The 57,178-nt window shown below is 72.1% G+C and carries 49 protein-coding genes and 1 riboswitch (1 of these 50 only partly in view); of the genes, 25 read left to right on the forward strand and 24 right to left on the reverse strand.

The annotated features are described in order from the left end of the window. Positions 1-184, forward strand: partial view of a DUF397 domain-containing protein gene (locus ABZU32_RS09830; RefSeq protein WP_354919614.1) — the 3' portion only. It extends 26 nt beyond the left edge of the window; 184 of the gene's 210 nt are visible here — the last part of the coding sequence; the start codon falls outside the window, past its left edge; it ends in the stop codon at positions 182-184. Between the two features lie 56 nt (positions 185-240). Here the strand turns inward: ABZU32_RS09830 and ABZU32_RS09835 are convergent, their stop codons facing one another. Next, entirely contained in the window at positions 241-1,116 is an 876-nt protein-coding gene (locus ABZU32_RS09835) for a helix-turn-helix transcriptional regulator (RefSeq protein ID WP_354919617.1), read from the reverse strand. Positions 1,117-1,462: 346 nt separating this feature from the next. Here ABZU32_RS09835 and ABZU32_RS09840 point away from each other — a divergent pair, with 346 nt between their 5' ends. Genes ABZU32_RS09840 through ABZU32_RS09850 form a run of 3 tightly spaced genes read left to right on the forward strand, consistent with a single transcriptional unit; the run spans position 1,463 to position 5,849 of the window. Then, the gene (locus ABZU32_RS09840) at positions 1,463-1,696 is read left to right on the forward strand and encodes a hypothetical protein (protein WP_354919620.1); all 234 of its coding nucleotides are present in this window, start codon (positions 1,463-1,465) and stop codon (positions 1,694-1,696) included. A 60-nt stretch (positions 1,697-1,756) separates the two neighbouring features. Then, positions 1,757-3,343: a 3' terminal RNA ribose 2'-O-methyltransferase Hen1 gene (locus ABZU32_RS09845; protein WP_354919623.1), complete on the forward strand. Its 1,587-nt coding sequence runs from the start codon at positions 1,757-1,759 to the stop codon at positions 3,341-3,343. Beyond that, on the forward strand, positions 3,336-5,849 hold the full coding sequence (locus ABZU32_RS09850; RefSeq protein ID WP_354919625.1) for a polynucleotide kinase-phosphatase: 2,514 nt from the start codon (positions 3,336-3,338) through the stop codon (positions 5,847-5,849). Before ABZU32_RS09845 ends, ABZU32_RS09850 begins: the two co-directional genes overlap by 8 nt. 29 nt (positions 5,850-5,878) lie before the next feature. On the opposite strand, the gene ABZU32_RS09855 is transcribed toward ABZU32_RS09850, so the two are convergent. The 3 genes from ABZU32_RS09855 to ABZU32_RS09865 all read right to left on the reverse strand — a co-directional run bounded on the left by ABZU32_RS09855 (position 5,879) and on the right by ABZU32_RS09865 (position 8,181). Beyond that, entirely contained in the window at positions 5,879-6,526 is a 648-nt protein-coding gene (locus ABZU32_RS09855; protein ID WP_354838798.1) for a DUF6879 family protein, read from the reverse strand. Positions 6,527-6,792: 266 nt separating this feature from the next. Continuing rightward, the gene (locus tag ABZU32_RS09860; protein ID WP_354919628.1) at positions 6,793-7,437 is read right to left on the reverse strand and encodes a DUF1707 domain-containing protein; all 645 of its coding nucleotides are present in this window, start codon (positions 7,435-7,437) and stop codon (positions 6,793-6,795) included. 6 nt (positions 7,438-7,443) lie between these two features. Then, on the reverse strand, positions 7,444-8,181 hold the full coding sequence (locus ABZU32_RS09865) for a PadR family transcriptional regulator (protein ID WP_354919631.1): 738 nt from the start codon (positions 8,179-8,181) through the stop codon (positions 7,444-7,446). Positions 8,182-8,600: 419 nt separating this feature from the next. On the opposite strand from ABZU32_RS09865, the gene ABZU32_RS09870 reads away from it, so the two are divergent. The 8 genes from ABZU32_RS09870 (at position 8,601) to ABZU32_RS09905 (ending at position 19,368) form a co-directional block, all read left to right on the forward strand. Beyond that, entirely contained in the window at positions 8,601-9,338 is a 738-nt protein-coding gene (locus ABZU32_RS09870) for a metal-dependent hydrolase (RefSeq protein WP_354919634.1), read from the forward strand. 279 nt (positions 9,339-9,617) lie between these two features. Further along, positions 9,618-12,404: an aconitate hydratase gene (locus tag ABZU32_RS09875; RefSeq protein ID WP_354919637.1), complete on the forward strand. Its 2,787-nt coding sequence runs from the start codon at positions 9,618-9,620 to the stop codon at positions 12,402-12,404. 215 nt (positions 12,405-12,619) lie between these two features. Then, positions 12,620-13,807: a cytochrome P450 gene (locus ABZU32_RS09880; protein WP_354919641.1), complete on the forward strand. Its 1,188-nt coding sequence runs from the start codon at positions 12,620-12,622 to the stop codon at positions 13,805-13,807. A gap of 83 nt (positions 13,808-13,890) precedes the next feature. Continuing rightward, the gene (locus tag ABZU32_RS09885; protein ID WP_354919644.1) at positions 13,891-14,616 is read left to right on the forward strand and encodes a sulfite exporter TauE/SafE family protein; all 726 of its coding nucleotides are present in this window, start codon (positions 13,891-13,893) and stop codon (positions 14,614-14,616) included. A 230-nt stretch (positions 14,617-14,846) separates the two neighbouring features. Further along, positions 14,847-15,971: a substrate-binding domain-containing protein gene (locus ABZU32_RS09890; protein ID WP_354919647.1), complete on the forward strand. Its 1,125-nt coding sequence runs from the start codon at positions 14,847-14,849 to the stop codon at positions 15,969-15,971. Between the two features lie 64 nt (positions 15,972-16,035). Then, the gene (locus tag ABZU32_RS09895) at positions 16,036-16,848 is read left to right on the forward strand and encodes an ATP-binding cassette domain-containing protein (RefSeq protein WP_354838821.1); all 813 of its coding nucleotides are present in this window, start codon (positions 16,036-16,038) and stop codon (positions 16,846-16,848) included. Continuing rightward, entirely contained in the window at positions 16,845-18,098 is a 1,254-nt protein-coding gene (locus ABZU32_RS09900) for an ABC transporter permease (RefSeq protein WP_354919650.1), read from the forward strand. The genes ABZU32_RS09895 and ABZU32_RS09900 overlap by 4 nt, the downstream gene beginning before the upstream one ends. Positions 18,099-18,165: 67 nt before the next feature. After that, positions 18,166-19,368 carry an ROK family transcriptional regulator gene (locus ABZU32_RS09905; RefSeq protein ID WP_354839694.1) on the forward strand — a complete coding sequence of 401 codons (1,203 nt, stop codon included), beginning with the start codon at positions 18,166-18,168 and terminating at the stop codon, positions 19,366-19,368. A gap of 15 nt (positions 19,369-19,383) precedes the next feature. On the opposite strand, the gene ABZU32_RS09910 is transcribed toward ABZU32_RS09905, so the two are convergent. Beyond that, positions 19,384-20,196: a neutral zinc metallopeptidase gene (locus ABZU32_RS09910; RefSeq protein WP_354919653.1), complete on the reverse strand. Its 813-nt coding sequence runs from the start codon at positions 20,194-20,196 to the stop codon at positions 19,384-19,386. A gap of 71 nt (positions 20,197-20,267) precedes the next feature. Continuing rightward, positions 20,268-21,071, reverse strand: coding sequence for a neutral zinc metallopeptidase (locus ABZU32_RS09915; RefSeq protein WP_354919656.1), 804 nt, complete (start codon positions 21,069-21,071; stop codon positions 20,268-20,270). Between the two features lie 238 nt (positions 21,072-21,309). On the opposite strand from ABZU32_RS09915, the gene dxs reads away from it, so the two are divergent. Together dxs and ABZU32_RS09925 are read left to right on the forward strand one after the other, a co-directional pair. After that, positions 21,310-23,214, forward strand: a complete 1,905-nt coding sequence (gene dxs / locus ABZU32_RS09920; RefSeq protein WP_354919767.1) for a 1-deoxy-D-xylulose-5-phosphate synthase — start codon at positions 21,310-21,312, stop codon at positions 23,212-23,214. A 301-nt stretch (positions 23,215-23,515) separates the two neighbouring features. Next, positions 23,516-24,985: an amino acid permease gene (locus ABZU32_RS09925; RefSeq protein ID WP_354919659.1), complete on the forward strand. Its 1,470-nt coding sequence runs from the start codon at positions 23,516-23,518 to the stop codon at positions 24,983-24,985. A 53-nt stretch (positions 24,986-25,038) separates the two neighbouring features. On the opposite strand, the gene ABZU32_RS09930 is transcribed toward ABZU32_RS09925, so the two are convergent. Together ABZU32_RS09930 and ABZU32_RS09935 are read right to left on the reverse strand one after the other, a co-directional pair. Then, entirely contained in the window at positions 25,039-25,608 is a 570-nt protein-coding gene (locus ABZU32_RS09930; protein ID WP_354919662.1) for a TIGR03086 family metal-binding protein, read from the reverse strand. Between the two features lie 85 nt (positions 25,609-25,693). Continuing rightward, positions 25,694-26,920 (reverse strand): alpha/beta fold hydrolase, encoded by a 1,227-nt coding sequence (locus tag ABZU32_RS09935; protein WP_354919664.1) that lies wholly within the window; start codon positions 26,918-26,920, stop codon positions 25,694-25,696. Positions 26,921-27,010: 90 nt separating this feature from the next. On the opposite strand from ABZU32_RS09935, the gene ABZU32_RS09940 reads away from it, so the two are divergent. Beyond that, positions 27,011-27,628, forward strand: a complete 618-nt coding sequence (locus tag ABZU32_RS09940) for a TetR/AcrR family transcriptional regulator (RefSeq protein WP_354919667.1) — start codon at positions 27,011-27,013, stop codon at positions 27,626-27,628. Positions 27,629-27,809: 181 nt separating this feature from the next. After that, the gene (locus ABZU32_RS09945) at positions 27,810-28,871 is read left to right on the forward strand and encodes a LacI family DNA-binding transcriptional regulator (RefSeq protein ID WP_354919670.1); all 1,062 of its coding nucleotides are present in this window, start codon (positions 27,810-27,812) and stop codon (positions 28,869-28,871) included. A gap of 60 nt (positions 28,872-28,931) precedes the next feature. On the opposite strand, the gene ABZU32_RS09950 is transcribed toward ABZU32_RS09945, so the two are convergent. Together ABZU32_RS09950 and ABZU32_RS09955 are read right to left on the reverse strand one after the other, a co-directional pair. Beyond that, complete coding sequence (locus tag ABZU32_RS09950; protein WP_354919673.1) at positions 28,932-30,179, reverse strand: HRDC domain-containing protein; 1,248 nt, start codon at positions 30,177-30,179, stop codon at positions 28,932-28,934. After that, positions 30,176-30,778 carry a DUF3000 domain-containing protein gene (locus ABZU32_RS09955; RefSeq protein ID WP_354838845.1) on the reverse strand — a complete coding sequence of 201 codons (603 nt, stop codon included), beginning with the start codon at positions 30,776-30,778 and terminating at the stop codon, positions 30,176-30,178. The genes ABZU32_RS09950 and ABZU32_RS09955 overlap by 4 nt, the downstream gene beginning before the upstream one ends. Before the next feature lie 817 nt (positions 30,779-31,595). Here ABZU32_RS09955 and hemE point away from each other — a divergent pair. After that, entirely contained in the window at positions 31,596-32,633 is a 1,038-nt protein-coding gene (hemE, locus tag ABZU32_RS09960; protein ID WP_354919676.1) for a uroporphyrinogen decarboxylase, read from the forward strand. 246 nt (positions 32,634-32,879) lie between these two features. Here hemE and ABZU32_RS09965 read toward each other — a convergent pair whose 3' ends face one another. Continuing rightward, positions 32,880-34,046 carry a DUF4349 domain-containing protein gene (locus ABZU32_RS09965; RefSeq protein ID WP_354919679.1) on the reverse strand — a complete coding sequence of 389 codons (1,167 nt, stop codon included), beginning with the start codon at positions 34,044-34,046 and terminating at the stop codon, positions 32,880-32,882. 128 nt (positions 34,047-34,174) lie between these two features. Here ABZU32_RS09965 and hemG point away from each other — a divergent pair, with 128 nt between their 5' ends. From hemG to ABZU32_RS09980, 3 genes are all read left to right on the forward strand, one after another. Then, positions 34,175-35,623 carry a protoporphyrinogen oxidase gene (gene hemG / locus ABZU32_RS09970; RefSeq protein ID WP_354919682.1) on the forward strand — a complete coding sequence of 483 codons (1,449 nt, stop codon included), beginning with the start codon at positions 34,175-34,177 and terminating at the stop codon, positions 35,621-35,623. Positions 35,624-35,668: 45 nt separating this feature from the next. Next, positions 35,669-36,370 carry a hydrogen peroxide-dependent heme synthase gene (hemQ, locus tag ABZU32_RS09975; protein ID WP_354919686.1) on the forward strand — a complete coding sequence of 234 codons (702 nt, stop codon included), beginning with the start codon at positions 35,669-35,671 and terminating at the stop codon, positions 36,368-36,370. A 230-nt stretch (positions 36,371-36,600) separates the two neighbouring features. Next, the gene (locus ABZU32_RS09980; RefSeq protein ID WP_354919689.1) at positions 36,601-37,134 is read left to right on the forward strand and encodes a hypothetical protein; all 534 of its coding nucleotides are present in this window, start codon (positions 36,601-36,603) and stop codon (positions 37,132-37,134) included. A 287-nt stretch (positions 37,135-37,421) separates the two neighbouring features. Here the strand turns inward: ABZU32_RS09980 and msrB are convergent, their stop codons facing one another. Then, complete coding sequence (gene msrB / locus ABZU32_RS09985; protein ID WP_354919692.1) at positions 37,422-37,826, reverse strand: peptide-methionine (R)-S-oxide reductase MsrB; 405 nt, start codon at positions 37,824-37,826, stop codon at positions 37,422-37,424. Between the two features lie 129 nt (positions 37,827-37,955). Here msrB and ligD point away from each other — a divergent pair, with 129 nt between their 5' ends. Further along, entirely contained in the window at positions 37,956-38,975 is a 1,020-nt protein-coding gene (gene ligD, locus ABZU32_RS09990; protein WP_354919695.1) for a non-homologous end-joining DNA ligase, read from the forward strand. Positions 38,976-39,185: 210 nt separating this feature from the next. Here the strand turns inward: ligD and ABZU32_RS09995 are convergent, their stop codons facing one another. From ABZU32_RS09995 to ABZU32_RS10005, 3 genes are all read right to left on the reverse strand, one after another. Further along, positions 39,186-40,460, reverse strand: a complete 1,275-nt coding sequence (locus tag ABZU32_RS09995) for a C39 family peptidase (RefSeq protein WP_354919698.1) — start codon at positions 40,458-40,460, stop codon at positions 39,186-39,188. 147 nt (positions 40,461-40,607) lie between these two features. Further along, positions 40,608-41,768, reverse strand: a complete 1,161-nt coding sequence (locus tag ABZU32_RS10000; RefSeq protein WP_354919701.1) for a PfkB family carbohydrate kinase — start codon at positions 41,766-41,768, stop codon at positions 40,608-40,610. Between the two features lie 248 nt (positions 41,769-42,016). Then, entirely contained in the window at positions 42,017-42,559 is a 543-nt protein-coding gene (locus ABZU32_RS10005; RefSeq protein WP_354919704.1) for a PadR family transcriptional regulator, read from the reverse strand. A gap of 63 nt (positions 42,560-42,622) precedes the next feature. Here ABZU32_RS10005 and ABZU32_RS10010 point away from each other — a divergent pair, with 63 nt between their 5' ends. Further along, positions 42,623-43,441 (forward strand): alpha/beta fold hydrolase, encoded by an 819-nt coding sequence (locus tag ABZU32_RS10010; RefSeq protein WP_354919707.1) that lies wholly within the window; start codon positions 42,623-42,625, stop codon positions 43,439-43,441. Between the two features lie 191 nt (positions 43,442-43,632). Further along, the gene (locus ABZU32_RS10015; RefSeq protein ID WP_354919710.1) at positions 43,633-44,427 is read left to right on the forward strand and encodes a BTAD domain-containing putative transcriptional regulator; all 795 of its coding nucleotides are present in this window, start codon (positions 43,633-43,635) and stop codon (positions 44,425-44,427) included. On the opposite strand, the gene ABZU32_RS10020 is transcribed toward ABZU32_RS10015, so the two are convergent. Next, the gene (locus tag ABZU32_RS10020) at positions 44,397-45,467 is read right to left on the reverse strand and encodes an ATP-dependent DNA ligase (RefSeq protein ID WP_354919770.1); all 1,071 of its coding nucleotides are present in this window, start codon (positions 45,465-45,467) and stop codon (positions 44,397-44,399) included. The genes ABZU32_RS10015 and ABZU32_RS10020 overlap by 31 nt on opposite strands. A gap of 59 nt (positions 45,468-45,526) precedes the next feature. Beyond that, a complete protein-coding gene (locus ABZU32_RS10025) occupies positions 45,527-46,249 on the reverse strand; it encodes a pyrimidine reductase family protein (protein WP_354838881.1) in 723 nt (240 codons plus the stop codon). Positions 46,250-46,406: 157 nt separating this feature from the next. On the opposite strand from ABZU32_RS10025, the gene ABZU32_RS10030 reads away from it, so the two are divergent. Then, positions 46,407-46,814: a hypothetical protein gene (locus tag ABZU32_RS10030; RefSeq protein WP_354919712.1), complete on the forward strand. Its 408-nt coding sequence runs from the start codon at positions 46,407-46,409 to the stop codon at positions 46,812-46,814. A 34-nt stretch (positions 46,815-46,848) separates the two neighbouring features. Here ABZU32_RS10030 and glgX read toward each other — a convergent pair whose 3' ends face one another. The 7 genes from glgX to ABZU32_RS10065 all read right to left on the reverse strand — a co-directional run bounded on the left by glgX (position 46,849) and on the right by ABZU32_RS10065 (position 54,956). Then, positions 46,849-48,972 (reverse strand): glycogen debranching protein GlgX, encoded by a 2,124-nt coding sequence (glgX, locus tag ABZU32_RS10035; protein ID WP_354919715.1) that lies wholly within the window; start codon positions 48,970-48,972, stop codon positions 46,849-46,851. A 375-nt stretch (positions 48,973-49,347) separates the two neighbouring features. Then, positions 49,348-49,776: an OsmC family peroxiredoxin gene (locus ABZU32_RS10040; RefSeq protein WP_354919718.1), complete on the reverse strand. Its 429-nt coding sequence runs from the start codon at positions 49,774-49,776 to the stop codon at positions 49,348-49,350. Positions 49,777-49,819: 43 nt separating this feature from the next. Further along, a complete protein-coding gene (locus ABZU32_RS10045; RefSeq protein ID WP_354838893.1) occupies positions 49,820-50,587 on the reverse strand; it encodes an ABC transporter ATP-binding protein in 768 nt (255 codons plus the stop codon). After that, positions 50,584-51,471, reverse strand: a complete 888-nt coding sequence (locus ABZU32_RS10050) for an ABC transporter permease (protein WP_354919721.1) — start codon at positions 51,469-51,471, stop codon at positions 50,584-50,586. Before ABZU32_RS10050 ends, ABZU32_RS10045 begins: the two co-directional genes overlap by 4 nt. Then, positions 51,468-52,457: an ABC transporter substrate-binding protein gene (locus ABZU32_RS10055; RefSeq protein ID WP_354919723.1), complete on the reverse strand. Its 990-nt coding sequence runs from the start codon at positions 52,455-52,457 to the stop codon at positions 51,468-51,470. The genes ABZU32_RS10050 and ABZU32_RS10055 overlap by 4 nt, the downstream gene beginning before the upstream one ends. A gap of 14 nt (positions 52,458-52,471) precedes the next feature. Further along, positions 52,472-53,641, reverse strand: a complete 1,170-nt coding sequence (locus ABZU32_RS10060) for an agmatinase family protein (RefSeq protein WP_354919726.1) — start codon at positions 53,639-53,641, stop codon at positions 52,472-52,474. A 48-nt stretch (positions 53,642-53,689) separates the two neighbouring features. Next, a riboswitch (guanidine-I (ykkC/yxkD leader) is annotated at positions 53,690-53,793 on the reverse strand. A 125-nt stretch (positions 53,794-53,918) separates the two neighbouring features. Further along, positions 53,919-54,956 carry an acyl-CoA desaturase gene (locus ABZU32_RS10065; protein ID WP_354919729.1) on the reverse strand — a complete coding sequence of 346 codons (1,038 nt, stop codon included), beginning with the start codon at positions 54,954-54,956 and terminating at the stop codon, positions 53,919-53,921. Positions 54,957-56,053: 1,097 nt separating this feature from the next. Between ABZU32_RS10065 and ABZU32_RS10070 the strand changes: the two genes are divergently transcribed. Beyond that, positions 56,054-57,076, forward strand: coding sequence for a LacI family DNA-binding transcriptional regulator (locus ABZU32_RS10070; RefSeq protein WP_354838908.1), 1,023 nt, complete (start codon positions 56,054-56,056; stop codon positions 57,074-57,076). Positions 57,077-57,178: the final 102 nt, after the last annotated feature.

The following is a 57,178-nucleotide window of genomic DNA, read 5'->3' on the forward strand; positions in this document are numbered from 1 at the left end:
CGGAATCAGGTTCCAGACCGCGTCCGCGTGCGAGGGTGGCACGTGCGTGGAGGTCGCGCAGTACGGCGAGGACGTCTACGTCCGCGACTCCAAGCACCCCGAGGGGCCGGTGCTCCGGTACACCAAGGCGGAGTGGGCCGCGTTCGTGATCGGCGTCAAGCTGGGCGAGTTCGACGTCCAGTGACCTCCCCCCTCCGGGGCCGGGTCGTACCCGGCCCCGGAGGGCCCCCTCGGCCGGCCTCACCGGCCGGTCCCCCGGAATTCGGCCATCAGCTCGTTCAGGAAGCGCCGGGCGTCGTCGCCGAACAGAGCCGACTCGCCGTACATGGTCCACCGGTTGCGGTAAAGCTCGATGTCGGCGGGGTGGCGAGCGGTGATCTCGGCATGGACGGTCTCGACTTTCACCTGTTCACCGGCCTCGTCGTCGGTGGGTTCGTAGATGGTGAACGCGTGGGAGTTCGGCACGCGCGCTTCGACGCCGAGGGGCAGCACGCCGATCGTCACGTTGCTGAGCGTGCTCAAGGTGCAGACGCGGTCGAGCTGGGCGGCCAGCATCGCCGGCGCGCCCGGCCGCCAGCGCAGGGCGCCCTCGGTGATCAGGAAGTGAAAGGACCGGTTCTCGTCGTAGAGCAGGAGCTGGCGTTCCAGCCGCACGGCGAGCGCGGCGGCGGCCTTCTCCTGGGTGTAGGGCACCTGGAACATCGAGAAGACCCGGCGGGCGTACTCGGCGGTCTGCAGGAGGCCGGGCACGACCGACGGCTGGAAGGTGAACGATCGCCGCGCGCCGGTCTCGATGGCCTGCACCTCGTCCTGCATGTGCGGCCGGTCGCGAAGCTCGGTCTTCCACGAGCGGACGTCGGTGTGGGCGTTCTCGGTCAGGGCCAGCAGCAGATCCCGCGCCTCTGGGGTGGCGTTGACGGCCTCGGCCCACTTCCGCACCTCCGGCAGGCTCGGCACCACCGCGCCGGACTCGATGCGCGAGACCTTGGACTGGCTGGTCTCGATCCGCTGGGCGAGGTCACGTCCGGAAAGTCCTGCCAGGTCGCGAAGGCGACGCAGCTCGGCTCCCAGCCGTCGTCGCCCTCCTTCAGGGCCCTCCGCGTACTCGTGAACCACTCTTGTCCCCTGAATCACTCTATATCGGGATGAATCGCCACATCTTGTTGCCAGGGCGATTCGGGACTATTCGTTAGGATGCATACTAGATCAAGGCTTGATCGGAGTTGTCAAGCGATTTCTACCGTTCCAAAGCTGTATCTTCTGGTGACACAGAGTCAAGAGAGGAGGAAGGAATCGTGAATCGATGCGATTTGATTCATGGGCAGGGTGCGGGTGTGATGACCGCCCCGGTCCGGGGCGCCGCGGCCGCCTGCCAGAGTGGCTGCGCGGGGCCGGAGGGCAACGGTGGTGTCACCCGGCGGACAGCCTGGTCTCCGTCGGAGTCGTGGCCGGTCCCGGCCCGATGACCTGGGAGGCCGCCACGCTCGTGGTCATCGCCGTGACGGGGATCCTCACGCTGGTCCTGACCCAGGTGCGCGACATTCTGCTCAAGGTCGATGAGGTTCTGGACGCTTGGAGGCGGGTGAGGCGCACCATCACGATGCTCAGCGGGCAGAGCCGTGCAGGCGGCGGGAACGGCGGGGACGACACGTGGCGGAAGGCCGTCGGGCGAAAGGAGCGGCGGGGAAGCCGGTAGCCGCACAGCGTCAACGAAATCGGTGGCCGGTGGGGCGCGAATGGGGGAAGATCGGGCAGCGTGCTGCTGACCATCTCGACGACCACGCGGCCGGCCACCGATCTCGGCTTCCTGCTCCACAAGCACCCCGGCCGGGTGCAGGAGTTCGGCCAGTCGTTCGGCGTGGCCCGCGTCTTCTATCCCGAGGCCGCCGAGGAGCGCTGCACGGCCGCGCTGCTGCTCGAGGTGGACGCCGTGCGCCTGGTTCGCTCGCGCGGCCACTCCTCGCCCGACTTCAGCCTGGGCCAGTACGTCAACGACCGCCCGTACGCGGCCTCCTCGATGCTCGCGGTGGCGCTCGCCGACGTCTTCCGCACCGCGCGCGCCGGCCACTGCGCGTCCCGTCCAGAGCTGGCCGCCGGGCCGATCGACCTGGAGGTCGTCGTGCCCGCGCTGCCCTGCCGGGGCGGGCCGGAGGTGGCGCACCGGTTGTTCGAGCCGCTCGGCTGGCAGGTGGAGGCGCGGCCGGTCCCGCTCGACGAGGGCTTCCCCGAGTGGGGCGACTCGCGGTACGTGCGGCTCACGCTGCGCGGGGCGGTCCGGCTGGCCGACGCGCTGAACCATCTGTACGTCCTGCTCCCGGTCCTCGACGACGCCAAGCACTACTGGATGGCCTCCGACGAGGTGGACAAGCTGATCCGCGCGGGGGAGGGGTGGCTGGCCGCGCACCCGGAGCGCGCGTGGATCACCCGCCGCTACCTGGGCCGCCGGACCGGGCTGACCCGCGCCGTGTTCGCCCGCCTGGCCGAGCTGGGCGACGACGTCGAGGAGGACCTGGAGCCCCCCGTCGAAGAGGAGCCGGCCGCCGAGACCGCGTCCCTGGACGCCGCGGACGCACCGGGCGCCGGGACGCCGGTCAGCGCCGCACCGGTCGCCGACGTGCAGGCCGCCGACGTGCCGACCGCCGACGTGCCGACCGGTGACGGGCAGGCCGCGGACGCGCCGGTTGTCGACGCCTCGCTCGCCCAAGCGCCGGCCGCAGAGGTGCCGCCGGCGGTGGGCGGGGCGGCGCGGCCGTTGAACCTGGTGCGGCGGGACGCCGTGGTCCAGGCGCTGGCCGAGGCGGGGGCGCGCAGCGTCATCGACCTCGGCTGCGGCTCCGGGCAACTGCTCGCCGAGCTGCTGGCCAGGCCCGAGATCACCCGGGTCACCGGCGCCGACGTGTCGGCGCGGGCGCTCGCCCTGGCCGCCCGCCGGCTCAGGCTCGACCGGATGCCCGAGACGCGCAGAGGACGACTGGAGCTGTTCCAAGGCGCGCTGACCTACACCGACGCGCGGTTCGCCGGGTACGACGCGGCCGTGCTGATGGAGGTCGTCGAGCACGTGGACCCGCCGCGGCTGCCCGCGCTGGAGCGGGTCGTCTTCGGCGAGGCCAGGCCCGGCGTGGTGGTGGTCACCACGCCCAACAGCGAGTACAACGTGCGCTACGAGTTCCTGACCGGCATGCGGCACCCGGACCACCGCTTCGAGTGGACCCGCGCGGAGTTCTCCGCCTGGGCCGAGGCCGTGGCCCGGGAGCACGGCTACCAGGTGGCGTACCGGCCGGTCGGCGAACCGGACCCCGAAGTGGGCCCGCCGACGCAGATGGGGGTGTTCAGCCGTGGTTGAGATCAGCGTCCCGGCGCTGTCGCTGGTCGTGCTGGTGGGGGTGTCGGGCAGCGGCAAGTCGACCTTCGCCCGCAAGCACTTCCCGCCCACGCAGGTCATCTCCTCGGACTTCTGCCGGGGCCTGGTCGCCGACGACGAGAACGACCAGGCGGCGACCCCGGACGCCTTCGACGTGCTGCACTACATCGTCGGCACCCGCCTGCGGCGCGGGCTGCTCACCGTCGTGGACGCCACCAACGTCCAGTGGGAGGCGCGCAAGCGGCTGGTCGAGCTCGCCAGAAGCCACGACGTGCTGGTGGACGCGATCGTGCTCGACGTGCCCGAGGACGTCGCGGTGGCCAGGAACGCCCTGCGCCCGGACCGCGACTTCGGCGCGCACGTGATCACCCGTCAGCGCAAGGACCTGCGCCGCTCGCTGTCCAAGATCTCAAGGGACGGGTTCCGGCGGGTGCACGTGCTGCGCGGCGAGGACATCGACGCCGCGACGGTCGTCCGCGAGAAGGCGTGGACCGACCGCCGCGAGCTCACCGGCCCGTTCGACCTGGTCGGCGACGTGCACGGCTGCCGCGCCGAGCTGGAGGACCTGCTCACGGAGCTGGGGTGGGAGCTGCGCCGCGACGAGGCCGGGCGGCCGGTGGGCGCGGCCCACCCGCAGGGCAGGACGGCCGTGTTCGTGGGCGACCTGGTCGACCGGGGCCCGGACTCGCCCGGCGTGCTGCGGCTGGTCATGGGCATGGTCGCGGCCGGCACGGCGCTGTGCGTGTCGGGCAACCACGAGAACAAGCTGGTGCGGGCGCTGAACGGCCGCAAGGTCACGGTGTCGCACGGCCTGGAGCGCTCGCTGGAGCAGCTCGCCGCCGAGCCGGAGGAGTTCCGCGAGGCGGCGCGGGCGTTCATGGACGGGCTGATCAGCCACTACCAGCTCGACGGCGGCCGGCTCGTCGTGGCGCACGCGGGCCTGAAGGAGGCCTACCACGGCCGCGCCTCCGGGCGGGTGCGCTCCTTCGCGCTGTACGGCGACACGACCGGCGAGACCGACGAGTACGGGCTGCCGGTGCGCTACCCGTGGGCGAAGGACTACCGGGGCCGGGCCATGGTCGTCTACGGCCACACCCCGATCCCCGACTCCGAGTGGGTCAACAACACCATCTGCCTGGACACCGGCTGCGTGTTCGGCGGCAGGCTCACCGCGCTGCGCTACCCCGAGCGCGAGCTGGTCGCCGTCCCGGCCCGCCAGGTCTGGTACGAGCCGGTCCGCCCGCTCCAGGCGGGGACGCGGCGCGACCCCGGCGTGCTGGACATCGGCGACGTCCAGGGCACCCGGTACGTCGAGACCCGCGCCGGGGGCAAGGTGAAGATCCGCGAGGAGAACGCCGCCGCCGCGCTGGAGATCATGAGCAGGTTCGCGGTGGACCCGCGCTGGCTGGTCTACCTGCCCCCGACCATGGCCCCGGCCGCCACCTCGCCGCTGGAGGGCCACCTGGAGCACCCGGCCGAGGCGTTCGAGGAGTTCCACCAGGCCGGGGTGGCCGAAGTCGTGTGCGAGGAGAAGCACATGGGCTCGCGCGCCATCGCCGTCCTGGCGCGCACGCCCGAGGCCGCCGCCGCCCGGTTCGGAGTCGGTGACGGGACGCGCGGCATGGTGCACACGCGCACCGGGCGCCCGTTCTTCGACGACCCGGCGCTCATGGCGGGCCTGGTGGACGGCCTGCGGGCGGCGGTGTCGGCGGCGGGTCTGTGGGAGGAGCTGCGCACCGACTGGATCGTGCTCGACGGCGAGCTGCTGCCCTGGTCGGCCAAGGCGGGCGGGCTCATCCGCGAGCAGTACGCGTCGGTGGGGGCCGCGGCGCGCGCCGCGCTGCCCGAGGCGGTCGCCGTGCTCGCCGCGGCGGCGGGGCGGGGGCTGGACGTGGGCGACCTGCTGCACCGCACCCGGGCGCGCGCGGACAACGCGGCGCGGTTCAGGGACGCCTACGCGCGGTACTGCCGACCGGTGTCCGGCCTGTCAGGGGTGAGCTTCGCCCCGTTCCAGATCCTCGCGGTGGAGGGGCGGGCGACGGCGGCGGAGGAGCCGCACGCCTGGCACCTGGACGCGCTCGGGCGCCTGTCCGGCGACCTCATCACCCCGACCAGGCACGTCGTGGTCTCGACGGGCTCGGCGGAGTCCCGGGAGGCGGCCACCGCGTGGTGGGAGTCGCTGACCGGCGACGGCGGCGAGGGCATGGTGGTCAAGCCCGCCCATCCGGCGGCCGGTCGCGTGCAGCCGGGCGTCAAGGTGCGGGGGCGGGAGTACCTGCGCATCATCTACGGGCCCGACTACACCGGCGGCCTGGACCGGCTGCGCGGGCGTTTCCTGGGCAAGAAGCGGTCGCTGGCGCTGCGCGAGCACGCGCTGGGCATGGAGGTGCTGGCGCGGCTGGCCGGCGGCGAGCCGCTCTGGCGGGTGCACGAGGCGGTCTTCGCCGTCCTCGCCCTGGAGTCCGAGCCGGTCGACCCCCGGCTCTGACCCTCTCCCGTCCCGCCCGGGTGGGGCGCTCAGGCGGACCGGAGGGGGCGCTGGCGCGGGGCCGGCAGGGGCAGGACCTCGCGGCGGAAGTACGCGCCGAGGTCCTCGCCTCGCTCGTACAGCGCCACCACGGCGGCCAGGCACGGCTCGACGGCGTCGGGGTCGGTGACGCGGCGGCCGCCCAGGTGGGCGCCCGAGCCGTCGTACAGCACCTCGTACATCAGCCCCGACTCGAACACCAGCAGCTCGGGCAGCGGGCCGGACCGCTCCAGGGCGCGGACGGCCGAAGCGGGGACCACGCGGGCCTGCTCGCCGGCCTCGGCGCGGGCCGCGAGCACGTGCAGCTCCCACTGCATGTAGGGGGTGAGCGGCGCGTCGACGACGCGGACCCTGCGGAACTCGGCGTATCCGGCGTAGTCGGCGGTCAGGGAGCCGCGCAGGTCGTCGATCAGCAGGAGGGAACGGTCCCAATCGCCGGCGGCCATCGCCTCCCAGCTCGGCTCGTAGGGCTCGTGGAAGTGCTGGGCCCGCTCGAGCTTCCACACCACGCCTTCGGCGCTCTCGTACGCCCGGCGGAACTCCGGGCCGTACACCTCCGGGGGGAGGACCACCGCGTCGACGTCGCGCACCCTCTGGAACACACGGTGATCAAGCTGATCGTCCGTGATCGGGCCCATGGGCTACTCCTCGTCGTCGGGGGCCGAGCCCGTGGCGGTTCCACTAGGCCGGTGGCGCGCTGATCGCGGGCAACGTGCGCCACCATGCCCGGGTGCGCGCGAGCCGAAACCCGGGAATGACGACGGTCGGGAAGACAGGCCGATCATGAAACGGCTGACTGGAGGCGTCAAGGCCCAATTAGCGCCGGCGGTTCCCGGCCGGTCCGCGAGACCCGGCCGGGAGGACTCCCGCGGCGGTGCGTCAGAGGGGCGCCGGCCGGGCCGGCTCAGAGGCGGCGGCCAAGGCGCCCGCGGTGGTGACGGTGGTGGCGGTGATGGGCCAGCCCCAGCACGGCCATGACGATCCAGACCAGGAACAGCACCTTCAGCACCCCGAAGATGGGCGCCAGGGAGCCTGAGACCGCCGCGGCGATCAGGATGACCGCGAGGATCATGAGCGGGACCGCCGGCACGCCGTGCCGGCGACGTCCCCGGCGGGCCAGGTGCTCGCGGCGGACGGCGGCCATGTGCTCGGCCCACACCGCGGGCCCGGCCTGCGGCGACGGCCATCCGCCCGCCGGCCACCCGTGCCCGCCGTCCCACGGCCCCGGACGCCCGGGACCCGCCCATGGGACCCGTGGCCCCGCCAACGGGCCGCGGGGGCCTGCCCACGGGCCGCGGGGGCCTGCCCAGGGGCCGCGGGGGCCGTCCATCGCGGGATGATCGCCCTCGGCCGCGGCGCGCCGCGCGGGGAAGGGCAGGTCGGCCGTCACCCGCCGCAGCTCACCCGCGGTGCGGGCGGCGAGCGCCGCGTCGAGCCGCTCATCCAGCTCTTCGTGGGTGAGCCGGCCCTGCGCGAAGTGCTCGCGCAGGGCCGCCATCACCTCGTCGCGCTCCGCGTCACCGATGCGCAGATCGTCCCGCGATGTCATCGAGGCTCACTCCTCCGGGGTGTCGCCGTCGGCCAGGATCTGGTACAGCTTGCGCCGGGTCTCGGCGAGGATCTTCTTGGCCTGGCCGACTTGGGCGTCACTCCCAGTCTGCGCGATCTGGAAGAGCGCCGCGGCGGCCTGGCGGCTCAGGTCGAACAATTCGTGGACGCCCTCCTCCACGTTCGGCGTCATGTCCTCCCAGGGGGCCCGCAGCTCGTCGGCGTGCTCGGCCACGTACTCGCGGCCCGCGTCGGTGAGCTGGAAGGTCTTGCGGCCCTCGGTCTCGTCGGCGCGCACGAGCCCCTCGTCGGCGAGCTGCTGGAGCGCCGGGTACACCGCGCCGGGGCTGGGCTTCCAGCCGCCCTCGCTGCGCTCGGCGATCTCCTGGATGATCTGGTAGCCGTTGCGCGGCTCCTCGCTCAGCAGCGCGAGGATCGCGGCGCGCACGTCGCCGCGCTTTGCCTTGCGCCCGCCTCTGCCGAACGGCGACCGCCCGCCGCCGAAGCCGCCGAACGGGAAGCCGGGCCGGAACGGGCCAGGGCCGAAGTCCCACGGGCCGGGACCCCTGCGCCCGCCCCGGTGGCGTCGCCCGGGACCGGCCTCGTCCTCCTCGCCGGGCATGCCGGGGCCGTGCTGGTGGTAGTGCTGGTGCGCCTGCTGCAGGGCGGCCATGGCGCCCCGCACGCCGAGCCGCTCGCCGCGGGGGCCTCCCCAGGGCGCGGCTCCCATCGCGAATCCCGTCATCGTTCTCTCCTCACACTGACGATCGACCATCGACCGTTCTCGATGCTTCAAAGATATATCGTTAGCGTTCTTAGAACAACCCCTGACGGCGATTCCTGAGCGGCGCGGGCGAAGAGAAAGACCGACGGCGACGCGGTTCGGGAAAATCAGTGACGCACATCACGCTCACCGGGGAACACATGCCGGGATGCGAGCGTTAACAGCATTCGGACGGGTCGTTCCGCTCTGAGAGGGCTGGGGGGTGCTCTTGGAGCGGAACGGCCCCGTCCTTCTTTTTTTCCACGGCCCTCGGGCGGTTCTCTCCGCGCTTCCCGGCGCGCGCCGGTCGCCGGGCGCGAGGCGACACGCCGCGCCCCCGGCGGGACACCTCCGCCGCTTGGTGAGGTTTTTGCCATAGGGTGCCCGATCGTGATCGACGCATGATGGGGCATACGCACGCACTCAGCGGGGCGGCGGCCTGGCTGCTCGTCGCGCCGGGTCTGGTGGCGCTGCCGGGCCTGACGGCGCTGTCCGGCCTCACCGGCGACCTGACGCCGGTGGTGGCCAACGCGCTGTCCCCGGCCGAGCTGGTCGCCGGCACGCTCGTCTGCGCGGGCGCGGCGATGCTCCCCGATCTCGACCACCCGCACGCGACGATCGCCCAGACCTTCGGCCCGGCCACCTGGGTGCTGAGCAAGGCGGTCAACTGGGCGAGCGGCGGGCACCGGCACGCCACCCACTCGCTGGCGTTCGCGATCGCCGCCGGCCTCGGCGCGCACCTGCTCGCCGACCACTATTCCATCGGCCGCGACGTCGTGGTCATCCTGATGATCGGCCTCGCGCTGCGGTCGATCGGCATCGGCATCCCCGGCAAGACGATCACCTCGGCGATGGTGAACATCGGCCTTACCGCCATCGCGTTCATCCTGCTCCGCTCCGCCCACGTCGGGTACCTGTGGCTCGGCTTCGCGATCTCGATCGGCTGCCTGGCGCACGTGGTGGGCGACTGCCTGACCGAACGCGGGTGCCCGGTGCTGTGGCCGCTGCGGCACCGGTGGCTGCTGCCGTGGAAGATCGGCATCAAGACCGGGAGGGTGTTCGAGATCAAGATCCTCGGCCCGGTGCTGTCGGTGGTCGTGATCGGCCTGTTCGCGGCACGTCTCATGCCGTCCTTCTAGCGTCTCCCGCTCGCCTCGCCGCGGCCCGTCCCGCCGTCCCGCTGCCTCGCGTCCCGTCGCCGGGTCCTCGTCGCACTCCTCGCTACCCATGAGTAACTTGATGTCGAGATATAACACCAGATATCTTGATGTCGAGAGATCCGAAGGGCCGTGTTCGGTTAGGAGTACCTAACTGGCGGCGGCACTCCGCCGGTGCGGCAGGATCTATGGGGCGAACCAGGCACAGTCTGCGACCCATCATCAGTGGCGATGAGTGTGAAATGAGGGAGGCGAGTCTCCGTGTCCGCCAACAGCTTCGGCAGCCGTGACACACTCCGCGTCGGTGACGCGGCATACGAGATCTACCGGCTGGACGCCGTCGAGGGGTCGGCGCGCCTCCCGTACAGCTTGAAGATCCTGCTTGAGAACCTGCTGCGCACCGAGGACGGCGCCAACATCACCGCCGACCACATCCGGGCGCTCGGCGGATGGGACCCCGCCGCGGCCCCCAGCGTGGAGATCCAGTTCACGCCCGCCCGCGTGATCATGCAGGATTTCACCGGCGTGCCCTGCGTCGTCGACCTGGCCACCATGCGCGAGGCCGTGCGCGACCTGGGCGGCGACCCGGCCAGGATCAACCCGCTGGCGCCGGCCGAGATGGTCATCGACCACTCGGTCATCGTCGACTTCTTCGGCGGCCCCGACTCCTTCCGGCGCAACGTCGAGCGCGAGTACGAGCGCAACCGCGAGCGCTACCAGTTCCTGCGCTGGGGCCAGACGGCGTTCGACGAGTTCAAGGTCGTCCCGCCCGGCACCGGCATCGTGCACCAGGTCAACATCGAGCACCTGGCCCGCGTGGTCATGACCCGCGACGGCAAGGCCTACCCCGACACCTGCGTCGGCACCGACTCCCACACCACCATGGAGAACGGCGTCGGCGTGCTCGGCTGGGGCGTCGGCGGCATCGAGGCCGAGGCCGCCATGCTCGGCCAGCCGATCTCCATGCTGATCCCCCGGGTGGTGGGCTTCCGGCTCACCGGCGAGCTGCCCGCCGGGGCGACCGCCACCGACCTGGTGCTGCGCATCACCGAGATGCTCCGCGAGCACGGCGTCGTCGGCAAGTTCGTCGAGTTCTACGGCGAGGGCGTCGCGGCGGTGCCGCTGGCCAACCGCGCGACGATCGGCAACATGAGCCCCGAGTTCGGCTCCACCTGCGCGATCTTCCCGATCGACGACGAGACGGTGAAGTACCTCACGCTCACCGGCCGCGCCCCCGAGCAGGTCGCCCTGGTCGAGGCGTACGCCAAGGAGCAGGGTCTGTGGCACGACCCCGCGAGCGAGCCGGTCTTCTCCGAGTACATCGAGCTGGACCTGTCGACGGTCGTCCCGGCCATCGCCGGCCCCAAGCGCCCGCAGGACCGCATCGCGCTGACCGCCGCCAAGCAGACCTGGCGCCGTGACGTGCGCGTCTTCGTCCCCGACGCCGAGGGCGTGGACGAGGAGGGCAAGGAGTCCTTCCCGGCCTCCGACGCCCCCGCCTCCAACGCCCAGGCCGACGGGCACGACAAGGAGCAGGACAGGCCGCACGCCGCGACGGCCGCCGAGGGCTCGGCCCGGCCGAGCAGCCCCGTCCCGGTCACCCTGGCCGACGGCGCCTCCTTCGAGCTGGACCACGGCGCCGTGGTGATCGCCGCCATCACCTCCTGCACCAACACCTCCAACCCGTACGTCATGATCGGCGCGGCCCTGCTCGCCAGGAACGCCGTGGACAAGGGCCTCACCCGCAAGCCCTGGGTGAAGACCTCCCTCGCGCCCGGCTCGCAGGTCGTCACCGGCTACTTCGAGCGGTCCGGCCTGACGCCCTACCTGGACAAGCTCGGGTTCAACCTGGTCGGCTACGGCTGCACCACCTGCATCGGCAACTCCGGCCCGCTGCCGGAGGAGATCTCGGCCGCCGTCCAGGAGGGCGACCTGGCCGTCACCGCGGTGCTGTCGGGCAACCGCAACTTCGAGGGGCGCATCAACCCCGACGTCAAGATGAACTACCTGGCCTCGCCGCCGCTGGTCGTCGCCTACGCGCTGGCCGGCACGATGGACCTGGACCTGGACACCGAGCCGCTCGGCACCGGGACCGACGGCGAGCCGGTGTTCCTCAAGGACATCTGGCCCTCGGCCGAGGAGATCGCCGAGGTCGTCCACTCCTCCATCGGGGAGGACATGTTCCGGCGCGACTACGCCGATGTGTTCAAGGGCGACGACACCTGGCGGTCGCTGCCGATCCCGACCGGCGACACCTTCGAGTGGGACCCCGAGTCGACCTACGTCCGCAAGGCGCCCTACTTCGACGGCATGCCGAGCGAGCCGGAGCCGGTGACCGACATCGCCGGAGCCCGCGTGCTCGCGCTGCTCGGCGACTCGGTGACCACCGACCACATCTCCCCGGCCGGTTCGATCAAGGCCGACTCGCCCGCGGGGCTGTACCTGAAGGAGCACGGGGTCCAGCTCAAGGACTTCAACTCCTACGGCTCGCGCCGCGGCAACCACGAGGTGATGATCCGGGGCACCTTCGCCAACATCCGCCTGCGCAACCAGATCGCGCCCGGCACCGAGGGCGGCTTCACCCGCGACTTCACGCAGGAGGGCGGCCCGGTCTCGACGATCTACGACGCCTCCTCGAACTACCAGGCGGCGGGCGTCCCGCTGGTGGTGCTGGCGGGCAAGGAGTACGGCTCGGGGTCCTCGCGCGACTGGGCCGCCAAGGGCACGGCACTGCTCGGCGTCCGCGCGGTGATCGCCGAGTCCTACGAGCGCATCCACCGCTCCAACCTGATCGGCATGGGCGTGCTGCCGCTGCAGTACCCCGAGGGCGAGAGCGCCGCCTCGCTCGGCCTCACCGGCGAGGAGACCTTCGACATCACCGGTGTCGAGGAGCTCAACGCGGGGACGACCCCGGCCACCGTCACGGTGAAGGCGGGGGACAAGGAGTTCCAGGCCGTCGTGCGCATCGACACCCCCGGCGAGGCGGAGTACTACCGCCACGGCGGCATCATGCAGTACGTCCTGCGCTCGCTGCTCGCCAAGAGCTGAGACCCCGAGCCGGGCCCGCGGGCCCGGCGGACGCGGGGCCCATCGGGGCCCCGCCGACGGGACGTCGCGTCCCGTGCGGCCCGGCGGCACCTGGTGCCCCGGGCCGCACGGCGTCCTGTCGAATCTTTACTCCGCCCGATACCTCCCTTCATATAGCGGAATGTCCCCGCTTGTAGGGTCTGGGAGAAAGGGAGGAGCGCATAATGACGCACGCGATGTCACGGCCGGTTACCCTTTCCCTCGAACGCCCGAACCCCTTCGACCCGCCCGGAGAGCTGGCCCGGTGGCGCGAGGAGGGCCCGATCCGGCCGATGCTGTACGCGGACGGGCACGTGGGATGGCTGGTCACCGGCTACGCCGCCGCGCGCGCCGTGCTCGCCGACCCGAGGTTCAGCACCGATCTGAAGGTGCTGCACCCGCCGGTCGGCGGGCGGCTCACCCAGGCGATGTTCGCCGACGTCCCCGGCTTCTTCCTGCACCAGGACCCGCCCGAGCACACCCGCGTCCGCGGGCTGCTCACCGGCCAGTTCACCCTGCGCCGGGCCAAGGAGATGGAACCGAGGATCGCCCAGATCGCCGAGGACCTGCTGGACGCGATGGAGAAGGCCGGCCCGCCGGTCGACCTGGTGCGCGCGTTCGCCCTGCCGCTGCCCTCTCTGGTGATCTGCGAGCTGATCGGCGTGCCCGTCGAGGCGCAGGAGGACTTCCAGCGGCAGTCGGAGGTGATGCTCGATCTCGCCTCCACCCCGGAGATGGTCCGCCGGGCGAAGGACGAGCTGATGCGGTCCATGCTGGAGCTGGTGGACGGCAAACGGGCGCGGCCGGCGCAGGACCTGATCGGCAACCTGGTGGCGACCCGGCAGCTCACCAAGGAGGAGATCGCCGGTGTGGCGATGCTGCTGGTGATCGCCGGCCACGAGACGACCGCCAACATGCTGGCGCTCGGCACCTTCGCGCTCCTGCGCAACCCCGGGCAGCTCGCCGCGCTGCGCGAGGACCCCGGCCGCCGGGCCGGGGCCGCGGTGGAGGAGCTGATGCGCTACCTGAGCATCATCCACATCGGCCTGCTCCGCTCGGCCACCGAGGACGTCCTGGTCGAGGGCCACATGATCAGGGCGGGGGAGACGGTGACGGTGTCGGTCGCCGCCGCCGACCGCGACCCCGCGCAGTTCCCGGCCCCCGACGCCTTCGACGTCACCCGCCCGGCGACCGGGCACCTGGCCTTCGGGCACGGCGTCCACCAGTGCATCGGCCAGCAGCTCGCGCGCGCCGAGATGCGCGCCGGCTATCCCGCGCTGCTGCGGCGCTTCCCCGGCCTGCGCCTGGCCATCGAACCCGAGCAGGTCGCGACGCGGTCGGACATGGCGATCTACGGGGTGCACCGGCTCCCGGTCGCCTGGTGACCTCCGCAAGGCCCCGATCAGCGGTTGCGGGCGGCCGATAATCCGTTGCGGCGGGTGGGCGGCCTGCCTCTACTGTGCCACGCATGGGTGTCGAGGGCTTTTACGTGCTGGTCGCCGGCGTGGCGGTGTTCGTGGGCGCCATCGTGCAGGGAGGGGTGGGCTTCGGCCTCGGCCTGGTGGCCGCGCCGCTGATCACGGTGCTCGATCCGAGCGTGATGCCGGGGGCCGTCCAGATCGTCAACGTGACGCTGCCGCTGTTCACCCTGGCCGCCGAGTGGCGCAGAGTCGACTGGAGGGGTCTGGGGTTCGCGCTGCTCGGCCGGCTGCCGGGCAGCGCCCTCGGCGCGCTGGTCGTCGTGTACGTCAGCACCCGCGTTCTCGGCCTGTTCGTCGGCCTCATGGTGCTGGTCGCGGTGGCGGTCACCGCCTCGGCGGTCGCCGTCCCGCGCAACGGGGCCACGCTGGCCGGCGCGGGGTTCATCTCCGGGATCACCGGCACGGCGACCGGCATCGGCGGCCCGCCCATGGGCATCGTCTACCAGCACGCCAAGGGGCCGCAGATCCGGGCGACGCTCGCCCTGTACTTCTTTCTCTCGGCCGCGCAGTCGCTGGCCCTGCTCGCCGCCGTCGGCAAGCTGCCCACCCGGTCGGCGCTGGCCGGGGCCGTGCTCATCCCGTTCATGGTCGCCGGCTTCGCCGTCTCCGGCCCGCTGCGGCGGTTCCTGGACGGCGGGCGGGTCAGGGCGGGAATCCTCGCGGTAGCCGCCATGTCAGCTCTTGTGTTGATCGGGCAGAGCCTGGGCAGTTAAGGGCGCGTTTCCCGATTGTTACCGGAGACAACAAATCTTGACCCTTCCAGGTCTGGTATCCGGCCCCGGGACGGAATACGTTGCCGCAAACAACATTCAAGGAAACGGCAAAATCCGCGACCCGGTGACAGCCGTGCCATCCCCGGTCAGAGCTCGGCCGGGCACCTCCCGAACAGACCCCCGTGCCACGCCGTCAGTGGCCATCTCTGTAGAAAGGACCCGGTGCATCCATGCGCAAGGGGATCCTCGGCCTGACCGCCGCCGCGGCGGCGCTCTCTCTCGGTCTCACCGCCTGCGGGGGCGACAGCGGTGACTCCGGCGCGGCTCCGAGCGGCAGCGCCCCGGCGTCGTCCGCCGCCGCCAAGCCGGCGGGGAAGATCGGCGTCATCCTTCCCGACAGCAAGTCCTCCCCCCGCTGGGAGACCGCGGACCACAAGTACCTCGAAGAGGCCTTCAAGGCCGCCGGAGTCGAGTACGACATCCAGAACGCGCAGAACGACAAGACCGCGTTCCAGACCATCGCCGACCAGATGATCACCAACGGCGCCACCGTGCTGCTGATCGTCAACCTGGACAGCGGCACCGGCAAGGCCGTCATCGACAAGGCCAAGGGCCAGGGCGTCCCGGTCATCGACTACGACCGCCTCACGCTCGGCGGCGGCGCCTCGTACTACGTCAGCTTCGACAACGTCAAGGTCGGCAAGCTGCAGGGCGAGGGCCTGGTGAAGTGCCTGACCGACAAGAAGGTCGACAAGCCCATCATCGCCGAGCTGAACGGCTCGCCCACCGACAACAACGCCACGCAGTTCAAGGAGGGCTACGACGGCGTCCTGAAGCCCAAGTACGACTCGGGCGACTACAAGAAGGGTCCCGACCAGTCGGTTCCCGACTGGGACCCGCGCAAGGCCAACACGATCTTCGAGCAGATGCTGACCTCCGAGCCCAAGATCGGCGGCGTGCTCGCCGCCAACGACAACCTGGGCAACGCGGCCATCACCGTGCTGAAGAAGCAGAAGCTCAACGGCAAGGTCCCGGTGACCGGGCAGGACGCCGGCGTCCAGGGCCTGCAGAACATCCTGGTCGGCGACCAGTGCATGACGGTCTACAAGGCGGTCAAGCAGGAGGCCGACGCCGCGGCCAAGCTCGCCGTCGCGCTCGCCAAGGGTGAGAAGCCCACGGTCAGCGGCACGACCAAGGACACCCAGACCGGCCAGGACGTCCCCGCCGTCCTGCTCGACCCGCTGGCGGTCACCTTCGAGAACGTCAAGGACGTCGTCGCGGACGGGTTCGTCACCAAGGACGAACTGTGCAAGGGCGAGTACGCCGACAAGTGCACCGAGGCCGGAGTCCAGTAGAACCGCGGTTCGGCACGGCTCACGCTCCCGCGGGGAGGTCCCGGCAAGGGGCCTCCCCGCGGGGATGCGGGTGACGTACCGTCAGTCCCTGAGGAGCAACGTGTCATCCCAACCCGTCCTGGAGATCCGGGGGCTCGACAAGAGCTTCGGTCCCGTGCAGGTGCTGCACAATGTCGCCTTCTCGGCCTACGCCGGTGAGGTCACCTCCCTGGTCGGCGACAACGGCGCAGGCAAGTCCACCATGGTCAAGTGCATCGGCGGCACCTACACGGCCGACGCGGGGGAGTTCCTGTTCGACGGCAGGCCCGTGCAGGTCAACAGCCCCCGTGAGGCCGCCGACCTCGGCATCGAGATCGTCTACCAGGACCTCGCCCTCTGCGACAACCTCGACATCGTCCAGAACATGTTCCTCGGCCGCGAGAAGAAGAGCGGCCTGGTGCTGGACGAGGCGACGATGGAGGAGATGGCGGCCAAGACGCTCGACAGCCTCTCGGTGCGCACCGTCAAGTCGATCCGCCAGCACGTGTCGAGCCTGTCCGGCGGCCAGCGGCAGACCGTGGCCATCGCCAAGGCCGTGCTGTGGAACAGCAAGGTCGTCATCCTGGACGAGCCGACCGCGGCGCTCGGCGTCGCCCAGACCGCCCAGGTGCTGGAGCTGGTGCGCCGCCTGGCCGACAACGGCCTGGCCGTGATACTCATCTCCCACAACATGAACGACGTCTTCGCCGTCTCCGACCGCATCGCGGCGCTCTACCTCGGCCGGATGGCCGCCCAGGTCAAGGCGTCCGACGTCACCCACTCACAGGTCGTCGAGCTGATCACCTCGGGACGCAGTGGCGAGCTCGGCCTGCAGAACGTCAACGGAGTCACCGCATGAGTACGACGATGGTTCCCGACAAGCAGACCGCGGCGCCGGCCCCGAGCCTCGGCGGCAACGCCCGTGCCTACATCGGACGCGTCCGGGGTGGTGACATGGGCGCGCTGCCCGCCATCCTCGGGCTCCTCGTCCTGTGCACGGCCTTCGCCGTCCTGCGGCCGGTGTTCCTCTCGGCGATCAACTTCGCCAACCTGTTCACCCAGGGCGCCGCGATCAGCGTGATCGCCATGGGGCTGGTCTTCGTCCTGCTGCTCGGCGAGATCGACCTGTCCGCCGGGTACACCAGCGGCGTGTGCGCCGCGGTGCTCGCGGTGATGATGACCCAGAACGGGCAGCCGTGGTACCTCAGCGTCGGGGCGGCGATCCTCACCGGCGTCGTGATCGGCCTGATCCTCGGCGCGCTGGTCGCCAAGCTCGGCATTCCTTCGTTCGTGGTGACCCTGGCCGCCTTCCTGGGCTTCCAGGGCCTGCTGCTGGTGCTGGTCAACGAGGGCAACAACATCGCCATCCGCGACCCGCTGATCATCGCGATCGAGAACAAGAACCTGCCGCCGTCCCTGGGCTGGATCCTCTACGCGGTGTGCGTTCTGGTCTACGCCGCCATCCAGGTCGTGCGGGCGCGCCGCCGCGCCGGGCGCGGGCTCGCCGCCGACACCGCCGGCATCATCGCCGTCAGGGTGGGCGCCCTGGTGATCCTCGGCGGCCTGGCCGTCTATGCCCTGAACCTCGAGCGCAGCCGCAACGCCCTGCTCGTGTCGCTCAAGGGCGTGCCGATCGTCGTGCCGGTCGTGCTGGCCCTGCTGATCATCTGGACGTTCGTCCTGCGCCGCACCGCCTACGGGCGGCACATCTACGCGGTCGGCGGCAACGCCGAGGCGGCCCGCCGCGCGGGCATCAACGTGGACCGCATCCGGGTCAGCGCCTTCGTCATCTGCTCGGGCATGGCCTCGATCGGCGGCATCATCCTGGCCTCCCAGGCCAGCTCGGTCGACCCGAGCACGGGCGGCAGCGACGTGCTGCTGTTCGCCGTGGGCGCCGCGGTCATCGGCGGCACGAGCCTGTTCGGCGGCAAGGGCCGGGTGCTGGACGCCATCCTCGGCGGCGCCGTGGTCGCCGTGATCAACAACGGCATGGGCCTGATGGGCTACAGCGCCAGCGTCAAGTACATCGTCACCGGGCTGGTGCTGCTGCTGGCCGCCGGGGTCGACGCGCTGTCGCGCAAGCGGGCGGCCGCCTCTGGGCTCAGGTGATCGCCGGTCCGGTGCCACCTGACCCCCCACCCGGACCGGACGATCAACGAGCAGAGGAACGCCGATGATGCGCGCGGGACCCTCGCAGGAGGAGATCCGCCGCCACAACCTCGGAGCCCTGCTGCGTCACGTGCACCTGGGCGGCCCGACGTCCCGCGCCGAGCTGACCACGCGGATGGGGCTCAACCGCAGCACCATCATGGCCCTGACCGCCGACCTGACGGCGGCGGGCCTGGTGCGGGAGGAACTGCCCAGGGAGACCGGCAGGGCCGGGCGCCCCTCCCTCGTGGTGCGGCCCGAGTCGGCGCGCGTGTACGTGCTCGCGTACGACATCGGGGTCGACCGCCTGGTGGCCGCGCGGGTGGGGCTCGGCGGGGTGATACTCGACCGGCGCGAGACCACCCGCCGGCGCGGGGTGTTCGCCATGGAGAACGAGGTCGAGCGCCTGGCCGCGTTCACCGGGCAGATGCTGGGCAAGACCCGCTCCGACACCGTGTGCGTCGGCGCGGGCGTGGCCTTCTCCGGCGGGGTGCGGCACTCTGATGGGTTCGTCCGCTTCAGTCCCAACCTGGGGGTCTTCGACATTCCGCTGGGCGAGGAGCTGGAACGCAGGCTGGGGCTCGGGGTGCCGGTCGTCGTGGGCAACGACGCCAACGTGGGCGCGCTGGCCGAGCAGGCGCGCGGGGTCGGCGTCGGAAGCCGTGACCTGATCTACCTGCACGGGGACGTCGGCGTCGGCGGCGGCATCATCACCGCGGGCCAGCTGCTCGGCGGGCACGGCGGCTACGGCGGCGAGGTCGGCCACATGGTGGTCAACGCGGGCGGCCGTCCCTGCGGGTGCGGCTCGCACGGCTGCCTGGAGGCCGAGGTGGGGGAGCGCGCGCTGCTGGAGGCCGCCGGCCGGTTCGGCCCGCAGATCGGGCGCGACGCCGTGCGCGCCGTCGTGGACGCCGCCGACCGGGGCGACAGCATCGCCCAGGAGGCGCTGGCGCGCGTCGGCGACTGGCTCGGCCTGGGCGTGGCCAACCTGGTCAACATCTTCAACCCCGAGATCGTCATCTTCGGCGGCATGCTGCGCGAGATCTACCTGGGGGCGGCGGCGCAGGTGCGCAGCCGCATCACCACCGACGTGCTGTACGCCTCCCGCGAGACCCTGCGCCTGCGCACCCCGATGCTCGGCGACGACACCACCCTGGTGGGCGCGGCCGAGCTGGCGTTCGCCCGGGTACTCGCCGACCCCCTGGACGCCCTGGCCAGGGTCGGGGCCTGAGCGGCGGCGGCCGGGCTACGCGGGCGCGGAGGCGACCATCGCCGAGCCGGCGCCCCAGGTGTTGCAGGCGCCCGGGCCGGCGGCCTTGAAACCGCGGCTCAGCCAGTTGGCGATGGTGCGCCCCTTGCCGTGGTCGCGCACCTTGGTGCGCTCGTCGCCGCTCTCGCGGGTGGCCTCCAGCAGATAGTCCCAGTCGTCGGAGGTGCGGTCCAGGGAGTCCCAGACGCTGCCGATGAACGCCCCGGCGAAGCACTCGGCCTGCAGTTCCAGGCGGCGGTACTGCTCGTAGTACTCCGGCTTGCCCTCGTAGGCCAGGCCGTTGAACGCGGCCTCGATGCCGGACAGGTTCTGCACGTGGTGGCCGTACTCGTGGGCGATCACGTCCATAAGGAACAGGTCCTCGGCCTGCCGGGTGAGGTGCTTGTCGAGCATGATGACGATGCGCCGCTGCGAGGGGCAGTACAGCCCCTGGGCGTTCTTGGGCCAGCTGTGCCCGCACACGCGCCCCGGCCGGGTGATGAACTGCACACCCGGCTCGGAGAAACGGATGCGCGCCTTGGCGAGCTGGGTCTTCCACGACGCGCCGAGGCAGTCCAGCAGCGGCAGCACGTATCTCTTGGCGGAGGCGACGCTGCCGGGTGTCACGGGCTTCTCCGGGCACCGCGCCGCGGGGAGCCTTCCGGAGGTGTACAGGGGGCTGCGGGTCAGCGCGGCGCGCTTCACCGGGTAGGACGCCGCTGTCGCGGGGATGCCCGGCGCCGAGGCCGCGAGGCAGAGACCCGCGAGTAGTCCGGCCGACAGCGTGGTGGAGCGCTTTCGACTGATCACAGCAGAGGAGAGTAGCCGCTATGTATGCGTAAGGGCTGATAAATGAGGGAGATCGCGTCCGGTGGTCCGTCTCAGGAGACCGCGGACGCCGAGGCGCTCCAGGTGTTGCAGGCGGAGGGCGAGGCGGCGCGGAAGCCGCGGTCCAGCCATCCGGCGATGTTGGCGCCCTTGCCGTGGTCGCGCACCTTGTAGTTCTCGTCGCCGCTGCGGCGTTCGACGGCCAGCAGGTCCTTCCATTCCGCGCCGGTGCGCTTCAGGGAGGGCCACACGCCGCCGATGAAGACCCCGCCCAGGCACTCGGCCTGAAGCTCGTGCCTGCGGTCCTGCTCTTCGGCCTCCGCCCTGCCGCGGCTGTCCATCCCGTTGTAGGCGCGGGCTATGCCGGCCAGGTACTGCACGTGGTGGCCGTACTCGTGGGCGATCACGTCCAGCAGGAAGAGGTCCTGGGGGGTGGCCACGCTGTCCTTGTCCAGCAGCACGGTGATCCGCCGGTCGCGGCCGCAGTACAGCGCCTGGACGTCGTGGCCCCACGTGTCGCCGCACGTCCGCTCGGGTTTGGTGATGAACCTCACAGTCGGCGTGCTGAACGGGATGCGGGCCTTCTGGAGCTGCACCGCCCACACGGCGTCCAGGCACCGCAGCAGCGGCGTGAGGTAGGCGCGCACCGAGGCCACGTCGCCGGGCCGCACCGGCCGCTCCGGGCAGGAGCTCCACGGCAGGCGGCCCGTCGTGTACAGGGGATTTCGCGTCAGGACGCCCGCGTCGCCGACCGGGTAGGCGGCCGGATTGGCGGCCTGGGCGGCGGCGGCCGGCCCACTGCCGACGACCAATCCGGCAATAAGCATGAACAGCACAGGCAGCGACGAAGTTCGCATGGTTCCGTGAGGGTACGCGAGCTGCGCGCTTGGCGTAAAACCGATCTAATGTGGACAAGTTGTGGAGGTTTTCCGTGCATGTCCCAAAGGCGCCGCAGGGGTGGGACCCTGGGGGCGAGCCGGAGGGGCGGACCCCTCCGGTGAATAGACTCGACGGGCGTCGGTAAGAGGCGGAGGAGATGATTCCGTGAGCGAGCGGACCCAGCGAACCGAAGGTTCGGGCGCGGACAAGGCCGGCCTGCTGGAATCGGTGAAGGGTCCGGGAGATCTCAAGCGCCTGGAGGTCGGCGAGCTGCCCGCCCTGGCGGCCGAGATCCGCGACCTGCTCGTGTCCATCACCTCCCGCACCGGCGGCCACCTCGGCCCGAACCTCGGGGTCGTCGAGCTGACCATCGCGCTGCACCGGGTCTTCGACTCCCCGCGCGACCGCATCCTGTGGGACACCGGCCACCAGGCCTACGTCCACAAGATGCTCACCGGCCGCTCGGGCGACTTCGACACCCTGCGCCAGGAGGGCGGCCTGTCGGGATACCCGTGCCAGGCCGAGTCCGACCACGACGTCATCGAGAACTCCCACGCCTCCACCGCCCTGTCCTACGCCGACGGCCTCGCCAAGGCCTACAAGCTGCGCGGCGAGGCCGACCGCACGGTCGTCGCGGTCATCGGCGACGGCGCGCTGACCGGCGGCATGGCCTGGGAGGCGCTCAACAACATCGCCGGCCACGCCAAGGACCCCGACCTGCCGCTGGTCATCGTGGTGAACGACAACGGCCGGTCCTACTCGCCCACCATCGGCGGGCTCGCCTCCCACCTGGCGTCCCTGCGCATGACCCAGAGGTACGAACACCTGCTGGAGTCCGTCAAGCACAACCTCAGCCGGGTGCCCGTGGTGGGCCCGCCGCTGTACGAGACGCTGCACGGCGTCAAGAAGGGCATCAAGGACGTCCTGGCGCCCCAGGTGATGTTCGAGGACCTCGGCCTGAAGTACGTCGGCCCGATCGACGGCCACGACGAGCAGGCCGTCGAGGCCGCGCTGCGCAAGGCCCGCGCCTTCCGCGGGCCGGTCATCGTGCACGTCCTCACCATCAAGGGCAACGGCTACTCCCACGCCGAGAACCACGACGAGGACCGCTTCCACTCGCCCGCGCCGTTCGACCCGCTCACCGGCGAGGAGCAGCCCAAGCCGCACAGCTGGACCAACGTCTTCGGCCAGGAGCTCGTGCGCCTCGGCGCCGAGCGCCGCGACATCGTGGCGATCACCGCGGCCATGCTGCACCCCACGGGCCTGGCCGCCTTCGCCGAGGCCTACCCCGACCGCACCTACGACGTCGGCATCGCCGAGCAGCACGCCTTCACCAGCGCCGCCGGCCTGGCCCTCGGCGGGCTGCACCCCGTGGTCGCCGTCTACGCCACCTTCCTCAACCGGGCCTTCGACCAGCTCCTCATGGACATCGCCCTGCACCGCCTGCCGGTCACCGTCGTGCTCGACCGCGCCGGGGTCACCGGGGACGACGGGCCCAGCCACAACGGCATGTGGGACATGTCCATCCTCCAGGTCGTCCCGGGGCTGTCGATCGCCGCGCCGCGCGACGCCGCCCGGCTGCGCGAGCTGCTCGCCGAGGCCGTCGAGGTCGACGACGGCCCGACCGTGGTGCGCTTCCCCAAGGGCGCCCTCGGCCCCGAGATCCCCGCCGCCGGGCGCCTGGGCCGCATGGACGTGCTGCGCGCGGGCGGCCAGGACGCCGACGTGCTGCTGGTCGCGGCCGGTGCCATGGCCCAGCCCGCCCTGGACGCCGCCGTGCTGCTGGACGCGCAGGGCATCTCGGCCACGGTGGTCGACCCGCGCTGGGTCAAGCCGCTGGACGAGGCTCTGGCCGAGGCCGCCGCGGCCCACCGGCTGGTCGCCGTGGTGGAGGACAACGGCCGGGTCGGCGGGGTCGGCGACGCCGTCGCCCGCCTGCTCAGGGACGCCGGGGTCGACGTCCCGGTGCGCACCTTCGGTATCCCGCAGCGGTTCCTCGACCACGCCAAGCGGGCCAAGATCCTCGCCGAGATCGGCCTCACCGGGCAGGACCTCGCCCGGGAGATCACCGAAGCCGTCGCACGGCGCTCACCCGCCCTGGAGGCCGACCCCGCACGCTGACCCCCCACCCCGGCCGCCACCCCGGCGGCCGGCGGCCCGCCCCTCATGACCTCGGTGAACGTCCGCACGGCTCCCGCCCCCGGGCCCGACCGGCGCCGCCCGTGGAGGAGCGGTAAGACCCGGCCCCCGCGCCGGGCGCGCACCGGTGAAACGGGAACCCCTGAAACGGGGAACGCCGGGCCGTAAGGCCACGGCTGCCTGACATGTGCTCACATTCGACCACATTTGAGGTAACGGTAGGCATGACCTGCGCTTCCAGGGGAAGGCGTCCTCGGGCGGTTGTCGAGGAAAAGGGGCGCGGATGTCGATTTTCCGGACGAAGTCTGTTGAACGGTCGATCGAGGACACCGAGGGCGAGCACCGGCTCCGGCGCAACCTGAGCGCGCTGGACCTGACCGTCTTCGGGGTCGGAGTGATCGTCGGCACCGGCATCTTCGTCCTGACCGGCCAGGTCGCCCGCGACACCGCCGGACCGGCCGTCGCGCTGTCGTTCGTCGTCGCGGGCGTCGTCTGCGCGCTCGCGGCGCTCTGCTACGCCGAGTTCGCCTCGACCGTGCCGGTCGCCGGGTCGGCCTACACCTTCTCCTACGCCACCATCGGCGAGTTCCCCGCGTGGATCGTCGGCTGGGACCTGATGCTGGAGCTCGCGCTCGGCGCCGCGGTCGTCGCCGTCGGCTGGTCGGGGTACTTCTCCGAGCTGATGGCGACGCTCGGGGTGCACCTGCCGGACTCTCTCGCCGGCGAGCACGCGACGTTCAACGTGCCCGCCGTCGTCGTCGTGCTCGCGCTGACCGCCGTGCTGGTGGCCGGCATCAAGCTGTCCGCGCGGTTCAACCTGGTCATCGTCACGGTCAAGGTGGCCGTGGTCCTGCTGGTCATCGTCGCGGGCCTGTTCTTCGTCAAGGGCGCCAACTACACCCCCTTCGTCCCGGACGCCCAGCCGACCCCGGCCGTGCACGGCCTCAAGGCGCCCTTGATCCAGGTGGTCTTCGGCATCACCCCGGTCGCCTACGGCCTGCTCGGGGTGTTCGTCGGGGCGGCCGTCGTCTTCTTCGCCTTCATCGGCTTCGACGTGGTGGCCACGGCCGCCGAGGAGACCCGCAGGCCCCAGCGCGACCTGCCGATCGGCATCATCGCCTCCCTGGCCGTGTGCACCGTCCTGTACGTCGCGGTCTCGCTGGTGGTCGTCGGGATGCAGCCGTACAACCGGCTCAGCCGCTCGGCCCCGCTCGCCGGAGCCTTCCGCGTCGTCGGCCAGGACTGGCTCGCCACCATCATCAGCATCGGCGCGCTCGCCGGTCTGACCACGGTCGTGATGATCCTCATGCTGGGCCAGAGCCGCATCTTCTTCGCCATGAGCCGCGACCGGCTGCTTCCCGGCGGCCTGGCCACCGTGCACCCGCGGTTCGGCACCCCCTACCGCATCACGATCATCATCGGCGTGGTCACCGCGCTGCTGGCCGGGTTCATCCCGCTGTCCGCGCTGGCCGAGCTGGTCAACATCGGGACGCTGTTCGCCTTCATCCTGGTCTCGGCCGGGGTGATGATCCTGCGGCGGACGCGGCCCGACCTGCCCAGGGCGTTCCGCACGCCGTTGGTGCCCGTGGTGCCCGTCCTGTCGGTGCTCGCCTGCCTCTACCTGATGCTGAACCTGCCGGTCGAGACCTGGGTGCGGTTCCTGGTCTGGATGGCCCTGGGCATCGTGCTGTACTTCGCCTACGGGCGGCGGCACAGCCGGGTCGAGGAGCCTTCCGCGGCCCGCGCCGGGTAGGCCCTTCCCGTTCTCCTCGTCTTGCCGTGCACCGCTTCTGGGCGCGGGAGGGGTCAGTGCTGAGTGAGATCTCGGCCAAGGAAGGCCAGGAGCCGCCGATGGGCGGGGGCGTCATCGGCGGCGGGCGCCGGCGGCCCGAACATGCCCGGACGGCGGAAGGCGTCGAAGTCCATGCCCAGCGTGACGCCGAGCAGTTCGCCGCAGGGCTCGTCCTCGACGAGCCGCTCCTGACCGGTGGCCAGCGCCAGGTCGGCGCCGTGCACGAGGACCTCGGTGAGGTGGATGAGCGCGGCCATCGGTCCGGAGACGGTGCCGAAGCCCAGCCGCACGGTGCCGTCCAGGGCGCCCGGGCGGTGCCAGGCGGCCCGGTCCAGGCCGGCGGCGAGAGCGTAGGCGGCCGCCGGGTCCGCGCCGAGCCAGTCGTCCTCGTGGGCGCCGCCGGGGTCGGTCCCGGTCAGCTCGGCGGCGAAGACGCGCATGCCGCCGACCAGGTGGTTCAGCTCGGTGCGTACGTCCCAGCCGGGGCAGAGGGCAGGCGCCGCGAGCCGGTCGTCGCTGATGCCCTTGACGATGGCGCCGGTCATGTCGAGCGCACGGTCGATCTGGTCGATCACGGAGGTCATCGGGGTCTCCATCGGGTGCGAAGGGGGCGGGCGGGAGGGTTGGGGCCGGGTGCCGGTGAGGACGCCGGAGGTCAGGGGTGCGGATTCAGGCGGGAGCGCCGGCGGTCAGGGTGTCGTCGAGCCAGTCGTAGAGGCGGGCGAAGGCCAGGCGCTGGGCCCCGGACTGGCAGTGGGCGTCCGCGCCCTCGTCCTCGGTGAAGGTCATGAGCGTCTTGCGGCACATCAGGTGCTCGTACAGCTGCTCGGGCTGGCCGTCGAAGAAGCCGTCGGCGGCTCCGGCGCAGACCAGGGTGGGGCAGGAGATCTTCTCGGCGATGCCGTCGCGCAGGTGGTAGTCCAGGTAGGAGGCGCCGAACGCGCGCGGGCTGGCGGCGCCCATGGAGTACATGCCGTGTTCGATGGCCCAGCGCAGCGTGGGGCTGGACGCCATGGCCGCCCGCATCATGGCGTCGAGCTCCGGGTCGTGCTCCGCACGCAGGCGGCGCTCGGCCTCGGGACGCGGCAGGGGGATGCTCGAGGTGGTGATGTCGCCCAGGTCGTAGACGCCGTCCAGCGCGATGAGGGCGGCGACGCGCCGGTCGAAGGCGGCGGCGCGGGGCGCGAGCAGGCCGCCCATGCTGACGCCGAGCAGGGCGATGCGGGCGGGATCGACCTCGGGCAGGGTCACGGCGTGGTCCAGGACGAGGCCGACCACGTTCTCCCAGTCCGGGCGGAACGTCATGCCCTGGTGATGGCGGGTGCCCGGCTGCCCGGGCCCGTCGAAGGCGAGCACCGTGTAGCCGCGCTCGACGGCCGCGGCGGCGCCGAAGAAGTGCATCTCCTCCACCGTGCCGTCGAACCCGTTGTGCATCACGACGGTGGGCCGGGCGGCGCCGGTGCCGTCGGCCCGGTACAGGTAGCCGGGCAGGGTGGTGCCCCCGTACGGGATCTCGACCGGCTCGACGGCCGGGGTGAAGAACGCCGCGGCGCCCCGGAAGCAGGCCACCGAGGCGTCGTAGGCGTGCCGGATGCGCGGGTCGGCGGCGTCGCCATGCAGGAAGAACTCGGCGGCGCGGTAGTAGTTCGAGGCACGCAGGAAGGCGTCGCGGGCGCTGACGCGGTGCCCCGCCGTCAGTGAGGACCGAGCCTCGCCCGCCACGCGGTCGGCGGTGGCCAGCCACTCGTCGTACCAGCTCTCGTAGTCGCCTGGGGCGATCCGCTCGCAGGTGACGGCCACCTCGCCGAAGTCGGCTCCGCCGTAGGCGATGTGGCCGAGGATGCGCAGGGTCTCGTACCAGAAGCTGTGGTCGTCAGGAAAGAACAGCGGCTTCATGATCACTCCAAAAGCAGGCGTTGACTGCGTTAAGGAATGTAGGGCAGAGATCCGCATAAACGCAAGTCCGGACTGCGTTAAGGTGGGCGCATGGTGGAACAGCAGCGAGCCAGGCGGCCCGGCGGGCGCAGCGCCCGCGTCCGTACGGCGGTGCACCAGGCGGTCACCGCCCTCATCGCCGAGCGCGGCTACGGCAACTTCACCGTCGGAGAGATCGCCGCCCGCGCAGGCGTGGCCGACACGAGCGTCTACCGCCGGTGGGGCACGCTGGAGGCGCTGCTCATGGACGTGGCGATCACCTGGCTCACCACCACCTCCCCCATCCCCGACACCGGCAGCCTGGAGCAGGACCTGCGCAGCTACGCCGCCGGCGTGGCCCGCGACGTCACCGGCCCCGACGGGCTCGCGGTGCTGCGTCTGGTCATCGCCCTTTCCACGGCGGGCGAGAACGGGGCCAAGGCGCGGGACGAGTTCCTGGCCGAGCGCGCCCGCCAGATCCAGGGCATGCTGGACCGCGCCCGCGAACGGGGCGAGCACCCGCCTGAGACGCTGGACATCCTCGACCACCTCCTGGCCCCGATGTACATCCGCATCCTGTTCGGGATGGGCTCACTCACGCCCGACTACGTCGGCACGCTGGTCGACCGCCTACTGGGCCTTCCGCTCCAGAAGGCGGCCCCGCCGCCGATGCGGTCCGGCCGTGGGTGAGGAAGCCGTGGCCGGGTGGCGCGAACGGCACCAGGGCGAGCCCGAGTTCCGGCAGTACCGGCAGGACCCGCTCCTCCACGTCGCGGAGTGCATGGCCGGGTAGGACGGCGGAGCGTGTGACCGGGCACTCCCCAAGCGCCGCACAATTGAGGGAGGGGCGGCAGGCAGGAGGAGGACCGCCATGATCACGCTTGAGGACGTCGCCAGGCACGCGGGGGTGTCACTGGCCACGGCGTCGCGGGTGCTCAACGGTAGCAGCCGCCAGGTCGGTGCGGCCCTGCGCGTCAGAGTCGAGTCCTCGGCCGCCAAGCTCGGCTACCGCGTGGACGCCGCCGCCCAGACGCTGGCACGGGGCGCCAGCAACGTCGTGGGCGTGATCATCCAGGACCTCACCGACCCCTACTTCGCCGCCATCGCCGACGGCGCCATCCGCTCGGCCGACCTGCACGACATGGTGGTGACCCTCGGCACCACCTACCGCGACCCCGAGCGCGAGATCGCCCTGGTGGCCACGCTGAACGCCCAGCGGGCCCGCGCGGTCCTGATCACCGGGTCCCGCGTCGACGACGCCTACCTGCTCGGCAGGCTGCGCGCCGAGCTGGAGGTGTACCGCGCCTCCGGCGGCCGGGTCGCCATGATCGGGCAGGACCTCCTCGGCACCGACACCGTGGCCCCGCTCAACCGCGAGGGCGCCCGCGAGCTGGCCCACGCGATCGCCGGCCAGGGCCACCGCCGGTTCGCCGTGCTGGCCGGTCCCAAGCGGCTGTTCACCGCCGCCGACCGCACGCTGGGCTTTCTCGAAGGGCTGTCGGAGCTCGGCCTGCCCGCGCCCGTCGTCGTGCACGGCGGGTTCGACCGCGACGGCGGGCAGGCCGCGGCCGAGGAACTGCTGGACATGGGCGCCGAGGTCACCTGCGTGTTCGCGGTGAACGACGTCATGGCGATGGGGGCGCTGGCCGCCTTCCGCGCGCGCGGCGTCGAGGTGCCCGGCGAGCTGTCCCTGGCCGGCTTCGACGACATCCCCACGCTGCGCGACGTGGTCCCCTCGCTGACCACCGTGCGGCTGCCACTGTCGTACATGGGGTCCATGGCCCTTGATCTCGCGCTCTCCAGCGAGGACGCGCCCCGCGTGGAGCCGGTGGCCGGGCAGGTCGTGCTCCGCGAGAGCGTCCGCGAGCTGGGCGCCCCGGGCACGGCCGCGACCACCACGGCCCCGGCGGCGCACATCCCGGTCACTCCCTGAGGCGGCGCACACCCCGCCTGCTCGAGCGGACCCCTTGGCGGGCTTGCGGAGAGGCGGCGCTCAGCCGCCGAGGTCCTCCTTGGCCGCCAGGCGAATCAGCGCCTTGGACAGCGGGTGGGCGGTCAGGGCGATCTGCCACTCGCGCGCGCCGAGCCGGCGCAGCCGCTCGGCCACCGCGTCGTCGCCGAGGTCGTCCGGCGGCTCCCAGGTGAGGCGGCGCACGGCCTCGGGCTGCAGGAGGTTCTCCGTGGGCATGTGGTTGGCGTCGGCGAGCGCGGTGATGGCCGTGCGGGCGGCGGCCAGCCGCCTGGCCGCGGCGGGGTCGCGGTCGGCCCACCGGTTGGCGGGCGGCGGACCGTCGCCGGGGCCGCTCTGCTGCGGCAGCTCCGCCTCGGTCAGCACGCGCGCCCGGCCGATGGCGTTCAGCCAGTCGCGCAGATGGCGCCGAGCGCTGCGCCCGGTGAACGGGGGGATCTCGGTCAGCGCCTTGGTCGTGCGCGGCTGCTCGAGCGCGGCGGTGACGATGGCCGAGTCGGGCAGCACCCGGCCCGGGGCCAGGTCGGCCTCCCGCGCGAGCTCGTCGCGCAGCGTCCACAGCTCACGCACCACCGCCAGGCCGCGCAGCGAGCGCACCCGGTGGATGCCCGACGTGCGCCGCCACGGGTCGACGCGCGGCGGCGCCGGGGGAGCGGCGAGGATCGCGGCGAACTCCTCCTGCGCCCAGGGCAGCTTGCCGCTGCTCTCCAGCTCCGCGTAGAGCATGTCCCGCAGCTCGATGAGCACCTCGACGTCCAGCACGGCGTAGCGCAGCCAGTCCTCGGGCAGCGGACGGTGGGACCAGTCGGCCGCCGAGTGGCCCTTCTCCAGGCGCAGGCCGAGGACGTTCTCCACCATCGTGCCGAGGCCGACGCGCTCGTAGCCGAGCAGCCGCCCGGCCAGTTCGGTGTCGAAGAGCCTGCGGGGGACCAGGCCCAGCTCGGCCAGGCACGCGAGGTCCTGCGTGGCGGCGTGCAGCACGATCTCGGCGCCGTCCAGCGCGGCGTCCAGCCGCGACAGGTCGGGGCAGGAGATGGGGTCGATCAGCGCGCTGCCGGCCCCGGCGCGGCGCAGCTGGACCAGGTAGGCGCGGCCGCTGTAGCGGTAGCCGGAGGCGCGCTCGGCGTCGACGGCGACCGGGCCGGTGCCCTGGGCGAACGCCTGTACGGCCGCGGCGAGCGCGGCGGGGTCCTCGATGACCGGCGGGATTCCCTCGCGGGGCTCCAGAAGCGGCACTATCTCGGATGCGGGGATGATCTCTTCGTCGGTCACGTCCTGAAGGACTCCGGGTCTTCGCGACGCGCGGTCCGCGGCTGCAGGGCCGCGACGTCAGGTGGCAGGGGTGGGATGCCCGCGGCGAGGCAGATGAGGTCGCACCAGGCGGCGACGTGGGCCGACAGGTCCTCCTCCAGGGGGGACCACGAGGCCCGCAGCTCCAGCTCGGTGGTGACCGGGTCGTCGGCCTTGTTGCCGAAGCCCTCCGACACCGCGCGGGTGACGGTGCCGCCGGCGGCGGCGTACCGCGCCTGGTGGGAGTCCAGGGACTCGGTCAGCCAGCTCCACGCCACCGGGCCGAGCATCGGGTCGGAGGTGATCTCCGGCTCCATGTCGGCGCGCACGTAGGCGACCAGGCGGAAGGGGCCGTCCCACCCGCGCTGGCCGTCGGGGTCGAACAGCATGATCAGCCGGCCGACCGCGAGCTCGTCGTCGTCGCGGTAGACCGAGGCGCCGACCGCGCCGGAGTAGGGGGCCAGCCGCTGGGGGGCGGGGATGTCCTCCAGCTCGATCTCGGGCCTGACCTCGGTGGGACGCAGGCTTTCCAGCGCCCGCCGGAATGCGGCGGGGGCCGGTGGCGCGTCACCGATGGTCATGATGGCAGCGTAGGACGGAGCGGGCGGGGCCGGAAGCAGGGGGGTATGCGCGGAGGACACCGAAGGTGATCAAGCCGTCATCACCGGTGCGCCGCCACGCTCCATGGAGACCCGGTCGTGGCGCAGGTGGTGGCGGGGTTGCTCCTCGAACCCCTGCTCGCCGGCACGGAGCGCACAATGCACAGTGCGGTGCTCGGAGGAACTCCACATCGCGGTCATCGCGGGCCTTTCGTCGGGTCCCAAGATCGAGTGCTCGCACGGACAGGAGCGCGCGCCGCCGCCTGGCCGGCGCATCCCCGCGCGCGCCTTGTCCGTGAACTCGAGGGCTGGTCCGACGTTGACACGTCACGGCGACATTTCCCCGCAACGCGCTCGGCGTGTCCCGAAAGTGGTCACCGAATCAGCGCCGCGCGGTGATTTGGCGAGCATTTGAACCAGCCGTGACATGATCACGAACCTCGCGTGAGACGTACTGTACCTGCGCTTGGCCGCTGATTGGCGCGGTCGGCGGCCGTCCGGGCCGCAGACTGCCCCTACTGAACCAGACATATTGTACGGATCGCCACGTCGTTCACCATGACCGGACATCGGCCTGGTAGGTAACTTTTTCGCGGCAAACTTTGCCGTCGCCCTCCAGGAAGGCGGCGGACTTGTTTCCGCCGGGCCCGCCGACGCCGCCTTCAACGGCCGCGTGGCCCCTCCGACGGCCGCGTGGCCCCTGCGGTCGGCCGCCGGCCCCCTTCCGCGCGGCGCGGCCCCCCTGTTCCCCCGGCCGGGCGATGCTCCGACCACGTGACCGGCGTGGCACTCTGGTCAGGTGAATCCCGAGACCGCCGAGTCCCCGTTCATCCGCGCGTGCAGAGGTCTGCCCGTGCCGCACACGCCCGTCTGGTACATGCGTCAGGCGGGGCGCGCGCTGCCGGAGTACCGCGCCGTGCGCGCCGATGTGCCCATGCTCACGGCCTGCGCCACGCCCGACCTCATCGTGGAGATCACGATGCAGCCCGTGCGGCGCTACGGCGTGGACGCGGCGATCTTCTTCAGCGACATCGTCGTGCCGCTCAAGGCCATCGGCGTCGACCTGGACATCCAGCCCGGCGTCGGCCCCGTCGTCGCCGCCCCGATCAGGGACGCCGCCGCGGTCGCCGCGCTGCGCGACCTGTCGCCCGGCGACGTGTCCTACGTCACCGAGGCCATCGGCGCGCTGACCAAGGAGCTCGGCCCCACGCCGCTCATCGGCTTCGCCGGAGCCCCCTTCACGCTGGCGTCCTACCTCATCGAGGGCGGCCCGTCCAAGAACCACGACCACACCAAGGCCATGATGTACGGCGAGCCGGCGCTGTGGCACGCGCTCATGGACCGCCTCACCCAGATCACGCTGGCCTACCTGCGGGTCCAGGCGGACGCCGGCGCCTCGGCCCTCCAGCTGTTCGACTCCTGGGTCGGCGCGGTGGCCCCCGACGACTACCGCGAGTTCGTCCTGCCCTACACCAGCCGCATCTTCGCCGGCCTGGCCGACCTCGACGTTCCGCGCATCCACTTCGGCGTGGGCACCGGAGAGCTGCTCGGGTTGCTCGGCGAGGCCGGCGCGGACGTGGTCGGCGTCGACTGGCGCGTCCCCCTGGACGAGGCCGCGCGCCGGGTCGGCGAGGGCAAGGCCCTGCAGGGCAACCTCGATCCGGCCATCCTGTTCGCCCCCTTCGAGGTCGTCGAGCGGCGCGCCCGCGACATCCTCGCGCGGGGGCGGGCGGCGGCCGGCCACGTGTTCAACCTCGGCCACGGCGTGCTCCCCACGACCGACCCCGACCAACTCACCCGCCTCACCGACCTCGTCCACGAAGCCTCAACCCGCTGACCGCGTCCCCGAGCGCCGGGCCCGGTGACCGCGTCCTCGAGCCCTGGGCCTGGTGACCGCGTCCTCGAGCCCTGGGCCTGGTGACCGCGTCCTCGAGCCCTGGGCCCGGTGACCGCGTCCTCGAGCCTTTGGCGCTCTCCCCGCCTCGGCTGGACCTTCCTGCGGCGCCGAGGCGGCGAGTCGCAGAGCGGCGGGTCCGGCGCCGTCGTGCGGCGGGTGACCGGTGCACGTTCGCGGGTCACCGCACTATTCAGGCCGGCCGGGCTCGCCGGAGTGCGGAGGGTGTCCCTGGCCGGCGGGGCCGGAGAAGGGCCATACAGGGCGGTCGGCGAGCGGGGCCTCACCCTCCGGCGTCTCCCGGGTCTCCGGCGTCTCAGAGAGGGCCGGGGGCTCCGGTCTCTCCGGGGAGTTCTGGGACTCGGGCGACGGGTTCCCGGGGAGGGTGTGCTCCGGCGGCGCGCCGGGGTGGGGCGTGGGCGGGACGGCCACGCCGGGGCCGTCATCGCCGCCGCGCCCCCGGCGCAGCGCCCTGATCCCCCGGCGGGCGCCGACGTACGCCGCCCACAGCACGGCGAGCACCGCCAGCCACGGCAGCAGCGCTCCGAAGACCGCGAGGCCGACCCGCACCGTCTGCTTGAGCGTCGTCCACCCCGACCGCAGGCCGGTGAAGAAGTTCGGCGGCTGGGGCTTCGGCCGGTGCACCAGGGGCTCCCGGCGCACCGGCCCCTCCACGTGCAGGGTGAGCGTGCCGTCGGCGACGCGCGTGGCGAGGCTGCGCTGGCGCGCCTGCAGGGCTTCCAGGTCGGCCTCGCGGCCGGAGATCTCCCGCTCGACCTTGAGCACCTCCGAGACGTTCTTCGCCTTCTTCAGCAGAGAGCGGAGCTGGTCCAGGCCCGCCTTGGCCGACTTCACGCGGCTGCCGACGTCGGCGATCTCCTCGGTGACGTCCTCGGTGGACAGGCGCAGCGACACGCGGGTGCCCAGTTCTCTGCCGAGCCGGTCGGTCACCGTCGCGTAGTGGTCCGGCGGGATCTTGAACACCAGGGTCGAGGTGTCCTGGCGCGCCAGGGCGGCCGCCTGCTCGCCGTCCAGCCGGCCCCCGGCGCCGGCGACGATCCGCTTGGCGGTGTCGGAGGCCGCGGTGACGTCCTTCACCCGCACCGTCATCTCGCCCGTGTACACGATCGCCCGCGGGCCGGCCTGGGGCGCGTCGGGAGTGGGGGCCGCCTTCTGCGGCGCCACCTTCGTGGAGTCGCCGGCCTGGCCGGCCACGCCTTCGTCCCTCTGAACGGGTGCGACCGCCGGTGCGCCGGCCGCGTCCGTCGAGGAGCCCGAGCCCCCGCAGCCCGACAGGGCGATGGCCGCCGCCGCCAGGGCCGCCGCGAGGGCCGGGCGGCATCGTAATCTGCTCATGTCATGGTTGACGACGCGGCCTCTCGGCGGGTTTGACGTGCCGCGTCACAATGCCGTCACGGTCTCGACAAGGGGCCCGCCGGAGCCGCGGCCCGCACCGGCGGTGCCGGAGGGTAACGTCTGGGGGCATGGAACCTACTCGGCGGCACGTCGTGGTCGTCGGCGGGGGCATCGCGGGGCTGGCCGCGGCCTTGCACCTCCGCCAGGAGGACGGCGACGTTGCGGTCACCGTGCTCGAAGGCGCCTCGCGCATCGGCGGCAAGCTGCACGCCTCGCAGGTCGCGGGCTTCCCGGTGGACGAGGGCGCGGAGGCCATGCTGGCCCGGCGTCCGGAGGGCAAGGAGCTGGCGCGCATGGCCGGCGCCGGCGGCGATCTGGTCCATCCCGCCTCTGTGGGAGCGTCCATCTACAGCAGGGGAGCGCTGCGGCCGATGCCCAAGGGGCAGGTCATGGGCGTTCCCTCCGACCTCGCCGAGCTGGCCCGCTCCGGGGTCCTGTCGCCCGGCGGCCTGGTCCGGGTGCCGTTCGACCAGGTGCTGCCCGCGACCCTGATCACCTCCGACGTCTCGGTGGCCGCCTACATCCGGGCCCGCATGGGCGGAGAGGTCCTCGACCGCCTGGTCGAGCCGCTGCTCGGCGGCGTCTACGCCGGGCGCGCCGAGATGCTCTCGCTGGACGCCACCATGCCCGCCGTCGCCACGGCGGCCCGCACCGAGCGCTCCCTGCTCCAGGCGGCCCGCGCCATCGCCGCGAAGGCCCCCAAGGACGCCGGCCCGGTGTTCACGACACTGAGAGGCGGCATGGGCGGCCTGCCCGAGGCGGTCGCCGCGGCGTCCGGCGCCGAGGTGCGCACCGGCGTCATGGTGCGCGAGCTGAGCCGCACGCGCGCCGGTTGGCGCCTGGTGACCGGCCCGGCGCGCGCCCCCGAGATCGTCGAGGCCGACGCGGTGATCCTCGCGGTGCCCGCGCCGGCGGCCGGCCGGCTGCTGTCCGGCGAGGTGCCCAAGGCCGCCGCCGAGCTGTCGCGGGTGGAGTACGCCAGCATGGCGATCGTCACCCTGGCCTATCCGCGCGCGGCCTTCCCCGAGCAGCCCTCCGGCAGCGGCTACCTGGTGCCGCCGGTCGAGGGCCGGGCCGTCAAGGCCGTGACCTTCAGCACGGTCAAGTGGCCCCATCTGGCCGAGGCCGATCCCGGCGTGCTGGTGCTGCGCTGCTCCATCGGCCGGTTGGGCGAGGAGGCCGTCCTGCAGCGCGACGACGGCGAGCTGGTCGCCCTGGCCATGACCGAGATGGCCGAGGTCATGGGCGTTCGCGGGCTGCCGCTCGACACCCGGGTGACCCGCTGGGGCGGCGCACTGCCGCAGTACGAGGTGGGCCACCTCGACCGCGTGGCGCGCATCCGCGCCGCCGTGGCCGTCCAGCCGGGCCTGGCCGTGTGCGGCGCGGCCTACGACGGGGTGGGCATCCCCGCCTGCGTCGCCTCCGCGCGCGCGGCGGCGGCGAGCATCCTCGCGCACCTGCGGGAGGAGCGCGGGGGAGAATGGCGTGAGGACCAGCCGGCGGCCGGCACCCGCTGAGGTGCCGCGCCGGTCAGAGCATTCGACGGAAGCGAGCGTGGACTTGTGAGTGAGGAGCGGACGCGGCCCAAGGCGCGCGATCTCAACGAGGTGATCCGCTACACCATGTGGTCGGTCTTCCGGGTGCGCGAGGAGCTGCCCGGTGAGCGGCAGGATCTGGCGCACGAGGTCGAGGCCCTGTTCGCCCAGGCCGCCGAGAAGGACGTGGTGACCCGCGGCGCCTACGAGGTGGCCGGGTTCCGCGCCGACGCCGACTACATGTTCTGGTGGCACGCGCCCACCGCCGAGGACCTCCAGGAGGTCTACGGGCGGTTCCGCAGGACGTCCCTGGGCCGGGCCAGCGAGCCGGTGTGGTCGGCGATGGCCCTGCACCGGCCCGCCGAGTTCAACAAGTCGCACATCCCGGCGTTCCTGGCCGAGGAGGAGGCGCGCGGCTACGTCTGCGTCTACCCGTTCGTGCGCTCGCTGGAGTGGTACCTGCTGGAGGACGCCGAGCGCCGCAGGATGCTCGCCGAGCACGGCGCGCTCGCCCGGGGGTACCCCGACGTGCGGGCCAACACCGTCTCGTCGTTCGCGCTGAACGACTACGAGTGGATCCTCGCCTTCGAGGCCGACGAGTTGCACCGCATCGTCGATCTGATGCGCGCCCTGCGGGCCTCCGACGCCCGGCGGCACACCCGCCTGGAGGTGCCCTTCTACACCGGCACCCGCAAGCCGGTCGGAGAGCTGCTGACCGCCCTCCCATAAGCCTGCATAGCCGGACAATCGCGACATCTGTCACTCAAGCCTCAAAGGACACATCTGTTACTTTTGGGGAACAACCGCCGCGAGGATGCGATCTTTGGCATACTCGTGGGGATTCCCGTGTCGAAGTGAGGCAGAGGGTGACCAGGGGCAAGAGTCTGGCACGGTCCAGGCGAGGGGGGCACCGGCGGCGCAAGGCCCGCCGTGCGCGCGTTCTCGAGGGTTTCTTAGGGTTGGCCGCCGTCACGGTGGGGGCCCTGGCGGTCGGTGCGGTGTTCCTGCGGCCGGACGGCGGCCAGGCCGTCGCCGGCCTGGCGCCGCCCCCGCCGCGGGTGGCGGCGGCGCCTCCCCCCGCGCCGGTGGAGTCCGGTGGCGGCTCCCAGGCCAGGGCCGCCGGAGCCAAGGCCAAGAAGGCCCGCGACCCGGCCAAGACGGCGTCGGGTCCCTCCGAGCACACCGACGCCAAGGCGGTGAGCTACTTCAAGCAGCGCTGGGTGGACGACAAGGCGATCAAGCGCATCACCGACATCAGGACCGTCGGGAAGTACCTGCGCATCTACACCGACCTGCCGGAGTCGGCGCACGACTCCAAGCCGGCGATCGACCTGTGCAAGCGCGGGCTGGAGTACCTCGTGCAGGAGGTCGGGGACGAGCACCCCGTGGTCTTCGTGCAGGCGGAGTTCGGTCAGAACGGCAACCCGGTGCTGGCCAACATCATCGGCGCGGGCGACAAGTCGTGCCGGCTCACCCATCCCGCTCCGGACTGAGCGGTGTCCGCTCTGCCCGGGGGCGGAGGCCGCCGCACCCGCACGCGCGTCCGGCCGCAGACCGCGCAGCGCTGTGTGACCACCTGGCCGATGGTCTCGATCGTCTCCCACCTGTGACGAAGGTGCACACGGCTCCCGCACGAACCCCGACCCGGGCCCGCGCGAAGGCGTGAGCCCGGGATGGGTCTACCCGTACGGCGGCATGACCACTCGCTGACGGTGACATTCCGCTGGCATTCCGTGACGAATGCGGGCATATGCGACGAGTCGCGGGAGCCGGCGATCGGTCAGGAGTCGGCGGGGACCAGCCGCAGGGACACGGAGTTGATGCAGTAGCGGTCGTCGGTGGGCGTCGCGTACCCCTCGCCGTGGAAGACGTGCCCGAGGTGGGAGTCGCAGCGGGCGCAGCGGACCTCGACCCGTGACATGCCCAGAGAGTGGTCCTCGATCAGGGTGACGGCCTCGGACTCCGACGGCTCGAAGAACGACGGCCACCCGCAGTGCGAGTCGAACTTGGTGTCGGAACGGAACAGCTCGGCTCCGCAGGCGCGGCAGGAGTAGACCCCCTCGGCCTTGGTGTCGACGTACTCGCCGGTCCACGGGCGCTCGGTGCCCGCCTGACGCAGTACGCGGAACTCCTCGGGGGACAGCTGGACGCGCCAATCGGCCTCGCTCTTGACCACCTTTTCCATGCCCCAAGCCTATGCGGGCTCCGGCGATGGGGATCGCGCGGACCGAGGACGTAAGCACTTCGTCAGCGGCCCTCGGGGCGCGCCCGCCCGCCCCGGTTCCTGTCGGTGGCGCGGGGTACGGTCGAAGGCATGGCGTCGCCGTTCATCGAGCTCAACGTCGGGGGCCGGACCGTCAAGGTCACCAACCCGGACAAGGTCTACTTCCCTGACATTGGTGCGACCAAGCGCGAGCTGGTCGAATACTACGTGTCGGTCGGCGAGGGCGCCCTGCGCGCGCTCAGAGACCGGCCCACCTACCTCAAGCGCCACCCCGACGGCGTGCTGACCGAGGCCATCTACCAGAAGCGCGTCCCGCCCCGGCACCCCGACTGGCTGCAGACCGTCACGGTGCGCTTCCCGAGCGGGCGCAGCGCCGACGCTCTGCGGGTGACCGAGGTCGCCGCCATCGCCTACTGCGCCAACCTCGGCACCATCGACTTCCACCCCTGGCCCACCCGCGCCGACGACGTCGAGCGCCCCGACGAGCTGCGCATCGACCTCGACCCCCAGCCGGGCACCGGCTTCGAGGACGCCCGGGCGACGGCGTTCGCCGTGCGGGAGGTCCTCGACGAGCTCGGCATGCGCGGCTTCCCCAAGACCTCCGGCACGCGCGGCATCCACATCAACGTGCGCATCGAGCGCCACTGGTCGTTCACCGAGGTGCGCCAGAGCGCCATCGCCCTCGCCCGCGAGGTCGAGCGCCGCCGTCCCGACCTCACCACCACGGCCTGGTGGAAGGAGGAGCGCGGCGAGAAGGTCTTCATCGACTACAACCAGAACGCCCGCGACCGCACCATCGCCAGCGCCTACTCCGTCCGGGCCAGGCCGCACGCCCCGGTCTCGACGCCGGTCACCTGGGAGGAGCTGGCGCAGGTCGATCCGCGCGACTTCGACATCCGCACCGTCCCCCCGCGCTTCGCCGAGCTCGGCGACGTGCACGCCGAGATCGACGACCGGGCCTTCTCCATCGAGCCGCTGCTCGAGTGGTACGCCAAGGACGAGCGCGGCGACATGCCCTACCCGCCCAACTACCCCAAGATGCCCGGCGAGCCCAAGCGCGTCCAGCCCAGCAAGGCGAGGCCCGAGGGGGAGCGGCCCGGGGCGGGCTGATCCGCCGCGCCCGCACGCGGCCGGCCGCCGTCCGGAAGGGACGGCGGCCGGAGCATGAGGCCCGAGTTGTGAGGCCCGAGTTGTGAGGCCCGAGTTGTGAGGCCCGAGCTGTGAGGCCCGAGCTGTGAGGCCCGAGTTGTGAGGCCCGAGTTGTGAGGCCCGAGCTGTGAGGCCCGAGCTGTGAGGCCCGAGCTGTGAGGCCCGGGCGGGTCACCAGTTGGCGGGCAGGCCCGGGGTGGTGGGGGGCAGCGGCCGGTTCGGCGGGTGGATGACGTAGACCACGCCGCGGCTGCTGGAGCCGCGCAGCCAAACGTTCTCGAAGTTCGCCCTCGGATAGACGTGGCGCACCGCGTCGTCGTTCGGCGAGGCAGGGTCGTTGGCGATCACGTCACCGGTCGCGGTGAAGCCGATGATCACCATGAGGTGGCCGTTGGTGCTGTACCCGGCGCCGGGCAGCTCCTCCTTCTTGAACGACTGGGAGGTCACGACGGGGATGCCCGCGGCGATCAGGCGCTCCATCTCGGTGAGCGAGCGCAGCCGGGTGACGAACCCCTCCATGCCGTACCGGCCGGCGTAGGCGGTGTTGAACGGCCAGTTGCCGGCGCCCTCGTAGTCGTGGTCGTAGGTGTACCGGGCGGCGTAGTCGACCTCGGGGTCGGGGTCGGCGGGGTCCACCCAGGCGGTGTCCTGCGCGCTCGGCCACTTGCCCCAGTAGCCGAGGACCATGGTGGTGGAGGTCGGGCTGCACCAGGCCTCCCCGCCGCCGTCCCACTCGGGGTAGTGGCCGGCGTGGACGTTCTGCGAGCGGCGCGGCACGTTCAGCTCGACGCCCCAGGCGGCGCCGCCGGGGCTGACCGGCACGGTGGCGCGGTCGGGCGCGGCCGAGGCCATCGCGCCGAGCGCCCGCACCTTCGGCACCACGTGGGAGCCCGGCGTGCGGTACAGCGTGAGGCGAAGCTGGTAGCTCGTGATCGGCCGGTCGTCGGCGGCGACGAAGGTGTCCACGGAGACGTAGCCGTTGTCGTCGCCCTGGCTCGGCACCGAGGTGCGCAGGATGTCGCCCTCGGCGTAGGACCAGCGCCCGAGCACGTACCACTTGGTCTGGCCGGTGGAGTTACGGCCGCGCATCTCGACCTGCAGCCAGCTCCCGGCGGGGACGTCGGCGTTCCACGAGGCGACGGCCTCGGTGGCGGCGAAGCCGATCTGCCGCTCCGTGCCGGTCCACCGGGCGTACTCCCACGTCTTGGTGCCCAGGGCGTCGGTGTAGACGGTGGTCCCCACGGGGCGGGCGAAGGACAGCGTCCTGCCGGGGGCGACGCCCTCGGCCCTGCCCTGGTGGAAGGAGGCTCGCTGGTAGGTCACGTCCACCGCGGCGGGGGCGGGCCCGCTCCCGGCCATGGCGGGGCTCGCGGAACCCGCGGTGAAAAGGACGGCGGACAGGGATGTGCTAAGGAGGGTGGAGAGGAACCTGGTCAGCACGCGCATGGGCTCACCTTGCCTGTCGGTCGGTTGGCCGCCGACGGTAGATCCTTTGACCGCCGCTCGCATCGGATGGTTTACGTATGAGTAGACAAAGGTGACGTCCTGGCCACATCGCCGGCGCCGGCGTGCCGCATCAGGGCCGCCGGGGTCTCACTCGCTCTCGACCGGAGGGGTCGTCACGGCCGCGCCGGCGGCCACGTCGGCGTGCCGCGACATCGTGGCGGCGGCGCGGCGAACGGCGCCCACCGGGACGGCGGGCACGAGCTTGTCCAGGAAGGCGTACCGGCGGGCCAGCGAGTCGATGTAGGCGCCGCTGTGGCCACTGGCGGCGGCGGCCCGCACGTCGTGCCACCAGTCGGCGATGTCCCCCCAGCCGGGGGCGGCGAGCGAACCGCCGAACTGCTGCACGGCGAGGGCCGAGCAGACCCCGGCGAAGGACAGGCGGTCGGCCAGCGGCCAGCCCGACAGCGTGCCGAGCACCAGGCCGGCCCCGAAGACGTCGCCCGCGCCCGTCGGGTCGAGCGCGGTCACCCGCAGCGCCGGAGCGTAGGCCTCCTCGCCGGTGGTGGAGTCGATGGCCATCGCGCCGTTGGCCCCGTCGGTCACCACCGCGAGCGGCACCCGGTCGGCGATGGCGTACAGCGCCTCGCGCGGGGTCTCGGTGCCGGTGTACGCCATGGCCTCGACGGCGTTGGGCATGAAGGCGTGGCAGACCGACAACTGGTCGAGCACCGAGGCCGACCAGGTCTCCGAGGGGTCCCAGCCGACGTCGGCGAAGATCAGCGCGCCGTCCTTGCGCGCGAGGTCGGCCCAGGTGCACGCCTCGTCGTCGCCGAGCGGCTCCTCCAGCGACAGCGGCGCGATGACGGCCCGCGAGCGGGGCGGGCGGCCGATCATCTGCGTCGGCGGCATGGGCGCGGGGTGGCCGTGGGTGACCATGCTGCGGTCGCGGTTGACGGCCATCGAGACGGTCACGGGGGAGTGCCACCGCTGGAACCGGCGCGAGCGCGACAGGTCGACCGACTCCTGCTCCGACAGGATGCGCCAGTTGAAGTCGGCGTAGTCGTCGTCGCCGAACGCGGCGGCCATCGAGGTGCGCAGCCCGAGCCGGCTGGAGGCGATGGCGAGGTTGGCGATGCCGCCCGGGCACGACCCCATGCCCTCGGCCCACACCTCGGTGCCGGCGGCCGGCATGGCCTGCAGGCCGGTGAAGACGATGTCGAGGAAGACGGTGCCCGCCGTGAACACGTCGAACTCGGGCCCCTCCGGGCCGCGTTGGTCGGCTAGCGGATCGTATGCCTGGACTGACACGGTGGTGCTCCCCCTCGACGTGCGAAGATGTGCGCACTCTCGCATGTTTCGCCCACCCAGATCAAGGGTGATCAAGCCGGTGCCCGCCCGTGCGGCTCGCCGTTCCCGCAGGTCGCGGCCCTGAAGCACCCGGTGAGGATGCCCGCCGCCCCGGCGGGTCAGGCGCCGGCCCGGCCCGCCCTGGCGGCGCCGCGCGGCGTCGGGCGGACCGGCAGGGCCGCTCGGTTCTCGGGCGGCGCCGCGCGGCGTCAGGCGGACGGGTCCAGCCGCCCGATCATCCAGCGGCACCATTCGGCGCGGTGGCGTTCGTAGCTCAGGCCGCACCACAGGGCCGCGTAGTTGCCGAAGGTCGGATCGCCGGGGTCGGGGACGCCCGCGAACCCCGCCCGCTGCCCTTCGTACTGGGCGATGCGCTCCTCGTGCAGCAGGAGCTGGGCGCGGAACAGCTCGGCCATCTCGGCGGGGTCGGCGAGCCAGGACGCGTAGGTCTTCAGCACCAGCTCATCACGCTCGGTGCGGGCGCGCGGCGGCTCGGTGACCCAGTCGCGCAGCGCCGCCCGGCCCTCGGGGGTCAGGTGGTAGACCTTCTTGCCCTGCGGCCCGGGCCCGTGCTCGGCCTCGAACCGCACCAGGCCGTCGGCGAGCAGCTTCTGCAGGTCGGTGTGGATCTGGCTGTGGCGGGCCGTCCAGAAGTAGCCCACCGGGCGGTTCATGACGGCGGTGAGCTCGTAGCCGGTCCTCGCGTCCTTGGCGAGCGCGGCCAGGATCGCGAAACCAAGTGTTGATGGCATCGCACCCCGAGTGTAGTGTGCGGCACTATGTCAGTTCAGACATAGAGCGAGATGGTGGTGGTCATGCGAGCGATCGTCGGGCTGGCGGCAGTGGTCATGGCGCTGAGCGCGTGCGGGGGCGAGACGGGCGAGACGGGCGCGACCGGTGCGACGGCCGCGGGTGGGCGGGGCGCGAGCGCCGGTCCATCGGCGTCCGGGACGCCCGCCGCCACGCCGTCGGCGGCGCCCGCTCCCACGCTCTCCCCGTCCCCGAAGCGCCCGCTCCCCAAGGGGCCGAACCTGTCGGGGTGCTACACCAGGGACGACGGGAAGATCTTCACCTACGGCAAGGAGAAGTTGCCCGGCGTCGTCATGGGCAAGGGCGCCACCGGAGTGGTGATCTCCTACGAGCGCGGCGGCAACGCCTGCACCTGGCGGCCACTCGCCGACCGGCTGGTCTCGGCCGGCTACCGCGTGCTGCTCTACGCCCGCGATCTGGAGGCCATTCCCGAGGACAACATCGTGGACATGGCCAGGCGGCTGGACAAGGAGCGCGGTGTCGGGCGCATCGTCCTGGCCGGCGGCTCGATGGGCGGCACGCTGTCGGTGAGCGCGGCGCTGAAGCTCGGGGACCGCGTCGCGGCCGTGGTCGCCCTGGCGGGCCCGCCGCTTCCCGAGGAGGCGGCCCGCCTGAGGGTCCCGTTGCTGCAGATCGCCGGCGTCTACGACGGCGACCGCGCCAAGCGCATGCGCGAGTCCGACGACGCGGCCGTCCTGGCGCCCGACCGGCAGGTCGTCGTCGTCCCGGACGAGTCGGCGCACGCCTCATCGCTCTTCGAGACCCCGCACGGGCCCCAGGTGCTCGACATGATCATGGCGTTCGTGAACCGGCACGGGACCTGACCCGGCCGGACGGCCGCCGGCCAGGGGCGCCCGCCGGGACGCAGGGTGACCGGTGGGCGGGTGGAAATAGCGCGCCGGAGCGTCCGGAGAACGGGACAAATGCGTACATGCCGGGTACATAGCCGGGAGGGACGGCGACGGGAGGGCTGCTTACCAGACGACTCGCTTTCCACGTGGGAGGCAGCAGAACTATGGGGAGCGGCGAGCGGCCCGCGCTGCGGGTCGATCTTCTGGGAGGCTTCCGCCTCCTGGCCGGAGGGGAACAGGTGACGGTCTCGGGTGGCACCGAGCGCCTGGTGTCGTTCACCGCCCTCTGCGGTCAGGCGGTGCCCCGCACGCTGCTGGCGGGCACGCTGTGGCCCGACCGGCCGGAACGGCGGGCGCAGGCCAGCCTGCGCTCCGCGCTGGCGCGCCTGGAGGCCGCGGGCCGGCTGGTCCTGGACATCGGCTCCACCGAGGTGCGGCTGAGCCCGGCCGCCGGCGTCGACATCGGCGAGGCGCGCGCCCTGGCCCGGCGCGTCCTGGACCCGGGCGGGCGGCCGGCCGGCGCGGACCTCAGCGCCGCCGCCGTGGAGGCCCTGTCGGTGGACCTGCTGCCCGGCTGGTACGACGACTGGGTGGTCCGCGAGGCCGAGGAGTGGCACCAACTGCGCCTGCACGCCCTGGAGGCCCTCGCCGACGACTTCGTCGAGGCCGGCAGGTTCGCCGACGCCGTCGCCGCCGCGGGGACGGCCGTGCGCGCCGAGCCCCTGCGCGAGAGCGCCCACGCGGCGCTGATTCGCGCTCACCTGGCCGAGGGCAACCAGGCGGAGGCCCTGCGCGTCTTCGAGCGCTACGAGCGCCTGCTGTCCTGCGAGCTCGGCCTGCGCCCGACCCCGCTGGTCGCCGACCTGGTCGCCGGCCTGCGCGCGTCGCCCAGCGGTGAGGGGCGCGGTCATCCGCTCCGGCCGGCCGATCAGCGGGCCAGGATGTCGTCCAGGTTGTAGCCGACCGGGGTCTCGAGCTGGGCATAGGTGCACGACTCGGGGGTGCGGTCGGTGCGCCAGCGCCGGAACTGGGCGGTGTGCCGGAACCGGTTGCCCTCCATGTGGTCGTAGGCGACCTCGACCACCAGCCGGGGATCCAGCGGGACGAACGCGAGGTTCTTGCCCGCGCTCCACCGGGAGATCGCCCCGGGCATGCGCTGGGCGGTGTTCTCGTCCTGCGACGTCCACGAACTCCACGGATGCCCGCCCAGGTCCTCCAGCAGGTAGGGCTTGAGCTCCTCGATCAGCTCGGCGCGGCGCTTCATCGGGAACGACGCCGACACCCCCACGTGGTGCAGCACACCGGCCTCGTCGTACAGGCCGAGCAGCAGAGACCCGACGACCGGGCCCGACTTGTGCTCGCGGTAGCCGGCGACGACGCAGTCGGCCGTGCGCTCGTGCTTGACCTTGAACATCGTGCGCCGGTCGGGCTCGTAGGGCTGGTCGGTGCGCTTGACCACGATGCCGTCCAGTCCGGCGCCCTCGAACATCTCGAACCACTCGCCCGCGCGCTGGTCGCTGGCGGTGACGGGGGTGAGCCGGACGCGGTCGCCCGCGCCGGCCAGGGCCTCGGCGAGCCGGGCGCGGCGCTCACCGAACGGGGTGTCCATCAGGCTGTCGCCGCCGATCGCGAGCAGGTCGAAGGCGACGAACGAGGCGGGCGTGCGCTCGGCGAGCAGCTTGACCCGCGAGGCGGCCGGGTGGATGCGCTGCTGCAGCGCGTCGAAGTCGAGGATCTGGCCCTGCCGCAGGACGATCTCGCCGTCGACGACGCAGCGCTCGGGCAGCTCGCGCCGCGCCGCCTCGATGAGCTCGGGGAAGTAGCGGTTGAACGGCCGCTCGTTGCGGCTGCCCAGGTAGACGGTGTCGCCGTCGCGGAACACGATGCAGCGGAAGCCGTCCCACTTCGGCTCGTACAGCAGGGTGCCGTCCTGCGCGGGCAGGGCCTTGACGGCCTTGGCGAGCATCGGCGCCACCGGCGGCGGCACCGGCAGGTCCATGTCGGGCGGCGGCTCCGGCGGGGCGGGACGGCCGGGACGGCTCGGCTGTTCGGGGAGGGTCATTTCGGCTCCCGGGTGTACCTGCAGAACAGGAAGTCTTCTTCCGTGAGGACGTGCGCGAGGCGCAGGGGCACGTGGGAGGCGGGCCCGTTGAGGATGCGCGCGGAGTCGCCGCCGGTCAGAACCGGGCTGACGGTCAGGCACAGCTCGTCCACCAGTCCGGCCGCCGCGAGCTGCCCGTTGATCCTCGGCCCGCCCTCGCACAGGATGCGGCCGAGGCCGCGCTCGCGCAGCGAGGCCACGGCGAGGGACATGTCGACCCGCTCGTCGCCGGCCACGATCACCTCGGCGTGCCGTGCGGCCTCGTCGCGGCGGTCCTTGGGCGCGCGCTCGGTGGTGATCACGATCGTCCTGGCGTACGGCTCGGCCTCGGTGAACAGCGGACTGGCCAGGTCGAGGTCCAGGCGCCGGGTGATCACGGCGATGGGCGGGGAGAGCGGCCGTCCGACCCGCAGCTCGCGCCAGGACGGGCGCGGGCGGGCCGGCCCGTAGGCCTCGGTGCGCACGGTGGCGGCGCCGGCGAGCACCACGTCGGCCAGGCCGCGCAGCACGCCGAACAGGCGCCGGTCGCCCTTGCCTGACAGGCCCTCCGACACGCCTTTGAGCCAGGCGCCGCCGTCGGCGCCGGCCACCATGTTCAGGCGCAGGCACCCGGACCGGGGATAGGCGTAGGCGTGGGCGAGATCGACGTCGTCCGCGGGGCTGGGAAGGATGCGTCGCACGCTTCCTACCTTGGCACAAGGGGAACGCCGGGTCGCGGAGGGGGCGGCAAGGTCGCCGGAGCAATAGCTCGCCACATATAGCCATTTGTGAGACATGGGATGCGTAGCGTTACGCCGCCGGGCTCAGATGTAGGGGAGGAGGAACACGCGGCGGCGAATGGAGGGCCTGGTGCGGCTGGCGGCGGTGGCGATGTGGGTGGTGGCGGCAGGCCTGGGGGTCTATCTCCTGTGCCTGTGGCTGACCGGGGGAGGGCTGCGCCAGCAGAAGACCAAGGTGACCCGGTTCCCGGCCACTTTGGTCTTCCTGCACCCCGCCTTGGGAGTCTGCTCGCTGGCCTCGTGGCTGGGCTTCCTGGTCAGCGGGCGTCATGGCTACCTGTGGCTGTCGCTGAGCCTGCTGTGCGCGGCCCTGCTGCTCGGCTTCACCATGTTCACCCGCTGGATCGGCGGCGGGCGGCACGCCAAGGGCGCCGAACAGCGTTTTCCCGTCATCGCCGTGCTCCTGCACGGCCTCGCGGCGCTGGCGACCTTCGTGCTGGTGCTGCTCACCGCCGCGACGCTCTAGGCGCGCCCCGGACGGGCGGCGCCGCCCCCGGCGGTCAGGAGCCGGCGGTGGCGCGCAGGATCTGCATGGACCGGCTGGTGACGGCGACCAGGGCGCCGGGCAGGTGCAGGGCGTGGGAGGGGGTGCGCAGGTCGACGCGCTCTTCGGCGGTGTCCAGGACGGGCCGCCAGCCGGGGCCGAACTCGCCGCCGGGCAGGGCGAAGGTGATGTTCTCGTGGTGGGCGTTGACCAGCAGCAGGAAGGAGTCGTCGCTGATGCGCTCGCCCCGCGGCCCCGGCTCGCTGATCGCCTCGCCGTTGAGGAACACCGCCATCGCCTTGCCGAAGCCGCTGTGCCAGTCGCCCGAGGTCATCTCCTTGCCCGACGGCGTCAGCCACACGATGTCGCGGACGTCGCCCTCGGGCACCCGGCCAAGGAAGAACCGCCGGCGCCGGAACACCGGATGCCGCTTGCGGAACGTGGCGAGGGCGCGGACGAAGTCGAGGAGCTCGGGCTCTGACCGCAGCAGCGACCAGTCGACCCAGGACACCTCGTTGTCCTGGCAGTAGGCGTTGTTGTTGCCGAGCTGCGTGCGGCCGATCTCGTCGCCGTGCAGCAGCATGGGCACGCCCTGCGACACGAACAGCGTGGTCAGCAGGTTGCGGCGCTGGCGGCGGCGCAGCCGGACGATCGCGGGGTCCTCGACCGGCCCCTCGGCCCCGCAGTTCCAGGAGCGGTTGTCGTCGGTGCCGTCGCGGTTGTTCTCGGCGTTGGCCTCGTTGTGCTTGTGGTCGTAGGAGACCAGATCGGTCAGGCTGAAGCCGTCATGGCAGGTGACGAAGTTGATGGAGGCGACCGGGCGGCGTCCGCTGTTCGCGTACAGGTCGGAGGAGCCGGCCAGGCGCGAGGCGAACTCGGGCAGCCCCGACGGGCTGCCCCGCCAGAAATCGCGCACGCTGTCGCGGTACTTGCCGTTCCACTCGGTCCACAGGGGCGGGAAGTTGCCCACCTGGTAGCCGCCCGGACCGACGTCCCACGGCTCGGCGATGAGCTTGACCTGGGAGATCACCGGGTCCTGCTGGATCAGGTCGAAGAAGGCCGACAGGCGGTCCACGTCGTGCAGCTCGCGGGCCAGCGCGGCGGCCAGGTCGAAGCGGAAGCCGTCGACGTGCATCTCCATGACCCAGTAGCGCAGCGAGTCCATGATGAGCTGCAGCGCGTGGGGCGAGCGGACGTTCAGGGAGTTGCCGCAGCCGGTGTAGTCGAGCAGCAGGCGACGGTCGGAGTCCAGCAGCCGGTAGTAGGAGGCGTTGTCGATGCCGCGGTAGGCCAGCGTGGGGCCCATGTGGTCGCCCTCGGCGGTGTGGTTGTAGACCACGTCGAGGATGACCTCGATGCCGGCCTCGTGCAGGGCCTTGACCATCCCCTTGAACTCCAGCACCTGCTCGCCGCGCTGGCCCGCGCTCGAGTAGGCGTTGTGCGGGGCCAGGAAGGCGATGGTGTTGTAGCCCCAGTAGTTGGTCAGGCCGCGCGCCACCATCGCGTGCTCGGGCACGAACTGGTGCACCGGCATCAGCTCGACGGCCGTCACGCCGAGGCTCACCAGGTGGTCGATCACCGAGGGGTGTGCCAGGCCGGCGTAGGTGCCGCGCTGCTCGCGGGGCACGTCGGGGTGGCGCATGGTGAGCCCGCGCACGTGCGCCTCGTAGATCACCGTCTCGTGGTACGGGGTGCGCGGCGGGCGGTCGTCGCCCCAGTCGAAGAACGGGTTGACCACCACGTTCTTCGGCATGTACGGCCCGCTGTCGTCGGTGTTGCGCCGGGACGGGTCGGTGAACTGGTAGGCGTACAGCGACTGGTCCCAGCGGACCTCGCCCTCGATCGCCTTGGCGTAGGGGTCGAGCAGCAGCTTGCTCGGCTCGCAGCGGTGCCCGGCGGCCGGGTCGTAGGGCCCGTGCACGCGGTAGCCGTACCGCTGGCCGGGCATGATGCCGGGCAGGTAGCCGTGCCAGACGAAGCCGTCGACCTCGGGCAGGTCGACGCGGCTCTCCTGACCGGCGTCGTCGAAAAGGCAGAGCTCGACCCGCTCGGCGACTTCGGAGAAGAGCGAGAAGCTCGTACCCACGCCATCCCAGGTGGCGCCCAGAGGGTACGGCTCACCAGGCCAGACCTCACGCATGTAGCCTCATTGTGGTCGTGGAACGTTTCGCGGTGCAGCTTGATCGCGCGGCTCGTTGCTCTGTCGTGATCCGGGCTCCCGTGATCTCCTCTCGTCCGGGGGCTCCGCCGCCGCAGACCTGGATGCTTGCGTTCCGGCTCTACCGTCGATTTTAGGGCCGCGCGTCTGATTTACCAGATCTTTCCGGCCACATGGGGGGCTGGCGGCCGACGGTGGTGAGGGTGCCGCCGGAAGCTCCATCAACATACTGCAAATCGGTCAAATGTGGACATGTCCGCTGTAAAGGTTTACTTTACGTTGAAAACGGATGCCGGACATGCCGGGACATGGCGAGGCCCCCGCGCGGCCGTCGCGCGGGGGCCGTGGGCCGTCCGGTCAGGCGACCAGCTCGGCGTTGAGCGAGATGGTGGTGCCGGCCAGCGCCTTGCTCACCGGGCAGTTGGCCTTGGCGGTCTCGGCCGCGGTCTGGAAGTCCTCCGCGGAGATGCCCGGCACCTGCGCCCGCACCGACAGCACGATGCCGGTGATGCCCTCGCCCGGCTGGAAGGTCACATCGGCCCTGGTCTCCAGCTCCTGCGGCGGCGTGCCCGCCTGGGCGAGCGCGTGCGACAGCGCCATGGAGAAGCAGGAGGAGTGCGCGGCCGCGATCAGCTCCTCGGGGCTGGTCTTGCCGCCCGCCTCCTGTGAGCGCGAGGCCCAGGTGACGTCGAAGGTTCCAACGCCGGAGGTGTTGAGGGAGACGGAGCCGTAGCCGTCGAGCAGCGCGCCCTTCCACTGCGTCGTCGCGGTACGTGTGGTCGCCATGGCGATCTTCCCTTTCAACGCTGAGATGGTTACATGCCCGAACCTACACGCGCGCCTGGTGCGCGCGGTGCTCGGCTCGGACCAAGTCCTCCACCTCGGCGCGCAGCGCCAGGAACGCGGGCGACCGCTTCACGGTGAGCGGCCGCTCGGCGGGCAGCCCGACTGTGAGGTCGCGGGCGATCCGGCCGGGGTCGCAGGACAGCACCAGCACCCTCCGGCCGAGGAAGACCGCCTCCTCGACGTCGTGGGTGACCATGATCACGGTGGTCGGCTCCTCCTGCCACATCTGGCGGACGAACAGCTGCATGTCCTCCTTGGTCTGCACGTCCAGCGCCCCGAACGGCTCGTCCAGCAGCAGCACGCGCGGAGAGCAGGCGAGGGCCCGGGCGATCGCCACGCGCTGCTGCTGCCCGCCCGACAGCCTCCCGGGCAGCGCGCCGGCCAGGTGGGACAGCCCGACCTCCGCCAGCAGCCGGCCCACCCGCTCCTCGCGCAGTGCGCGCGGCAGCCCCAGCGACTCCAGCCCGAACGCGACGTTGCGCGCGACGCTGCGCCATGGATACAACGACGCCGTCTGGAACACCAGGCCGCGCTCGGGGCCCGGCCCGGTGACCTCCTCGCCGTCCAGCAGCACCCGGCCGGACGTCGGGCGGGTCAGTCCGGCGATCAGCGAGAGCAGCGTCGACTTGCCCGACCCGCTGGCTCCCACCACGCAGACGAACTCCCCGGGCGCGACGGTGAGGTCGAGATCGGCCAGCACCGGCCGCCCGGGCGCGAACTCCTTGCCGACCGACTCAAGGCGCAGCGTCACGCGGCCCACCTCCCGACCCGTGCGCGCAACAGCCGGAGCAGGACGTCGATGGCCAGGCCGATCAGGCCGATCACCACGAGGATCGCGAAGATCCGGTCGGTCTGCAGGAACCGCTGCGCGCGGATGACGCGGTACCCGAGCCCGGAGGTGGCCGCGATCAGCTCGGCCACGACCACGAAGTTCCACGCCGCCGCCGCGTTGACCCGCATCGCGTCGATGACGCCGGGCAGCGCGTAGGGGAACACCACGCGGAAGGCGACCCTGAGACGGCGCGCGCCGAGCGTCGCGGAGACCTCCAGCAGCCGCCGGGGCACCTGCCGGACGACGTCGGCCGTCATCAGCGTGTTGAAGAAGACCACCCCCAGCACCAGCAGCGCGACCTTGGACGCCTCGCCGATGCCCAGCCAGATGATCAACAGGGGGATGAAGGCCGAGGCGGGCAGGTAGCGCAGCAGGCCGATCAACGGCTCGGCCAGCGCCTGCGCCCACGGCAGCGCGCCCATCGCGAAGCCGAGCGGCACCGAGATGAGCACCGCGAGCGCGAAACCGAGGCCGACGCGGCCGAGACTCGCGGCGAGGTCGGACCACAGCTCGCCGCGGACCGCCATCTCGCGGCCGGCCGCGAGGACGGCGGCGGGCGAGGGCAGGAAGGTGGGGTCGGTCAGGCCGCTCATGCTGACCGCCTGCCAGGCGGCGAGCGGGAGCAGCACGGAAAGGGCGCGCAGCACCCAGGCCGCCCGGGGCGAGACGGCGCTGGACAGCAGCCGCACCCGCCGTCCGCGCCCGCCCGGCACGGCGCCCGGCGCGAGGGACGGCTCGAGCGGGCCGGCGGCGCCGGCGGGCCGCGACATCGGGGCCCCGGCGGGGGCGGAGGCCCGGGTCACGGCTGCACCGCCTGGACGAACCGGGGCTCCAGCAGCCCGTCCAGCGGGGGAGCGGCGTCGACCAGCTTGCTGGAGACAAGGAACTCGGAGATCTTCTTGGCCCGGGCGGGCAGCTCGCCGGCGAACGCCGCCCGGTTCTGCTCCAGCGTGAAGATCGTCGTGCCCTTGTCGTAGGTCTCGTAGTCGGCGGCGCTCACGCCGGCGCGCCCGGCCATGATCTGCACGGCCTCGGCCCGGTTCGCGCCGATCCAGGCGATGGTGTCGAACCAGGTCTTCACCAGCGCCTGCACGGCCTTGTCGTTCTTGGCCAGCAGGTCCCTGGTGACCACCAGGTGGTCGGGGATGGCGCCGGGGAAGTCCGCGGAGCTGGTGATCGCGCTGCTGCCGGGCCGCTTGAGCGCGGTGGTGGTGAAGGGGGCGAAGACGCCGACCGCGTCCACCCGGCCGGCGACGAACGCGGCGGCGGCCGCGTCGGTCGGCAGCGGCTGGAACTTCACCTGCGCCTCGGTCAGGCCGGCCTTGCGCAGGGCGAGCAGCAGCAGATAGTGGTCCACGGTGCCCTGCTCGGCCGCCACGGTCGCGCCCTTGAGGTCGGCCAGGGATTTCACGCCCTGCTTGGCGATGATCTGGTCGTTGCCGGTGGAGTTGTCGTTGACCAGCACGACGGTCTCCTTGGCGCCGCCCGCGACCGAGGCCAGGGTGTCGTTCAGCGTCTGGCTGTTGGCGTCGATGTTGCCGGTCGCCAGGGCATTGAGACTGTCGGTGTAGCTGTCGAAGTACTTCAGCTCCACCGTGACGCCGTTCTTGGCGAACAGCCCCTTCTCTTCGGCGACCTGCCAGGGGAACCAGCCGGGCCAGGCGCTGAACCCGAGCCTGACCGCCGGGGCGCCCCCGGGGTCGGCCGGCCGCGCGGAGTCCGGCGCCGCGGCGCACGCGGTGCCCAGCACCAGGACGACGGCGGCGGGCAGGATGAGGCGTCGGAGCATCGAAGGCTCCCCTCTCAGGCTTGCGAAGCGTTGACGTGCGCGCCCGCGGGCCCGGAGCCGTCCACCCGGGCGGCGGCGCGCCGGGGGAGGTGGCCGGCGCGGACCAGGCACCCGAGGGTGTCGCAGATGACCCGGGTCGCGATGAGGGCGGTGATCTCGGCGTTGTCGTAGGGCGGCGCGCACTCGACGACCTCGATGCCCGCGAGCGGCCGGGCGTCCGCGATGAGCTGGATGAACTTCAGCACCTCGCGCGGCAGGAAGCCGCCCGGCTCCGGCCAGCCGGTGCCGGGGACGAACGCCGCGTCCAGGCAGTCGACGTCGAACGACAGCCACACCGCCTCGGCGCCGTCCCAGGCGACCTCCAGGGCGCGCTCGGCGGCGGCCTCGATGCCCATCTCGACGCAGTCGGTGACGGTCATGATGGTGGTGCCGCGCTCCCTGCCCACCTTCACGCCCGGCCGGGGCGCCTGCCATCCGCCGATGCCGATCTGCACGAGGTTCTTGGCCGGCACGTTCGGGATGTCGGTCGCGTGGAACCAGGGCGTGGTGTGCATCCGCTCGTCCAGGTCGGTCTCCTGGGTGTCGACGTGCCGGTCGAAGTGGATGATGCCGACGTTGCCGGAGACGTGCTCGGCGACGCCGCGCACGGTCGGGTAGCCGATGGAGTGGTCGCCGCCGAGCACCACAGGGAACGCCCCGCTGGCGTAGACGTGCGACACCGCCTTGCTGATCTGGTCGAAGGTCTTCTCGATGTTCGCCGGGATGGTGAAGACGTCCCCGAGGTCGGCGATGGTGATCGACTCGCGCAGGTCCACGCCCAGCTCGAAGCTGTACGGCCCGTACAGCGCGGAGATCTTGCGGATGCCCTGCGGGCCGAACCGCGTGCCCGAGCGGTAGGTCGTGCCGCCGTCGAACGGGGCGCCCAGCACGGCCACGTCGTACTCGCCGCAGCGCCGCACGTCCTCCACGTAGGGGGCCTTGAGGAAGGTGTTGATCCCGGCGAAGTGCGGCAGCTCGCCTCGGGAGAAGGTGGGGATGGTGCGGTCGACGATCGACTCGGCGCCCGGCAGGCCGTACTCCAGCCCGCGCTCGATCTCGCGCCGGTGCATCGTCAGGGGAAGCTCGGCCTCGCGTTCGACGGCGCGGCGGGCTTCGGGTCCGTAGTTGTCGTGAAGGTGACCCACGGCACTCCCTTTCGGAAACGCCTCACACAGGAGGCAGCCGATATGACTGTCTCCCGGGTTTTTGTCCCGCCGTGGAACGGCCGCAGGCCGCCTGCACCTCTCGGACCAGCCCCTCGCCGGCCGGCGAGGGCGGAACCCTAGGTGCGCCTCACCGGGGGCGGTGAGTCCCCTTCATGACAGCCGCGGCCTGTTTCCTCCGGGTTTCCCGTCCGTAGCGGATCGGTGACGTACTACGCACAGCCCTGCGGCACGGGGCGCGGGCGACCCGTCTCGGCGGTCAGTCGGACGTGCTCCCCGCGCGGAGCGGCGCGCCCACGGTGTGCATGTGGCGCAGGGCCTGGGCGTAGGAGGCGATCAGGCCCGTCTCGTGGAACGGGATGCCGAGCTCCGCGCAGTAGGCCCGCACCAGGGGCTTGGCCCGGCGCAGGTTGGGCGTCGGCATGCTCGGGAACAGATGGTGCTCGATCTGGTGGTTCAGGCCGCCGAGGGCGATGTCCAGCATCAGGCCGCCGCGCACGTCGCGGGAGGTCAGCACCTGACGCCGCAGGAAGTCCAGGCGGTCCTCGGCGGTCAGCATGGGCATGCCCTTGTGGTTGGGCGCGAACGTGCACCCGAGGTACACCCCGAAGATCGCCTGGTGGACGGCGACGAACAGCAGCCCCTTGCCCAGGGGGAGCACGGCGAACACCGCCACGAGATAGGCCACGACGTGGGTGGTCAGCAGCGCGGCCTCCACCCCGCGGTGCTTGAGCCGGGGACGCCGCAGCGCCCGGAAGCTCGCCAGGTGCAGGTTGAGGCCCTCCAGCGTCAGCAGGGGGAAGAACAGGAACGCCTGCCACCGTCCGATGACCCGGGCCGCGCCCCGGCTCGACGCGGCCTGCCGCGAGGACCAGATCAGCACGTCGGGGGAGACGTCCGGGTCGTGGTCCTCGTGGTTGGGGTTGGCGTGGTGCCGGGTGTGCTTGTCCATCCACCAGCCGTAGCTCATGCCGATGCCCAGGTTGCCCGCCAGCCATCCGGCGCCCTGGCTCAGCCGCCTGGACCGGAAGACCTGCCGGTGGGCCAGGTCGTGGGCGATGAGCGCCACCTGCGCGAAGGCGACCGCGAGGCCCGCCGCCACCAGCAGTTGGGCCCAGGAGTCGCCGAGGGCGAAGAAGGCGGCCCACCCGCCCGCGAACAGGCCGGTGACCAGGCCGAGGCGCAGAGCGTAGTAGCCGGGACGCCTGTCCAGCAGTCCGGCCTCGGCCACCCGTCGGGAGAGCCGGGCGAAGTCGCTGCCGCGCGTGGCGGCGTCGACGGTGGAGGTTTCGGTCACGGCTCTCCTGACGTGGTGGCGGATCGGCCGCCCGTCCCCGCGCCGTGCGGACACCGCACGCGGCGCCGGACGGATCGGGCAGGCCCGATCAACACTGTCCGGGGCACCATGTCCTTCGACATCCTGGTACCAGGCGGGTACACGGTAGTGCTGGCCCCACCATGGCCCCGCGATGGCCCCACGATGGCCCCGCCACGGCCGCATCACGGGCACGCGGGCCTGCCATGGCGGCGTACCCGGCGGCCGGAGATGGACGGCGGCATTCCCTCGCGCGCAGGCGATCCAGCGGATACACCGCGAGGCGCGCGGCGGTTTTCCGGATTGGCCGCGTGTCAGGGCCCGGTTCACGGCGCGTTCGTGGCGGAGTTGACGGCCCGGCCTGGCGGGGAAGCGGGCCGAGGGCGCGCGAGGCGGCTCACGCGCGGCGCCGGCCGGCAGTGCGCCTGACGGCGCGGGCGCCGCTGTGACCTGGTGCGCGAGGCGACCCGTCATGACGCGCGGGCATGTCCGGGGTTCTCCGGAAACGGCGGCGGAATGGCGGCCGGCCCGGCCCTAAGAAGAGAATTCCCGGGTGATATTCCGGCCAATGCGATGACGGGCTCGTCGCGGGGGACACGGATCGAAAGGCTCGTACGGGAATGCGTGCCACCGGCAGGATTCCGCCGGTGGAGAACAGCGCCGGACGGGGGCCCAATACGGCGGTGGAATGCGCGGTCCCCCGCGTTCGAGGCCTCCTGCCCCCGGACGCTCATGCGCCCCCGCCTCGGGCGCCGCGGCGAACTCCGGCCGTCCGGCGCTGCCACGGGGCACCTCCCGGCGACGGCCACCCTGGTCAGTTCTCCGCGGGGCGCGCCCGCACTCTCATGAGCACGCTCACATCACCGGTGACGCCCGCCGTCCTCCGCCGTGTCCGCATACCCCCGCCGTGGCTTCCGAGTTCGCCCTGGCAGGGGCGGTTCCCCGGCCGGTCCGCACCACGCGGCCATGCCCTTTAGTGCGTGTCCGCAAGGCCGAAAAGGGTCTTGTGTGCGCAAACATTGTCAGTTACGTTAAGCGCCGGAAACGTGATCGAAAACGTTTGCAATGGAGAGGGCCGCATGGCCGATGTCGGTGCGCCGGTGACGATGAGCGATGTCGCGCGAGTGGCGGGCGTCTCCACCGCGACGGTGTCGCGGGTCGTCAACGGGCGTTACGGCGTCAGCGCCAGCACCATCGCGCAGGTGCGTTCGGCCATCGAGCAGCTCGGCTACGAGTCGAGCCTGGTGGCGACGAGCCTGCGGCGCAGTCGCACCAACGTTCTGGGCCTGGTGGCCCACAGTTTCCAGTCCTACACGGCCGAGGTGCTCAAGGGCGTGATGCAGGCACTGAGCCGGTCGGGCTTCGACCTGATCATCTACGCCAACAGTGACCTCTATGGGACGTACGCGGAGGGCTGGGAGCAGCGGCATCTGACCCGCCTGTCGGGCACGCTCACGGACGGATGCATCGTGGTCACGCCCTGGGACGAGGTCCGCAGCGGCACGCCGGTCGTGGTCATCGACCCGGTACGGGGCTCTACGGTTCCCTCGGTGACGGCGGACAACCTCGCGGGCGCGACTTCGGTGGTCGAGCATCTCCTCGGCCTCGGGCATCGGCGCATCGGATTCATCGCGGGCCGTTCCAGTCTGGAGTCCGCATGGTCGCGCGAGGAGGGATACCGCAAGGCGCTGGCCGCGGCCGGTGTCCCGTTCGACCCGGCCCTGATCGGCAGAGGGGATTTCAACCCCGAGTCCGCGACCCCGCTGGCACACGCCCTGCTGGCCGGCGCGGACCGTCCGACGGCGATCTTCGCGGCGAGCGACGGGATGGCGTTGAAGGTTCTGGAGGTCGCGAAGGGGCGTGGGCTCAGCGTCCCCGGCGACCTGTCGGTGGTCGGATTCGACAACATCCCGGAGTCGGCGCTGGCCGAGCCGGGGCTGACCACGGTGGACCAGTCGATGTACCGGCTCGGATACGAGGCCGCGCACCTGCTGAAGTCACTGGTCACCGGCGAGTGGGAGGGCCACCGCCGCATCGAGATTCCGACCCGCCTGGTGGTGCGCGGCTCCACCGCGCCACCGAAGAGCACGCCCGGCTTATGACCGGCACACCACGCAGACCATATCGAGACGCACCGAAGGGTGAGGAGGGCATGGCCTGCCCGTGACGGAGGTGACACAGGGAGACCACGGCGCACCCACTGA

This window comes from Sphaerisporangium sp. NPDC005288 (assembly GCF_040607475.1).
Taxonomy (GTDB): Bacteria; Actinomycetota; Actinomycetes; order Streptosporangiales; family Streptosporangiaceae; genus Sphaerisporangium; species Sphaerisporangium rhizosphaerae.

Coding starts and splice junctions, on each gene's coding strand:
- ABZU32_RS09840 (WP_354919620.1), top strand. CDS start 1,463: ATGACCTGGGAGGCCGCCACGCTCGTGGTCATCGCCGTGACGGGGATC.
- ABZU32_RS09855 (WP_354838798.1), bottom strand. CDS start 6,526: ATGGGCCCGATCACGGACGATCAGCTTGATCACCGTGTGTTCCAGAGG.
- ABZU32_RS09860 (WP_354919628.1), bottom strand. CDS start 7,437: ATGACATCGCGGGACGATCTGCGCATCGGTGACGCGGAGCGCGACGAG.
- ABZU32_RS09865 (WP_354919631.1), bottom strand. CDS start 8,181: ATGACGGGATTCGCGATGGGAGCCGCGCCCTGGGGAGGCCCCCGCGGC.
- ABZU32_RS09870 (WP_354919634.1), top strand. CDS start 8,601: ATGATGGGGCATACGCACGCACTCAGCGGGGCGGCGGCCTGGCTGCTC.
- ABZU32_RS09880 (WP_354919641.1), top strand. CDS start 12,620: ATGTCACGGCCGGTTACCCTTTCCCTCGAACGCCCGAACCCCTTCGAC.
- ABZU32_RS09885 (WP_354919644.1), top strand. CDS start 13,891: ATGGGTGTCGAGGGCTTTTACGTGCTGGTCGCCGGCGTGGCGGTGTTC.
- ABZU32_RS09890 (WP_354919647.1), top strand. CDS start 14,847: ATGCGCAAGGGGATCCTCGGCCTGACCGCCGCCGCGGCGGCGCTCTCT.
- ABZU32_RS09895 (WP_354838821.1), top strand. CDS start 16,036: ATGCGGGTGACGTACCGTCAGTCCCTGAGGAGCAACGTGTCATCCCAA.
- ABZU32_RS09900 (WP_354919650.1), top strand. CDS start 16,845: ATGAGTACGACGATGGTTCCCGACAAGCAGACCGCGGCGCCGGCCCCG.
- ABZU32_RS09905 (WP_354839694.1), top strand. CDS start 18,166: ATGCGCGCGGGACCCTCGCAGGAGGAGATCCGCCGCCACAACCTCGGA.
- ABZU32_RS09915 (WP_354919656.1), bottom strand. CDS start 21,071: ATGCGAACTTCGTCGCTGCCTGTGCTGTTCATGCTTATTGCCGGATTG.
- ABZU32_RS09925 (WP_354919659.1), top strand. CDS start 23,516: ATGTCGATTTTCCGGACGAAGTCTGTTGAACGGTCGATCGAGGACACC.
- ABZU32_RS09930 (WP_354919662.1), bottom strand. CDS start 25,608: ATGACCTCCGTGATCGACCAGATCGACCGTGCGCTCGACATGACCGGC.
- ABZU32_RS09935 (WP_354919664.1), bottom strand. CDS start 26,920: ATGAAGCCGCTGTTCTTTCCTGACGACCACAGCTTCTGGTACGAGACC.
- ABZU32_RS09940 (WP_354919667.1), top strand. CDS start 27,011: ATGGTGGAACAGCAGCGAGCCAGGCGGCCCGGCGGGCGCAGCGCCCGC.
- ABZU32_RS09945 (WP_354919670.1), top strand. CDS start 27,810: ATGATCACGCTTGAGGACGTCGCCAGGCACGCGGGGGTGTCACTGGCC.
- ABZU32_RS09955 (WP_354838845.1), bottom strand. CDS start 30,778: ATGACCATCGGTGACGCGCCACCGGCCCCCGCCGCATTCCGGCGGGCG.
- ABZU32_RS09965 (WP_354919679.1), bottom strand. CDS start 34,046: ATGAGCAGATTACGATGCCGCCCGGCCCTCGCGGCGGCCCTGGCGGCG.
- hemG (WP_354919682.1), top strand. CDS start 34,175: ATGGAACCTACTCGGCGGCACGTCGTGGTCGTCGGCGGGGGCATCGCG.
- msrB (WP_354919692.1), bottom strand. CDS start 37,826: ATGGAAAAGGTGGTCAAGAGCGAGGCCGATTGGCGCGTCCAGCTGTCC.
- ligD (WP_354919695.1), top strand. CDS start 37,956: ATGGCGTCGCCGTTCATCGAGCTCAACGTCGGGGGCCGGACCGTCAAG.
- ABZU32_RS09995 (WP_354919698.1), bottom strand. CDS start 40,460: ATGCGCGTGCTGACCAGGTTCCTCTCCACCCTCCTTAGCACATCCCTG.
- ABZU32_RS10005 (WP_354919704.1), bottom strand. CDS start 42,559: ATGCCATCAACACTTGGTTTCGCGATCCTGGCCGCGCTCGCCAAGGAC.
- ABZU32_RS10010 (WP_354919707.1), top strand. CDS start 42,623: ATGCGAGCGATCGTCGGGCTGGCGGCAGTGGTCATGGCGCTGAGCGCG.
- ABZU32_RS10015 (WP_354919710.1), top strand. CDS start 43,633: ATGGGGAGCGGCGAGCGGCCCGCGCTGCGGGTCGATCTTCTGGGAGGC.
- ABZU32_RS10020 (WP_354919770.1), bottom strand. CDS start 45,467: ATGGACCTGCCGGTGCCGCCGCCGGTGGCGCCGATGCTCGCCAAGGCC.
- ABZU32_RS10030 (WP_354919712.1), top strand. CDS start 46,407: ATGGAGGGCCTGGTGCGGCTGGCGGCGGTGGCGATGTGGGTGGTGGCG.
- glgX (WP_354919715.1), bottom strand. CDS start 48,972: ATGCGTGAGGTCTGGCCTGGTGAGCCGTACCCTCTGGGCGCCACCTGG.
- ABZU32_RS10040 (WP_354919718.1), bottom strand. CDS start 49,776: ATGGCGACCACACGTACCGCGACGACGCAGTGGAAGGGCGCGCTGCTC.
- ABZU32_RS10055 (WP_354919723.1), bottom strand. CDS start 52,457: ATGCTCCGACGCCTCATCCTGCCCGCCGCCGTCGTCCTGGTGCTGGGC.
- ABZU32_RS10070 (WP_354838908.1), top strand. CDS start 56,054: ATGGCCGATGTCGGTGCGCCGGTGACGATGAGCGATGTCGCGCGAGTG.